The 57,579-nt window shown below is 34.5% G+C and carries 49 protein-coding genes and 2 rRNA genes (1 of these 51 only partly in view); 19 read left to right on the top strand and 32 right to left on the bottom strand.

Going from position 1 to position 57,579, the window contains the following annotated elements; genetic code table 11:
* Positions 1-212 (top strand): 23S ribosomal RNA (locus E0F89_RS08445); the annotation flags it as partial.
* A gap of 168 nt (positions 213-380) precedes the next feature.
* A 5S ribosomal RNA gene (rrf, locus tag E0F89_RS08440) occupies positions 381-490 on the top strand.
* Positions 491-715: 225 nt separating this feature from the next.
* Here rrf and E0F89_RS08435 read toward each other — a convergent pair.
* Positions 716-853: a transposase gene (locus tag E0F89_RS08435; protein WP_243699502.1), complete on the bottom strand. Its 138-nt coding sequence runs from the start codon at positions 851-853 to the stop codon at positions 716-718.
* Positions 854-996: 143 nt separating this feature from the next.
* On the opposite strand from E0F89_RS08435, the gene pafA reads away from it, so the two are divergent.
* Positions 997-2,613: an alkaline phosphatase PafA gene (gene pafA / locus E0F89_RS08430; RefSeq protein ID WP_131909345.1), complete on the top strand. Its 1,617-nt coding sequence runs from the start codon at positions 997-999 to the stop codon at positions 2,611-2,613.
* Between the two features lie 71 nt (positions 2,614-2,684).
* On the opposite strand, the gene lysA is transcribed toward pafA, so the two are convergent.
* The 3 genes from lysA to gltB form a co-directional block, all read right to left on the bottom strand.
* Complete coding sequence (lysA, locus tag E0F89_RS08425; protein ID WP_131909344.1) at positions 2,685-3,905, bottom strand: diaminopimelate decarboxylase; 1,221 nt, start codon at positions 3,903-3,905, stop codon at positions 2,685-2,687.
* A 171-nt stretch (positions 3,906-4,076) separates the two neighbouring features.
* Positions 4,077-5,531: a glutamate synthase subunit beta gene (locus E0F89_RS08420; RefSeq protein WP_131909343.1), complete on the bottom strand. Its 1,455-nt coding sequence runs from the start codon at positions 5,529-5,531 to the stop codon at positions 4,077-4,079.
* 2 nt (positions 5,532-5,533) lie between these two features.
* A complete protein-coding gene (gene gltB / locus E0F89_RS08415) occupies positions 5,534-10,051 on the bottom strand; it encodes a glutamate synthase large subunit (protein ID WP_131909342.1) in 4,518 nt (1,505 codons plus the stop codon).
* A gap of 425 nt (positions 10,052-10,476) precedes the next feature.
* Here gltB and sucC point away from each other — a divergent pair, with 425 nt between their 5' ends.
* Both sucC and E0F89_RS08405 read left to right on the top strand, forming a co-directional pair.
* Positions 10,477-11,670 (top strand): ADP-forming succinate--CoA ligase subunit beta, encoded by a 1,194-nt coding sequence (gene sucC, locus E0F89_RS08410; RefSeq protein WP_131909341.1) that lies wholly within the window; start codon positions 10,477-10,479, stop codon positions 11,668-11,670.
* A gap of 160 nt (positions 11,671-11,830) precedes the next feature.
* Positions 11,831-13,399 carry a protein adenylyltransferase SelO gene (locus tag E0F89_RS08405; RefSeq protein ID WP_207915808.1) on the top strand — a complete coding sequence of 523 codons (1,569 nt, stop codon included), beginning with the start codon at positions 11,831-11,833 and terminating at the stop codon, positions 13,397-13,399.
* Between the two features lie 41 nt (positions 13,400-13,440).
* Here the strand turns inward: E0F89_RS08405 and E0F89_RS08400 are convergent, their stop codons facing one another.
* The 5 genes from E0F89_RS08400 to E0F89_RS08380 all read right to left on the bottom strand — a co-directional run bounded on the left by E0F89_RS08400 (position 13,441) and on the right by E0F89_RS08380 (position 17,119).
* Positions 13,441-13,962, bottom strand: coding sequence for a hypothetical protein (locus E0F89_RS08400; protein ID WP_131909339.1), 522 nt, complete (start codon positions 13,960-13,962; stop codon positions 13,441-13,443).
* 78 nt (positions 13,963-14,040) lie between these two features.
* Positions 14,041-14,697: an NAD(P)H-binding protein gene (locus E0F89_RS08395; RefSeq protein ID WP_131909338.1), complete on the bottom strand. Its 657-nt coding sequence runs from the start codon at positions 14,695-14,697 to the stop codon at positions 14,041-14,043.
* 2 nt (positions 14,698-14,699) lie between these two features.
* On the bottom strand, positions 14,700-15,167 hold the full coding sequence (locus E0F89_RS08390) for a DUF1456 family protein (RefSeq protein WP_131909373.1): 468 nt from the start codon (positions 15,165-15,167) through the stop codon (positions 14,700-14,702).
* A gap of 85 nt (positions 15,168-15,252) precedes the next feature.
* Positions 15,253-16,263 (bottom strand): dipeptide epimerase, encoded by a 1,011-nt coding sequence (locus E0F89_RS08385; RefSeq protein WP_131909337.1) that lies wholly within the window; start codon positions 16,261-16,263, stop codon positions 15,253-15,255.
* Positions 16,264-16,306: 43 nt separating this feature from the next.
* A complete protein-coding gene (locus tag E0F89_RS08380) occupies positions 16,307-17,119 on the bottom strand; it encodes an alpha/beta hydrolase (RefSeq protein WP_131909336.1) in 813 nt (270 codons plus the stop codon).
* A gap of 51 nt (positions 17,120-17,170) precedes the next feature.
* Between E0F89_RS08380 and E0F89_RS08375 the strand changes: the two genes are divergently transcribed.
* Complete coding sequence (locus tag E0F89_RS08375) at positions 17,171-17,572, top strand: excinuclease ABC subunit B (protein WP_131909335.1); 402 nt, start codon at positions 17,171-17,173, stop codon at positions 17,570-17,572.
* A 5-nt stretch (positions 17,573-17,577) separates the two neighbouring features.
* On the opposite strand, the gene E0F89_RS08370 is transcribed toward E0F89_RS08375, so the two are convergent.
* From E0F89_RS08370 to trmD, 10 genes are all read right to left on the bottom strand, one after another.
* Entirely contained in the window at positions 17,578-18,801 is a 1,224-nt protein-coding gene (locus tag E0F89_RS08370; protein ID WP_131909334.1) for a hypothetical protein, read from the bottom strand.
* Between the two features lie 180 nt (positions 18,802-18,981).
* Positions 18,982-20,973 (bottom strand): excinuclease ABC subunit UvrB, encoded by a 1,992-nt coding sequence (uvrB, locus tag E0F89_RS08365; protein WP_131909333.1) that lies wholly within the window; start codon positions 20,971-20,973, stop codon positions 18,982-18,984.
* Positions 20,974-21,098: 125 nt separating this feature from the next.
* Positions 21,099-24,143, bottom strand: a complete 3,045-nt coding sequence (locus tag E0F89_RS08360; protein ID WP_131909332.1) for a TonB-dependent receptor — start codon at positions 24,141-24,143, stop codon at positions 21,099-21,101.
* 356 nt (positions 24,144-24,499) lie between these two features.
* The gene (gene rlmF / locus E0F89_RS08355; protein ID WP_131909331.1) at positions 24,500-25,465 is read right to left on the bottom strand and encodes a 23S rRNA (adenine(1618)-N(6))-methyltransferase RlmF; all 966 of its coding nucleotides are present in this window, start codon (positions 25,463-25,465) and stop codon (positions 24,500-24,502) included.
* 69 nt (positions 25,466-25,534) lie between these two features.
* Positions 25,535-26,197 (bottom strand): thiamine diphosphokinase, encoded by a 663-nt coding sequence (locus E0F89_RS08350; protein WP_131909330.1) that lies wholly within the window; start codon positions 26,195-26,197, stop codon positions 25,535-25,537.
* A gap of 214 nt (positions 26,198-26,411) precedes the next feature.
* Positions 26,412-27,233 (bottom strand): DUF4249 domain-containing protein, encoded by an 822-nt coding sequence (locus E0F89_RS08345; protein ID WP_131909329.1) that lies wholly within the window; start codon positions 27,231-27,233, stop codon positions 26,412-26,414.
* Positions 27,234-27,273: 40 nt separating this feature from the next.
* A complete protein-coding gene (locus tag E0F89_RS08340) occupies positions 27,274-29,655 on the bottom strand; it encodes a TonB-dependent receptor (RefSeq protein WP_131909328.1) in 2,382 nt (793 codons plus the stop codon).
* A 139-nt stretch (positions 29,656-29,794) separates the two neighbouring features.
* Positions 29,795-32,017, bottom strand: a complete 2,223-nt coding sequence (locus E0F89_RS08335; protein ID WP_131909327.1) for an NADP-dependent isocitrate dehydrogenase — start codon at positions 32,015-32,017, stop codon at positions 29,795-29,797.
* A 266-nt stretch (positions 32,018-32,283) separates the two neighbouring features.
* Positions 32,284-32,634 (bottom strand): 50S ribosomal protein L19, encoded by a 351-nt coding sequence (gene rplS / locus E0F89_RS08330; protein ID WP_073354306.1) that lies wholly within the window; start codon positions 32,632-32,634, stop codon positions 32,284-32,286.
* A 170-nt stretch (positions 32,635-32,804) separates the two neighbouring features.
* Entirely contained in the window at positions 32,805-33,482 is a 678-nt protein-coding gene (gene trmD, locus E0F89_RS08325; RefSeq protein WP_091166587.1) for a tRNA (guanosine(37)-N1)-methyltransferase TrmD, read from the bottom strand.
* Between the two features lie 405 nt (positions 33,483-33,887).
* Between trmD and E0F89_RS08320 the strand changes: the two genes are divergently transcribed.
* The 5 genes from E0F89_RS08320 (at position 33,888) to E0F89_RS08300 (ending at position 39,016) form a co-directional block, all read left to right on the top strand.
* Positions 33,888-35,501: a DUF4435 domain-containing protein gene (locus E0F89_RS08320; RefSeq protein WP_131909326.1), complete on the top strand. Its 1,614-nt coding sequence runs from the start codon at positions 33,888-33,890 to the stop codon at positions 35,499-35,501.
* A gap of 152 nt (positions 35,502-35,653) precedes the next feature.
* Entirely contained in the window at positions 35,654-36,103 is a 450-nt protein-coding gene (locus tag E0F89_RS08315) for a DUF6585 family protein (RefSeq protein ID WP_317126089.1), read from the top strand.
* A 48-nt stretch (positions 36,104-36,151) separates the two neighbouring features.
* A complete protein-coding gene (locus E0F89_RS08310; RefSeq protein WP_131909324.1) occupies positions 36,152-36,712 on the top strand; it encodes a hypothetical protein in 561 nt (186 codons plus the stop codon).
* Positions 36,713-37,204: 492 nt separating this feature from the next.
* Positions 37,205-37,960, top strand: a complete 756-nt coding sequence (locus tag E0F89_RS08305) for a hypothetical protein (RefSeq protein ID WP_131909323.1) — start codon at positions 37,205-37,207, stop codon at positions 37,958-37,960.
* 123 nt (positions 37,961-38,083) lie between these two features.
* Entirely contained in the window at positions 38,084-39,016 is a 933-nt protein-coding gene (locus E0F89_RS08300) for a peptidylprolyl isomerase (protein ID WP_131909322.1), read from the top strand.
* A gap of 113 nt (positions 39,017-39,129) precedes the next feature.
* On the opposite strand, the gene E0F89_RS08295 is transcribed toward E0F89_RS08300, so the two are convergent.
* Positions 39,130-40,008, bottom strand: a complete 879-nt coding sequence (locus E0F89_RS08295) for an alpha/beta fold hydrolase (RefSeq protein WP_317126088.1) — start codon at positions 40,006-40,008, stop codon at positions 39,130-39,132.
* 144 nt (positions 40,009-40,152) lie between these two features.
* Here E0F89_RS08295 and E0F89_RS08290 point away from each other — a divergent pair, with 144 nt between their 5' ends.
* On the top strand, positions 40,153-40,491 hold the full coding sequence (locus tag E0F89_RS08290; protein WP_131909321.1) for a tRNA-binding protein: 339 nt from the start codon (positions 40,153-40,155) through the stop codon (positions 40,489-40,491).
* 1 nt (position 40,492) lies between these two features.
* On the opposite strand, the gene E0F89_RS08285 is transcribed toward E0F89_RS08290, so the two are convergent.
* The 4 genes from E0F89_RS08285 to E0F89_RS08270 all read right to left on the bottom strand — a co-directional run bounded on the left by E0F89_RS08285 (position 40,493) and on the right by E0F89_RS08270 (position 45,148).
* Positions 40,493-41,413, bottom strand: a complete 921-nt coding sequence (locus E0F89_RS08285; RefSeq protein WP_131909320.1) for a hypothetical protein — start codon at positions 41,411-41,413, stop codon at positions 40,493-40,495.
* A 606-nt stretch (positions 41,414-42,019) separates the two neighbouring features.
* On the bottom strand, positions 42,020-42,844 hold the full coding sequence (locus tag E0F89_RS08280) for a sulfurtransferase (RefSeq protein ID WP_131909319.1): 825 nt from the start codon (positions 42,842-42,844) through the stop codon (positions 42,020-42,022).
* Between the two features lie 91 nt (positions 42,845-42,935).
* Complete coding sequence (locus tag E0F89_RS08275; RefSeq protein WP_131909318.1) at positions 42,936-43,316, bottom strand: PUR family DNA/RNA-binding protein; 381 nt, start codon at positions 43,314-43,316, stop codon at positions 42,936-42,938.
* A 71-nt stretch (positions 43,317-43,387) separates the two neighbouring features.
* Complete coding sequence (locus tag E0F89_RS08270; RefSeq protein ID WP_131909317.1) at positions 43,388-45,148, bottom strand: ABC transporter ATP-binding protein; 1,761 nt, start codon at positions 45,146-45,148, stop codon at positions 43,388-43,390.
* 202 nt (positions 45,149-45,350) lie between these two features.
* Between E0F89_RS08270 and E0F89_RS08265 the strand changes: the two genes are divergently transcribed.
* From E0F89_RS08265 to yajC, 3 genes are all read left to right on the top strand, one after another.
* A complete protein-coding gene (locus E0F89_RS08265; RefSeq protein WP_131909316.1) occupies positions 45,351-46,457 on the top strand; it encodes a Glu/Leu/Phe/Val family dehydrogenase in 1,107 nt (368 codons plus the stop codon).
* A 185-nt stretch (positions 46,458-46,642) separates the two neighbouring features.
* Positions 46,643-47,554 carry a transcription antitermination factor NusB gene (gene nusB, locus E0F89_RS08260; protein ID WP_131909371.1) on the top strand — a complete coding sequence of 304 codons (912 nt, stop codon included), beginning with the start codon at positions 46,643-46,645 and terminating at the stop codon, positions 47,552-47,554.
* Between the two features lie 30 nt (positions 47,555-47,584).
* A complete protein-coding gene (gene yajC / locus E0F89_RS08255) occupies positions 47,585-47,857 on the top strand; it encodes a preprotein translocase subunit YajC (protein ID WP_131909315.1) in 273 nt (90 codons plus the stop codon).
* 72 nt (positions 47,858-47,929) lie between these two features.
* On the opposite strand, the gene E0F89_RS08250 is transcribed toward yajC, so the two are convergent.
* The 5 genes from E0F89_RS08250 to E0F89_RS08230 form a co-directional block, all read right to left on the bottom strand.
* Entirely contained in the window at positions 47,930-48,388 is a 459-nt protein-coding gene (locus E0F89_RS08250; RefSeq protein WP_131909314.1) for a hypothetical protein, read from the bottom strand.
* Positions 48,389-48,884: 496 nt separating this feature from the next.
* The gene (locus tag E0F89_RS08245; protein WP_131909313.1) at positions 48,885-49,469 is read right to left on the bottom strand and encodes a YdeI/OmpD-associated family protein; all 585 of its coding nucleotides are present in this window, start codon (positions 49,467-49,469) and stop codon (positions 48,885-48,887) included.
* Between the two features lie 4 nt (positions 49,470-49,473).
* Entirely contained in the window at positions 49,474-50,727 is a 1,254-nt protein-coding gene (gene pepT / locus E0F89_RS08240; protein WP_131909312.1) for a peptidase T, read from the bottom strand.
* 178 nt (positions 50,728-50,905) lie between these two features.
* Positions 50,906-51,199, bottom strand: coding sequence for a hypothetical protein (locus E0F89_RS08235; RefSeq protein WP_131909311.1), 294 nt, complete (start codon positions 51,197-51,199; stop codon positions 50,906-50,908).
* Between the two features lie 48 nt (positions 51,200-51,247).
* Positions 51,248-51,430 (bottom strand): hypothetical protein, encoded by a 183-nt coding sequence (locus tag E0F89_RS08230; protein ID WP_131909310.1) that lies wholly within the window; start codon positions 51,428-51,430, stop codon positions 51,248-51,250.
* Positions 51,431-51,684: 254 nt separating this feature from the next.
* Between E0F89_RS08230 and E0F89_RS08225 the strand changes: the two genes are divergently transcribed.
* The gene (locus E0F89_RS08225) at positions 51,685-52,704 is read left to right on the top strand and encodes a quinone-dependent dihydroorotate dehydrogenase (protein WP_131909309.1); all 1,020 of its coding nucleotides are present in this window, start codon (positions 51,685-51,687) and stop codon (positions 52,702-52,704) included.
* Here the strand turns inward: E0F89_RS08225 and E0F89_RS08220 are convergent.
* Positions 52,690-53,400 (bottom strand): DUF3307 domain-containing protein, encoded by a 711-nt coding sequence (locus tag E0F89_RS08220; RefSeq protein WP_131909308.1) that lies wholly within the window; start codon positions 53,398-53,400, stop codon positions 52,690-52,692. The genes E0F89_RS08225 and E0F89_RS08220 overlap by 15 nt on opposite strands.
* Positions 53,397-54,008, bottom strand: coding sequence for a hypothetical protein (locus E0F89_RS08215; protein WP_131909307.1), 612 nt, complete (start codon positions 54,006-54,008; stop codon positions 53,397-53,399). Before E0F89_RS08215 ends, E0F89_RS08220 begins: the two co-directional genes overlap by 4 nt.
* Before the next feature lie 197 nt (positions 54,009-54,205).
* Here E0F89_RS08215 and E0F89_RS08210 point away from each other — a divergent pair, with 197 nt between their 5' ends.
* The 3 genes from E0F89_RS08210 to E0F89_RS08200 all read left to right on the top strand — a co-directional run bounded on the left by E0F89_RS08210 (position 54,206) and on the right by E0F89_RS08200 (position 57,132).
* Positions 54,206-55,069 carry a hydroxymethylglutaryl-CoA lyase gene (locus E0F89_RS08210; protein WP_131909306.1) on the top strand — a complete coding sequence of 288 codons (864 nt, stop codon included), beginning with the start codon at positions 54,206-54,208 and terminating at the stop codon, positions 55,067-55,069.
* A 129-nt stretch (positions 55,070-55,198) separates the two neighbouring features.
* Entirely contained in the window at positions 55,199-55,750 is a 552-nt protein-coding gene (locus E0F89_RS08205; RefSeq protein WP_131909305.1) for a hypothetical protein, read from the top strand.
* Positions 55,751-55,848: 98 nt separating this feature from the next.
* A complete protein-coding gene (locus tag E0F89_RS08200) occupies positions 55,849-57,132 on the top strand; it encodes a DUF5723 family protein (protein WP_317126087.1) in 1,284 nt (427 codons plus the stop codon).
* Positions 57,133-57,140: 8 nt separating this feature from the next.
* Here the strand turns inward: E0F89_RS08200 and E0F89_RS08195 are convergent, their stop codons facing one another.
* On the bottom strand, positions 57,141-57,579 hold the 3' end of the coding sequence (locus E0F89_RS08195; RefSeq protein WP_131909303.1) for a cation-translocating P-type ATPase. The gene runs 2,078 nt beyond the window's last position; the window shows 439 of its 2,517 coding nt (coding positions 2,079-2,517); the start codon falls outside the window, past its right edge; its stop codon occupies positions 57,141-57,143.

Below are 57,579 nucleotides of genomic sequence, written 5' to 3'. Positions count from 1 at the left end.
GACAAACCTCTAGTGTATCTGTTGTCACGCCAGTGGCATCGCAGAGTAGCTACGTTTGGAAGGGATAAGCGCTGAAAGCATATAAGCGCGAAACCCACCACAAGATGAGATTTCTTTTAAGGGTCGTGGGAGATGACCACGTTGATAGGCTATAGATGTAAAGGCAGTAATGTCATAGTCGAGTAGTACTAATAACCCGTAAGCTTATGTACGCTTTTCCTGCCGAGCAATCGGCAGGAAGAAACTTTCTTTTATCCTGAATTTATTTCAGGAACTTTAATACTTTTTTCTTTATCTCAATATGTTAAGATATTATGTGATTGATGTTTGTAGAAGTATAAACAACATTACAGTAATTGCCCAAAGCAATTATAACCTCTTAAGGTGGTTATTGCGGCGGGGCTCACCTCTTCCCATCCCGAACAGAGTAGTTAAGCCCGCCTGCGCAGATGGTACTGCAGTTATGTGGGAGAGTATGTCGTCGCCTTTCTTTATCCTGAATTTATTTCAGGATCTATTTAATCCTCATCATTTATTTGATGGGGATTTTTTGTTATATACCATATGCTAGTTTGTGGCCGGTTTTTGGTATTAATCATGAGCAATCCGACATCTTTGGTGAAATATGTTGTTGTCACTAAATAAATTGTAAATACTTGAGGGTTAGTCCCAAAAGTTGTGGAGCAGTACAAATTAAGTATCAATAATAGTTTGTCTAAATAAGAAAAAAATCTATATTTCTGTCGCCTCTGAATTGAGATCTGAACGTTTTTATCAAGGTATTAAGTGATTCTGTGCAAGTATTTGTACTTCTTTTATCAAAATAGTTTAATAAGGTTTGGTAATTCTTTATAGAGGAGAATATTATTTTTTATCAACTTATAAAATTTACAGCTACAGATGTTAAGAGTAGATTAATATTATGTAGATGCTTATTTTTTGCAATGCCTTTTCAATCTAGATGTTGTATTTTTGTTTTAATTATAAAAGTATAATATGAAAAAAATTATTTTGTTTTTGACCTTCATCAGTTATTTAATGTCACAAGCGCAACAACGACCTAAATTAGTAGTAGGGATAGTAGTGGATCAAATGAAAATGGAATATTTATATCGTTTTTCAGATGATTTTTCGTCAAATGGATTTAAGAGATTGATGAAAAATGGGTACACTTTTCACAACATGCATTATAATTTTATGCCAACATATACTGCACCTGGTCATGCCAGTATTTATACTGGAACTACACCGTCTACTCATGGTATTGTAGGGAATGATTGGTTTAATAAAGCAACCGGAAAAGATATGTATTGTACCGATGATGCTTCTGTAAAAACAGTAGGTGACGGTACAGAAAAAGAAGGTGCAATGTCCCCTAAAAATTTATTAAGTACGACCATTACAGATGAATTACGTATGGCTACAAATTTTAAAGGTAAAGTTATAGGTATGAGTATTAAGGATCGTGGTGCAATTTTGCCAGCAGGTCATTTTGCCAACTGGGCTTTTTGGTACAGTAAAACTGGGTCTTTTATATCAAGTACTTTTTATGGTTCAGTATTACCTGATTGGGTAAACGAGTTTAATCAAGAAAAACGCTACATGAATTACATCAATAAAGGTTGGGATTTATTGAAACCGGTTGCTACTTATAATGAAAGTCTTGTAGATGACAATCCTTATGAAGGAAAATTAGATAAAGGTAATGCACCAGTTTTCCCGTATGATTTGAGTAAAATATATAAAGAAAAAGGAGCGGATGTTTTACGAACCACCCCTTTTGGGAATGATATATTGGCTGAGTTAGCCATGAAAGCTATAGAAAAAGAAGATTTAGGAAAAGATGATGTTACTGATTTTTTGACTGTTAGCTTTTCTTCCACTGATTATGTAGGACATACTTTTGGACCTCGTTCTATGGAGTTGCAGGATACTTACTTACGTTTAGATCAAACTTTGGCTACTTTTATAAACTATTTAGACAAAACAGTTGGAAAAGATAATTACTTGCTTTTTCTGACTGCTGATCATGCTGGTGCTGAAAATCCAAATTATCTTAAAGATAATAAATACAATGTGAAAAATATTCCTTCTAAAGATATTGTTGAGGCATTAAAAAAACATTCGAATGAAATCTTTGGTTCAGATTTGATATTGGATTATTCTAATTTCAATCTTTTTTTTAATAAAGAAATTATTAAGCAAAAAGGTTTAGAATTGGCGAAAGTGAAGCAAAGTTTTAAGGACTTTTTGATGACTCAAGAACAAGTTAAAAGAGTGTATACCGAAGAAGAAATCCTAGCATCTTCTGGGGAAGATTATTTTTTAAGTTTTATTGCTAAGGGTTATGATCCTAAACAAAATGGAGATATAGTAATCCTTGATAAAACAGGTTATCTGCAATATCAGTCAACAGGAACTACACATGGATCTCCTAATAGTTATGATACGCATGTTCCGTTACTTTTTTACGGATGGCATGTTCCTAAAGGAGAACTATATACTAAAAAATATATTACTCAAATAGCACCGACGCTCTCACAAATGTTGAAAATTCCATTTCCTAATGGAACAGAATCTGAATTGTTAGAAACACTTTTAGATAAGCAATAGAAAGTGGTCTTAATTGTTTTTTAACCAAAAAAAAAATCCCGTCTCATTAAAATTGAGACGGGATTTGTATTTTATACTGTTGCCAGTGCTGAAGGCAACATAATTTGATTTTTAAGAATATCTTCAAAGGTTTCATGTGCTCTGATTAAATGCCCTTCCCCGTTCATCCATAAAACTTCAGCGGGCTTGTATCTCGAGTTATAATTGGAAGCCATAGAGAAACAGTATGCTCCTGCATTTCTAAAAGATAAAATATCACCTTCTTTTATTTCTGCAATTTTTCTGTTATTAGCAAAAGTATCGGTTTCACAAATATATCCTACAACGGAGTAGAAACGTTCTTTCCCTTTTGGATGTGAAATGTTTTCGATATGATGTTGTGAACCGTAAAACATTGGTCTAATCAAATGATTAAAACCACTGTCTATTCCCGCAAAAACTGTTGAAGTAGTTTGTTTAACGACATTTACTTTAGCCAAAAAGAAACCTGCTTCACTTACTAAAAATTTTCCTGGTTCAAATATTAAGGTTAATTCTTTTCCGTATTCGGTACAAAAGGCATTGAATCTTTTTGATAGTTTTTTACCTAATTCTTCAATATCAGTTTCGATATCGTCTTTTTTATAAGGCACTTTAAATCCACTTCCGAAGTCTAGGAATTCAAGGTTTTTGAAGTTTCTGGCGGCATCAAATAATATTTCAGCAGCATATAAAAATACTTCGATATCCAAAATGTCGGAACCTGTGTGCATGTGAATACCCACAATGTTCATTTTTGTATTTTCAACAATACGAACCAAATGAGGTAATTGGTGTACAGAAATACCAAATTTACTATCAATATGACCAACAGATATATTAGCATTTCCACCTGCCATTACATGCGGATTTATTCGGATACATACAGGAACATTTGGATGTTTTGTTCCAAATTGCTCTAATATGGATAAATTATCAATATTAATTTGAACTCCCATTGCATTTACTTCCTCAATTTCTTCAAGAGAAACACCATTTGGAGTATAAAATATTTTTTCTGGTTCATACCCTGCATGCAGTCCTAATAATACTTCTTGAATGGAAACAGTATCTAATCCTGATCCCATTTCTTTCAATAACTGAAGTATAGCAACATTCGACAAAGCCTTCATTGCATAATTGATACGCAACTTTTCTACCTTTGAAAAAGCTTTAGTTAATCTACTGTATTGAGATTGTATTTTTTCGGCATCGTAAACGTATAATGGACTGCCAAATTGTTCTGCTAATTGTACTAAGTCTTTTGATTGCATGATTATTAATTTTGAGCAAATTTATTACTCTTTATTTAGTCCCACAAGCTAATGAATGAATTCTAACAAATTCTAACAAAAAGTTATAAATTAAACATTTATTTGAAATTTTATAAAAAAAATAACCCTTGACAAATTTTTTCAGCAAGGGTTGTAAAATGTTATTTAGAACTACAAGTTGGGTAAATCGCCATTTCCTTTGGTAGGTAAATTGGTATAACCCATTAAGTATTTATCGACTTCTCTGGCAGCTTCACGACCCTCAGATATTGCCCATACAATTAATGATTGTCCTCTTCGCATGTCACCCGCAGTAAAAATATGAGGAACATTCGTCTGATAATTAGTCGCTTTATAATTGCTTCTCATATCAATTTCTAATCCTAATTGATCGCTCAATGTTTTTTCAGGACCTGTAAATCCAAGTGCCAATAAAGCTAAATCACAAGGCCATATTTTTTCTGAACCTTCTTTTTCTATCAGTTCAGGTCTTTGTCCCGGTGTCATTTTCCAGGCTACTTCAACGGTTTTTAAACCTACAAGTTCTCCTTTATCATTAGAAATGAATTCTTTGGTGTTGATTAACCAGTTTCTATTACAACCTTCTTCATGTGAAGAGGAAGTTTTTAATTGCAATGGCCAAAATGGCCAAGGAGTAGTTTCACTTCTTCCAACTGGTGGTTTTGGTAAAATTTCAAAATTAGTAACCGATTTGGCTCCATGTCTGTTTGATGTTCCCACACAATCAGAACCGGTGTCTCCACCACCAATAACGATCACATCTTTACCGGTCGCCATTATTTGGTCAGAAACTACTTCGCCATATAGCGATTTAGTTTGTTGTGTCAAGAAAGTCATTGCTTGAACAACTCCCTTACTTTCTATTCCTTTGGTTGGTAAACTTCTTCGTTCGGTTGCGCCACCACATAATACGATAGAATCAAAAGCGTTCAATTCTTCAACACTATAGTTTACACCAACATTTACATTTGTTTTAAAAGTAATTCCTTCAGCTTCTAAAACAGCAACGCGTCTGTCGATAATCCCTTTTTCTAATTTGAAATTTGGAATTCCGTAACGTAATAATCCACCAATGGCATTGTCTCTTTCAAAAACAGTAACATAATGTCCAGCACGATTTAATTGTTGTGCAGCCGCTAAACCAGCAGGACCAGAACCTATTACAGCCACTGTTTTTCCTGTTCTAACTTCTGGTGGTTGTGGTTTTATCCAACCTTCAGCAAAACCTCTTTCGATAATATTTTTTTCAATATTTTCGATAGCTACTGGCTCGCTTATAATTCCTAACACACATGATTTTTCACATGGAGCCGGACATAAACGACCTGTGAATTCTGGAAAGTTATTGGTTGATTGTAGTATTTCCAAGGCACTTTCCCATTCTTCCTGATGCACCATGTCATTAAAATCGGGTATTAAATTCCCTAATGGGCAGGCACTGTGGCAAAATGGAATCCCACAATCCATACATCTGGATCCTTGTTCTTTGATTTTATCTTTAGGTAATGTAATTGTGAATTCATTGTAATTTGAAACACGTTCTTCAACAACTATATTACTTTCGTCAGTTCTATTATATTCTTTAAATCCTCCTATCTTTCCCATAACTATAGTGCTAGTAGTTCTTCAATTTGTTTTTCTTCAGCTAATCTTTGCAATGCTTTTTTGTAATCTGTTGGCATTACTTTGATAAAATGGCCGCGTTGGTTTTCCCAATCTTCTAAAATCCTTTTTGCCAAAGGGCTGTTGGTGTACATAGAATGATTTTTTATCAAACGTCTCAGTTTTGTAAAATCTTCTTCTTCCAATGTTTCAAAAGCAACCATTTCCATATTACATAAGGTAGCGTCGAATTTTTTATTTGAATCAAAAACATACGCAATACCACCGCTCATTCCAGCTGCGAAATTCCTTCCTGTTTTTCCTAAAACTACGACGGTTCCTCCAGTCATATATTCGCAACCATGATCTCCAATTCCTTCCACAACTGCTGTTGCTCCAGAATTTCTCACACAAAAACGTTCTCCGGCCATACCATTTATATACGCTTCACCAGTGATTGCTCCATAAAGTGCCACGTTACCAATAATGATATTTTCTTCTGGTTTGAAAGTAGCAGTAGGAGGGACTTTGATGATCAGTTTACCTCCGGAAAGTCCTTTTCCTAGATAATCATTACAGTTTCCGTGAATTTTAAATGATAAACCATTGGTTGCAAAAGCACCAAAACTTTGTCCTGCTGATCCTGTAAAATCGACTAATATAGTATCTTCGGGTAAACCTTGCGCACCATATATTTTTGAAATTTCATTACTCAATATAGCGCCAACGGAACGGTCTGTGTTTTTGATATCAAAAGTAACTCTTGTTTTTTCTTTTCTATAAATAGAAGGAATAGCCGCTTTTATAATTTCAAAATCAAGTACATGTTCTAAGGCATGGTCTTGTGTAGTCGTATTGTGATTTGGAACTTCTTTAGCTTTTTCTGGTTTATATAAGATTGTAGATAAATCTAATCCACTTGCTTTATAATGTTTAATGGCTTTATTGACATTCAATTTTTGAGATTGTCCCACCATTTCTTTCAATGTTCTAAAACCTAATTGTGCCATGATTTCTCTCAACTCTTCAGCAATAAAATACATGAAGTTGATGATGTGTTCCGGCGTTCCTTTGAAATTTTTTCTCAATTCAGGATCTTGCGTTGCAATACCTACTGGACACGTATTCAAGTGACATGCTCTCATCATGATACAACCAGATGCTACTAAAGGAGCGGTTGCAAAACCAAATTCCTCAGCTCCAAGCAATGCAGCAATAGCTACATCACGACCAGTTTTTAATTGTCCATCACATTCTAAAACTACGCGACTTCTTAAATCATTTAAGATTAATGTTTGTTGTGCTTCGGCAAGTCCAAGTTCCCATGGAATACCGGTGTGTTGCAGTGAAGTTAAAGGTGCAGCTCCAGTTCCTCCGTCATATCCAGAAATCAAAATCACGTCGGCTTTTGCTTTAGCAACACCGGCAGCAATTGTTCCAACACCCACTTCAGAAACTAATTTTACATTAATTCTAGCTTCACGATTTGCATTTTTTAAATCAAAAATTAACTGTGATAAATCCTCAATAGAATAAATATCGTGGTGCGGAGGAGGTGAAATTAATCCAACATAAGGAGTTGAATTTCTAACTTCAGCAATCCAAGGCACTACTTTTTCACCAGGTAATTGACCACCTTCTCCTGGTTTTGCACCTTGAGCCATTTTTATTTGTATCTCTTTGGCGTTTGTCAAATAGTTGATAGAAACCCCAAATCTTCCAGAAGCTACTTGTTTGATAGCACTGTTTCTGGAATCTCCATTTAAGTCTTTTTGGAAACGTTTTGGATCTTCTCCACCTTCTCCAGAATTACTTTTCCCTCCAATTCTATTCATGGCAATCGCAAGATTTTCATGAGCTTCTTGGCTGATAGATCCATAAGACATGGCTCCAGTTTTGAATTTCTTCACAATTTCTGTCCAAGGTTCCACTTCGTCAATTGAAATGGGGTCTAAGTTATTGAATTCAAATAAACCTCTGATGGTCATTAGGTTTTCACTTTGATCATTGACCATTTTAGCATATTCCTTATAACTTTCAGGGCTATTTAGACGTACTGCTTGTTGTAATTTTGAAATCGTTGTTGGGTTAAACATGTGTTTTTCCCCATTTCTTCTCCATCGGTAAATTCCTCCAATTTCTAAAGGCAGTAAATTGCTGACTTTTGAATTTGGAAATGCTTTTTGGTATCGTTTCTTGATTTCTTTTTCGACTTCCATCAGACCAATTCCTTCAATTCGGGAAGGAGTGTAAGGGAAATATTTAGAAGTGAATGTTTTATTTAATCCTAAAATTTCAAAAATTTGTGCCGCTCGGTATGAATGTAAGGTCGAGATACCAATTTTATTCATGATTTTCAGAATCCCTTTTGCAATAGCTTTATTGTAATTTTTGATGGCATAATCCGCTTTTACACCAGTGATAAAACCTTCGTTTACTTGGTTGTGAATTATTTCATTCACCATGTAAGGATTGATTGCGCTGGCTCCGTAACCAAATAATAAGGCAAAATGATGTGGTTCTCGAGGTTCTGCGGATTCAATTATGATTCCAAATTTAGAACGAACTTTTAGAATGTTAAGCGAATGATGAATGTAAGAACACGCCAGTAACATTGGTATTGGAGCCATTTTTTCACTCACACCTCTGTCAGAAATAATTACAATATTGCAACCTTCAGTAACTGCTTTGAAAGTAGCTTGTACGGCTCTTTCCAAAGCGCGTTCTAATCCGTTTACTCCTTTTTCTATATCATATAATGTAGAAATAGTGACTGATTTGAAATCAGCATGATCAATGTTTCTTATTTTATCTAAATCCTCGTTTGAAATTACTGGATTTTGAATTTTTAGTTTTTTACAGTGCTTTGGAACAATGTCAAAAATATTATAATCTCCACCAATCGCTAAACTGATATCCGTGATGATTTCTTCACGAATACCATCCAATGGTGGATTGGTAACCTGAGCAAACAACTGCTTGAAATAGTTATATAAAAGCTGTGGTTGATCTGACAAAACCGCTAAGGGAGTGTCATTTCCCATAGAGCTTAATGCTTCTGCACCTTGAGCTCCCATCGGGTTTATGATTGTTTTTAAATCCTCTAAAGTGTATCCAAAGAGTCTTTGTCTTGTTTCAAAATCTATGTTTTCAACAGGAATTGGATTGTCAGTATATGGTATTTGAGCCAATTGTACTAAATTTTCATCCAACCATTGTTGGTAAGGACGTTTGGTAACAATAGCATTTTTGATTTCGTCATCTTCAATAATTCGCCCTTCGTTCATATCTACAAGGAACATTTTTCCGGGTTCTAAACGACCCTGTTGTATCACATCTTCTGGTTTGATGTCGAGAACACCAATTTCTGAAGACATAATTACGAAACCACTTTTAGTCAATGTATAACGGGAAGGTCGCAATCCATTTCTATCCAATAAAGCACCAATAACGTTTCCGTCAGTAAAAGGAATAGAAGCTGGACCATCCCAAGGCTCCATGATACAAGCGTTATATTCGTAAAATGCTTTTTTGTCGGCTGACATCGTTTGGTGTTTTTCCCAAGCTTCAGGAACGACCATCATCATAGCTTCCGGCAAAGAACGACCGGTCATCAACAACAGTTCAATTACCATATCCATCGAAGCGGAATCTGATTTTCCTTCTAAAATAATAGGGAATAATTTTTTGATATCATCACCAAAAACGTCACTTTTCATCAGTTCTTCACGAGCACGCATACGGCTAATATTACCACGAAGTGTATTGATTTCACCATTGTGACACATATAACGGAAAGGCTGTGCTAATTCCCAAGATGGGAATGTATTGGTAGAAAATCGTTGGTGAACCAAAGCTAATCGAGTTACTAAGTCGTCATCTAATAAATCCGTATAATACCTGCTGATGTCTTCCGGCATCAACAAACCTTTATATATTATAGTCGTAGTCGAGAAACTGGAAAAGTAAAACATGTGACTTTCTGAAATTCTTGAATTTCGAATCGCATGCTCTGCTATTTTTCTCGCTGCAAATAATTTAGCGTTAAATTGCTGTTCCGTAAGATCTAAGCCATTTTTACCTACGAATACTTGTTTAACTGTTGGTTCTTTCTCGCCAGCAATTCGTCCTAAATTTGTTGCGTCAACCGGAACATCTCTCCATCCTAATATTTCTAGATTTTGATCGCGTACCGAAGTTTCAAAAGTAGTTTTACAAAAAACAACTTGATTTTTACTTTTTGGCATAAAAACCATTCCTACTGCATACTCCTTAGTTTCCGGGATATTAAATTCACAAACTTTTTTAAAAAAATCATGAGGGATATCAAATAAAATTCCTGCTCCATCTCCAGTTCTGCCATCTGAACTCACAGCACCCCGGTGTTCTAATTTGATCAGAATATCCAGTGCTTTGTGTATAATATCATTTGACTTAATTCCATTTAAATTACAAATGAATCCTGCTCCGCAATTGTCGTGTTCAAATTCGGGCAAATAAAGGCCTTGTTCTTTAACTTTCATGCTTAAATTTTTTTCTACAAAATTAAAGATTTGTTGACAATAAATTAAGTAAAGCGGGATAATGGTTCTATTTTTATAAAAATATCACAAAAACGTTATATAATTAATAACATTAAGATTTTAATTGCGCTGATTTGACAAATTGATAATATTCAATATCTGAAAATCCTAAAAACGAAAATAATTCCTTAAAAATAATCCTTTGACGAAAAAATAATCAATCGTTGTAGTGACTTTTGGTTGGTAGAATTTGCATATCTATGTTGAATAAATAATCGAAAAGGCCAACTTTTATTTCGTATAATCCTTATCCTAATTTTTTCGTAGTTTTTAACTGAAAAAGATTTCTCTATTAAATTGAATTTTGCTATTTTTGTGCCACTTTTATTCTGGAATAAATTCAGAAACCAGACAAATTCTATCTTATGAACATACACGAATATCAAGGAAAAGAGATTTTAGCTAGCTACGGAGTACGTATTCAACGCGGAATCGTTGCTAATAGCCCTGTAGAAGCGGTTGCTGCTGCAAAACAATTAACTGCCGAAACTGGTACAAGTTGGTATGTTGTAAAAGCCCAAGTTCATGCAGGTGGACGTGGAAAAGGTGGTGGAGTGAAACTTGCCAAAAATATCCAACAAGTAGAAGAAATTGCATCACAAATAATTGGAATGCAATTGATTACACCTCAAACTTCTGCTGAAGGTAAAAAAGTACACAAAGTTTTAATCGCTGAAGATGTTTATTATCCTGGCGAAAGTGAAACTTCTGAGTTTTATGTTTCTGTTTTATTAAATAGAGCTACAGGTCGTAACATGATTATGTATTCTACTGAGGGTGGAATGGATATTGAAGAAGTTGCAGAACATACTCCTCATTTAATTTTTACTGAAGAAGTTGATCCTTCTGTAGGATTACAAGGTTTTCAAGCAAGAAGAATTGCATTTAACTTAGGTCTTTCTGGAAATGCTTTCAAAGAAATGGTGAAATTCATCGATTCTTTATACAACGCTTACATAGGATCTGATGCTTCGATGTTTGAAATCAACCCGGTTTTAAAAACATCTGACAATAAAATTATGGCTGTAGACGCTAAAGTAAATATCGATGATAATGCTTTATACAGACAAAAGAAATATGCTGATATGCGTGACATTCGTGAGGAAAACCCAATCGAAGTCGAAGCAAAAGAAGTTGGTTTAAACTATGTAGATCTTGACGGTACAGTAGGATGTATGGTGAACGGAGCTGGTTTAGCAATGGCAACTATGGATTTAATCAAGTATGCTGGTTTTGAGCCTGCTAACTTCCTAGATGTAGGTGGAACTGCTGATGCAAAACGTGTTGAAACTGCTTTCCGTATTATCTTAAAAGATCCAAACGTAAAAGCAATTTTAATTAATATTTTTGGTGGAATCGTTCGTTGTGACCGTGTGGCGCAAGGAGTTGTTGATGCTTACAAAAATATGGGTGATGCAATTAACGTACCTATCATTGTTCGTTTACAAGGTACAAATGCAGCTATCGCAAAAGAATTAATTGATAATTCAGGAATGCCAATTTTATCTGCGGTTGAATTTCAAGAAGCAGCGGATCAAGTAACGGCAGCACTTTCTTAATTAGAAAAAATGTTACATATTGAAAATCCTGTTTGCCACGGCGAACAGGATTTTTTTTTGGACGACCACAAGTTTTAAAGAGAACAAATCATAATATTAATTGAAAGTGTAAAGTTTTCTGGGTTACAACAATTATCTTTGTTTTTAACTTTTTTTAGTTATTATGAAGCTCCAGATACAAAATAATTTTACTACCGAATTGCCTGCTGATCCCAATCAAATCAATGTTCCAAGACAGGTTCATCAAGCTTGTTATTCGTACGCATTACCCAAAAAACCATCCAATCCATCACTGATTCATGCTTCAATTGACGTAGCAAATGCTATTGGTCTTTCTCAAGAAGATATACTTTCAACTGATTTTTTAAATACTTTTTCAGGAAGCACAGTTTATCCAGGAACCAAACCATATGCTATGCCTTATGCGGGACATCAATTTGGGAATTGGGCCGGACAGTTAGGAGACGGTCGCGCCATTAATCTTACTGAAGTTGTTCATGATAATAAAACCTACACTTTGCAACTGAAAGGAGCAGGGCCTACACCTTATTCCAGAACAGCTGATGGGTTTGCGGTTTTACGTTCGTCTATACGAGAGCATTTGTGTGCCGAAGCAATGCATTATTTGGGTGTTCCTACAACAAGGTCGCTTTCGCTGATACTTTCTGGCGATCAGGTATTGCGTGATGTTTTGTATAATGGAAATCCTGCCTATGAAAAAGGCGCCATTGTTTGCAGAGTAGCTCCGTCATTTATCCGTTTTGGTAGCTTTGAACTATTTGCTTCCCGAGAAGACCATGTTAATCTCAAATTATTAGCGGATTTTACCATAAAACATCATTTCCCTCATATTCAAGAAGAAGGTGTCGAAAAATATGTGGCCTTTTTTCAAGAAGTAGCCCAAACTACTCTCAAGATGATTGTGCACTGGCAACGCGTGGGTTTTGTCCATGGAGTTATGAACACTGATAATATGTCCATTCACGGCATTACGATTGATTATGGACCTTACGGCTGGTTAGAAGATTACAATTCCGGCTGGACACCCAATACAACGGATAGCCAGCATAAAAGATACCGTTTTGGCAATCAACCTGAAATTGCGCTCTGGAATCTGTATCAATTGGCGAATGCGTTGTATCCCTTAATTCAGGAAGCGAAACCGCTGGAAACTATTTTAGACGCTTTTAGTGCGGATTATGAAAAAGCGTATTTGGAAATGATGCAAAATAAGCTCGGGTTACAAATCAAAAAAGAACAAGATATTATTTTGATTCAAAGTTTGACTCAATTGCTTGAAAAGGTGGAAACGGACATGACTATTTTCTTTAGAAACCTAAGTAATGTAACCAAAGCTGATGCTGCAACAACGGCTTTCAATTCCATAAAAGAGGCTTTTTACAATGAAAAGGATTTAGAGGAAATGATCGTGAAAGATTGGCATGATTGGCTGGAGAAGTACAGCATTCGAATCAATCAAGAAACACTTTCTGATTCCGAACGAAAAAACCAAATGAACACCGTAAATCCAAAATATGTATTGCGAAATTACATGTCGCAATTGTGTATTGATGACGCAGATAAAGGAGATTATTCTTTGCTAAACGAGTTATTTGAAATGCTTAAAAATCCATATGACGAGCAACCGAATTTTCAAAAGTGGTTTGCCAAAAGACCCAATTGGGCCAGAGATAAAGTAGGATGTTCTATGTTAAGCTGTAGTTCTTAAAATGGGATTTGAAAAATATTAAATTACATTAAACAGAAAACCTATTTTATGCCAATTGCTTCATGACCTCTTAACATAATCTTATTTTTATTATCTAAATTTTCTTTAGTTTTACCCAAGATGTTGATAATGTCAAATTTTGTATCACTTTTTCTTAAATTGTAAAATGCTTCAGTATTAGTGACTTCAACTTCTAAAATATAGTTTCGGTCTAATTTGAAAGTATCAATATTGTCTTTTATTAATGCTCCATTTACCATATAAATGATATCGTTACTTTTGATTTTGGTGAATTCAGATTTAATTTGTTCCAAACCTATAAAATCATATTTATTAGGGTTTTTGGAAGTAATGAAAAGCTGACCACGAAACAAAACTGCATTTATTATGGTATCCTTTTTGACAACATTCACAGATTCAATTTCATTTTGGTTGATATATTCAATTGCATTTCTTGCAATTAAGTTAGAATCAATAAACACCGCAGGTTCTTCAGTTTTATTGTTTTGTCCAAAAAATATTGTTGTAAAAAGTAATGTGTAAAAGGAGAGGAGGCATTTCATATTTGAAGGATAAATTTATTTATATAAACTAAATATACAAAAAAATCCTGAACTCTCATTCAGGATTTTGATATCGTATTAGTTTACAATTTCTTGAATCACATCCGATTCATATATTTTGAAACCTTTATTATTTGCTTCTGCAATTTTCAAAAGTGCTTTAGCTACTGTTTTGCCTTCAATAGGTTTGTATTTTTTTAAATTTCCAAGGAATAAAAAGGAAAGTGTTTTCATGAAAAACGCACCCACTTTTTCTCCTAATCTAAATTCAGTTCGGTTTCCCAAAAGAAGGGAAGGTTGCAATACAGCAACGCTTTCAAAATTACAATCCTTTAGGAAATCTTGAATTTCACCTTTAGTTTTCAAATAGAAATTTCCGGAATTTGCATCAGCACTGAGAGAAGAGATTATCAAAAATTGTTTGACTTTGTTTTGCAGTGCAAAAGCAGCAAACTGCCGTGGATATTCAAAATCTACTTTTCTAAACGCTTTTTTACTTCCCGCTTTTTTGATTGTTGTGCCAATCGTGCAAAAGAAATCATCCCCTACGACTAATTCTTTATAGGTTTCGGGCTTGTCAAAATCGATGATGTGTTGTGTCAATTTCGCGTGCTTTATTCCTGTATCTCTTTTTACGAAAGTAACTACTTTGGCGTAATGTGTGTTTTCCAATAGTAAATTCAATAATTCTGAACCTATTAAACCGGTGCTACCAATAATCAATGCCGTTTTCACAGTTATGATTTTTTATTTTTACCAAAATTAAATTTTACTTTCTCTACCACTTGAATTTTGTTGTTTCCTTTTGGAAATTCCTTCTTGGAAATCCTTTTCGCAGCAGGTTTCGATTTTGAAGGACTTTCATCACCTCTTGATCGTTCTTCGTCTCTTGGCTTTGCTTTAAATTCTGCTCTATCAGAAGCTCCTTCTTTTACGGGAATTTGAGCTTTGTGTTTCGCTAAAACATCATTTGGATTTTTTGGATTTTCTTTCGTTCCACGCAAGTGAATTACCAATGCATTTAGGAAATTACGCAACACTTGGTCACCACATTCCATATAATTTTCATGTTTTTCATCACGGAAAAAAGCACCTAATTCTGATTTAGTGATTCTAAAATCTACTAATTCTAATATTTCAACTATTTGATCGTCACGTAGCATTAAAGCTACGCGAAGTTTTTTAAAGATATCGTTATTTGTCATCATATTCTAATTTTTTACAAAGGTACGGTTTAAAAGCAATTGGACCACAAATTTAGATTCAGAATTGGTTCACTTTCAATTGACTTTAAATTAAAGTTACGCCGGTTCCGTTTAATTCAGAATAGCTTATTTTTCCAAAATCTATGGTTACGCCAGTTGCAATATCTTCATCCAAAAGCAATGCGCCGTCCATATCTACATAATCCAGTTGTGGCAATAAATGCGCTATCGCAGATATTCCAACCGTCGATTCGGTCATGCAGCCCACCATCGTTTTCAATCCTAATTTTTTGGCTTTCTGAATCATTCGTCTTCCGGGAGTGAGTCCGCCACATTTTACTAATTTGACATTTACACCATGAAAATGATTATGGCATTTAGCCACATCTTCCTCAATAATACAGCTTTCGTCAGCAATAATTGGTAAAACAGAATATTTGAAAACTTCTTTGTGTTCTTCCCAATTGTCGGCTTTCATCGGTTGTTCTAAGAATTCCACTCCCAGTTTTTTAAGTGCAACAGCATTTTTTATGGTTTCTTCCACGCCCCAACCACAATTGGCGTCAATTCTAAAAATGGCGTCAGTGTGTTTTCGAAGTTCAGTTACAATGGCAATATCTTCATTGGTTCCCAATTTTATTTTATAAATCGGCCAAGGCAGTTCCTTCATTTTAGCTACCATTTTTTCGATTGATGCAATTCCAATCGTGTAATCTGTCAATGGATTTTTGTCAATCGTGTAATTCCACAATTCGTATAATTTCTTTCCTTTTTTGCGAGCATACCAATCATTATATGCCATATCCAAACCGCATAGAGCAAACATATCGTGTTTTAAATACGGATGAATCTTTGACCAGAATTCTTCAGGCGTTTCATCTGTAGTATTTTCAATAATGGTGCGAATTTTTTCTAAATCGTGCATTATCACCGGAACTGTTGTCAGGTAATACGGATTTGAAGTTGCTTCACCAAAACCGGAAAAACCGTCATCCTGCAATTCCACAATCAAAGAAGGTTGAAAGTCCGTTGATTTTCTGGAAATTGTGAATGTATGTTTTAATTTGAGGTTGTATTCTCGAAGGATTAGTTTCATTGAGGTTTAATTTTAATGTTTTAAAATTTTGATAGTACAAAATTTAATACCCGAGCCATGAAACAGCTTTTACAAAACCATCACGCCACAATTTTTCATTGTGTTGTCCGTCTTTTACAATTTTCTTTTCGTTCAAATGCAAGCAGGAACATCTTTTTGAGTTGATTAAGTGCTCCATTTTATTAAGGTCAGTAACCATCGAATCATCGTTGCCTTCTTTATCTCCACAAAGAAAATAGTATTTAGTTTTTTGTCTTTTGTTTTTTTCTGCTAATGCAAAAATTTCCTTACGATTAATCCAAAAAGCCGGCGAAAAAACACCTGCTTTACCAAACACTTCCGGGTATTTTAAAGTAGCATAAAAGGAAGTCAAACCTCCCAAAGAACTGCCCATTATAATTGTATTTTTTTTCCTCGTTTTCGTTCTGTATGTTTTATCAATTTCAGGTTTTAATGTATTGACAATGAATTCTAAATAACTGTTTGCTTGTCCTCCACCATATTTCTCGTTTTTAAAAGGCGTCAATTCATCGATTCGTTTCTCATTTCCATGTTCGATTCCTACAACAATAACTTGCGCTTTTAGGCTGTCCAGTTTTTCATCGATATTCCATTCACCCGAATACGAAGTAGTAGCATCAAACAAATTTTGAGCATCATGCATATAAATTACGGAGAATTTCTTTTTTGACTTTGCATAATTTTCAGGTAAATACATCCAAATTTTCTTTGAAGTTTGAAGCTGTGGCGCTTCGATAATAAATGTAGAAACTTGTTGGGAAGCAGAGCTTTGCTGCGCTATGATGTTTGTAAATGACAAAGAAAAAAGGGAGCACAACGTAAGAATTCGAATCATTGATTGGTGATTTAATTTAAAAACAATATTTTAGCTAAAAATAATAATTTGATGAACACATTCGAAGAAAAAAGGAGCTTACTTTTAGAGATGATTGCTTTTTCTACAGTTGACGGGCATTTACATAAAAGAGAATACCAATTTTTGGCAATAGTAGCCCAAGAGCTAAGCATAGAAACGGATGTATTCAAGGATTTATTTCATCTGGAATTGCCATTGCTGCCTATTAAAACCGAGTTTCAGCGCATTCAGCAGTTTTACCGATTGGCTTTGTTGATGTATTGTGATGGAATTTTACATAAAAATGAATCAAACGGTATTCAGCAAATCGCAATCGACATGGGACTCAACCCGAGAGCAACCAATCGCGTGCTCAAGTTGATGATGGAAGCGCCAAATGCAATTATTGATAGCGAAATTTTACTGAATGTTTTTCAGGAACAAAAAAATTAGTCATGCTATTTCATTGACATTTTTATACCCATACCCGTCTGTAAATCGGGTGCATTGTCTAATTTTAAATCTTCTCGTGCATAAATAAAATAGGAAAATTTCTTGACAGAATAGGTGCAAATAATATTCCATCCTTCCAGATTGTGATAAAGATGGGACAGGGTTTGTTGCCAGTGCGTTTTAATTCTTTGGCCGGTCAGGATGACATGTTCAAAATCTGTTTTCTTATTGTAGGAAGTTTGAAATGCGTAATTGATACCGTACGAAATTGTATTGTTGTTTTTTAGTTTTTTTTTATAATCAATCAGTCCTTCAAAACTATATAAAAACAGCTGATTGCTGATGTTCGCCCCATCTCCAAAACGTATGAATCGTTGGCGTAAAGCACCAGCACTTAGGCCAACACTCAAAATATTTTTATCTTTAACAATTATTTTCTTTATTGCAGATGATGATATACCGATGTCAGTAACAGGATTATACTTTGAAATATTGACGCCTATGTGAGCTCCAAAATTCCAGTAGATTTTTTTTGTTTTATTAATTTCCAAATTTGGATAGTAGAAATAATTGAACTCAATTCCCGGAACTCTGAAATCCCCGTTTTGCATTGTGATAAAAGTGCCATTTTCATCCTTAAACTTAATTCCTGCTTTGTTCAAACCGTAATAACGTCTTGAAAAAGGATCTTCACCGCCTGCAATATTACTATGAAACCACTCGATGGATTCGTCAGAAGTGAGAAAGGAAAAAGGGTATTGACCTTTATCTAAGGAATAGGAGCGCAGACCAATATTAAATTCATGATTTACAGTTAGCGCGAGAGCAAAGGTGAATTTATACGATCTAATAATTCCATCGGCATTAAATTCAATTGTTTTTGAAGGGATCTCTGTCAGATCAAACAAGAATTCCCTATTATACCAAACTACAGCAGCTGCTAAATTTCGGTCAGTTCGATCTGTCAGCTCGTATGATTTTACATAGGGCAGCATCACATTTGCACTTGAAACCTCTAAAGAAAAGGAATATTTCTCAACAGAACGTACTCTGAAATTATGATTTATTCTGGATATATACATTCCGAGCGGATGATTAGAAAGTAGATTGCCTTTAATAATATCTGAGGAGTTTTCTATTTCTGCAGTTGTAAAATCCTCTTGTCTGGATTGAGCATAAGCACAGCCACTAAGTCTCAATACGACGATTATGAGTAAGAAGATTTTCATGAAGCGCTTTAAATTATTGTGAAATAATCAGAAAAAAATTACACTCAAATTTAAAGAATTTTATAGGAACTTAAAAGAATTTTAATGGATAAAAAACAGTGTGAACAATTTTAAAAACAACTGTTTTTTAATCACAATCAATTGAAATAAAGCGATTTGAAAGTTTTTATTTTTTTGAATTTAATTTAGTTGCCCTTGTAAACTCTTGATGTCATCCCGAAGTTTTGCTGCTTGCATAAAGTCCAAATCTTTTGCCGCTTTCTCCATTGATTTGCGTTTTTCCCGAATGAGTTTTTCAATTTCAGTTTTCGACAAATATAAATTTTCAGTTTCCGCAGCAGTATTCAAAGTGTAGCCTAATTCATAATCTGCCAGCGGATTTTTGGTAAAGGCGCTCTCGATTTTTTTATTTAGGGCCTGTGGAACCAAATTGTTTTCAGTATTGTGATTAATTTGTTTGGTTCTTCGGTAATTGGTTTCATCAATTGTTTTTTGCATGCTGGCCGTAATTTTATCGGCATACATAATTGCTTTTCCATTGAGGTTTCTCGCAGCACGACCAATAGTCTGCGTAAGTGAACGGTGACTTCGCAAAAAACCTTCTTTGTCAGCATCTAAAATGGCTACCAATGAAACTTCGGGTAAATCCAACCCTTCACGAAGTAAATTCACACCAATTAGTACATCAAAAATTCCTTTTCGTAAATCTTGCATGATTTCAATTCGTTCCAAAGTATCCACTTCGGAATGAATATAGCGACAACGAATATTAACTTTGGTTAAATATTTAGCCAATTCTTCCGCCATTCTTTTGGTTAAAGTCGTCACTAAAACGCGTTCATCAATTTCAGCCCGAACCTGAATTTCTTCAATTAAATCATCAATTTGGTTTAAGCTTGGTCGGATTTCAATGATTGGATCCAATAATCCTGTTGGACGAATCACTTGTTCCACAACAACGCCTTCGGTCTTTTGTAATTCGTAATCGGCTGGTGTTGCCGAAACATAAATCACTTGGTTTTGCATGGCTTCAAATTCTTCAAACTTCAAAGGACGATTGTCCATCGCTGCGGGAAGTCGGAAACCATATTCCACTAAGTTTTCTTTACGGCTTCTGTCTCCGCCATACATCGCGCTAACTTGCGAAAGCGTTACGTGACTTTCGTCTACCACCATTAAGTAATCTTTTGGGAAATAATCCAGCAAACAAAAAGGCCTTGTTCCAGGCAAACGACCGTCAAGGTAGCGTGAATAATTTTCAATTCCGGAGCAATAACCCAATTCACGAATCATCTCCAAATCAAAGTTGGTGCGTTCTTCCAGTCGTTTTGCTTCTAAATGTTTTCCAATTTCCTTGAAATAATCGACTTGTTTTACCAAATCCTGTTGGATTTCCCAAATGGCACCTTGCAGCACGTCTGGCGAAGTCACAAACATATTGGCCGGATAAATCGTCAGTTTGTCAAATTTTTCAAGAACCTGAGAATTCTTGGTGTCGAAACTTTCAATTTCCTCGATTTCATCCCCAAAAAAATGAATTCTGTATGCCTCATCGGCATAACTTGGATAAACATCTACGGTATCGCCTTTTATTCTGAAACTTCCGGGATTAAAATCGGCTTCTGTTCTGGAATATAAACTTTGCACCAATTGATGCAATAATTTGGTACGAGAAATAATTTGACCTTTCTCAACTGGAATCAGGTTTTTCTGAAATTCGATAGGATTTCCGATACCGTACAAACACGATACCGATGCCACTACCAAAATGTCTCTTCGTCCGGAAAGCAACGAAGCAGTGGTTGACATTCGCATTTTTTCCAGTTCTTCATTGATGGATAAATCCTTTTCGATGAAAACTCCGGTTACCGGCATAAAAGCTTCGGGTTGGTAATAATCGTAGTACGAAACGAAATATTCGACAGCATTATTAGGAAAAAATTGCTTGAATTCTGAATATAATTGTGCGGCTAATGTTTTATTGTGTGCCAAAACCAGTGTTGGTCTTTGTACTTCCTGAATCACATTGGCTACAGTAAATGTTTTTCCCGAACCGGTAACTCCTAAAAGTGTTTGGAATTTTTCACCTTCAATAATCCCCTGAGTCAATTTTTTAATCGCTTGCGGTTGATCGCCTTTCGGCTGGTAATCGGATACTACTTGGAATTTCATTTAATTAAGCGGCAAAGTTTTAGAGTTGCAAAGGTACAAAGTTTGTATTCTTTTTTTACCCAAGTTTAAGCCAAAAAAAAACCATCCTTTTTTTGCAGGATGGTTCATTTTAGAAAAAATATTTTTTAGAAACTGAAGCTTAATCGAGCAAAAACGAAACGGCCGTTTTGACCAAATTGAGATACGTTTCTCGAGTATACAAATTGGTTTGCATTTGACAAATCGATAGTTGCCGGAGCAGCTGTATAATCGATAGCTCCGGATACTAATCGTGGTCTGATTGCAGTTTGCGTACCAAGATTTAAATCTGGATAAATATCGAAAATATTATTGGCGCCAATAACAATTTTCGCAGCCTCCGTAATTTTGAAACCCACCGACAAATCAGTAATGATTTTAGCTCCCCAGACTGGGTGTTCAATTTCCACTGCCTGACCGTTAATTATGGCACCTTCAATTCTTCCGTCTCCATTTACATCGGCAGTATTTGGATCTGTCACTTTACCAAAATAAACATTTCTTAAGAAGAAATCGAATTTATTATAAGTAATAAAGTTGGTTAAATTAGCTTTTACTCTAGGGATAGCTTCTTGTAAATAGATTCTGGACATTTCAGAATAGTATCTGTTAATTTGACCGGCAGCTTCTAACACTGGAGACGCTTTAATTTCTCCTACTCTGTAAGTATTAGAAAAAGTACCTGATAAATCGGTTTTCAAAGAAACGTTATTTCCAAAACTTGTTTTATGACTAATCACCACATCGATTCCTTTTGATTCCGTATCAATTGCATTCGCAAAGAAAGTCGCTGCAGTGGCGCCTGCAGTATCAAATAATCCATTCAATATTGCATTTGGAGTTCCAGCTGCAGGAGTTCCGCCTGGTCTTGAAAATTGATCCGTAAGCACCACTCTGTCGTCAATCTGTACGATATAAGCATCAGCGGTTAAGGTTAAATTGGCAGTTGGAATTTTGGCTGTAAATCCAATACTGGCACTTTTAGATTCTTCTTGTTTTAATTTAGGAATTCCTAATAATTCTGCTGCTTGCGAATCATTGCTAAAGGTTCCTACTTCAAATGGCACACCTCCTACGAATTGCGTAGCGGTTGAATTGAAATAGATTTGGTGCAAAGATGGTGCTCTAAATCCAGTTGAAACTGCGCCACGTAAATTGATGTTATCAGTTATTTTGTAACGAGAAGCTAATTTAAAATTTGTAGTGTTACCAAAATCAGAATAATTCTCAAAACGAAGGGCTCCGTTTACCAACCATTTGTCTGTAACATCTAATTCTAAATCGGCATACACTGCCACACTGTTACGGTTTTTATCAATTGCATTTGCTGGTCTGAAACCCGGAAAAACTTGTGAGCCATTTGGTCTTGCTGCACCATAAAAATCAGTAACTTTTATGTTAGCTGGAGTTGTTGCGGTAACTACACCGCCGCTGATATCATATAAATTGTATGATTCCGGTTGACCTGCATTGATAGAGAAGTTCTCATGACGATATTCCGCACCAAAGGCAACGTTCAGACCTTCTAAAACATCAAATTTTCTGTTCATGTCAAAGTTAGTTGTGTTTTGGGCGAAAGCCAATCCACCCGCGTCAAATTCAGTGGGAGAATTTTCTCTTAAAGAAGCATTTACGGTATTTTCAACTCCATAATCAAAAGCATTTCTTCCGAAAGTATTACTTAAATCGAAATTCCAGTTTTCGAAGATAATACCTCTTAAACCTGCTGCCACAGAGACATCGTTGATTGTAGAATGTATTTCCGGTAAAAATCCGTTTGGATATAATCCTGTGTAAGATCGGGATTGGTTAGGTCTTCTGTAAAAACCTGCAGCTTCTCCTTCTCTGAAACTTGTTCCTCCGAAAGCATATGCTTCCAGCTTGTCATTTATTGGATAAGCAGCATTCAAAAAGAATTGCGCGCTTTTCAAGGAAGATTGTCCAACTCTCATATTGAAATCTTTTCTTTCCAGTCCTCTAAATGCTAATTCTCCCGCAGTAGCGTCAAAATTCAGGGCAGTTTGCATTTGAGCAATAGTGGTCGCGCCTGTAATTGCTGTTTGTTGTGCGGCTGAAAAATAACTTACCTGTGGTGCGTATGTTTTTATCGCGGAAAGAATTTGCGTTTCATTTGTTGTATTATTAATGTTTCCAAAAAGAGCATTAATATTCGTTCCTGCCGCAGCAGCTCTTTGCTCTACTGCATTGTAAGCATTGAACAAGTTTCCGGTCACATCTTTTGCTCTGCTTGTTTGATCTCTAAGTTGGAAACTGGCAGTTGCATTAATGAAACTTTTTTCTTTGCCAAGTCCGGTTCCATAATTTAAATCTACTTGGTAATTGCCACCATCAAATCCGCCATCGTGGTCATTTGCGCCTTTTGAAAGATTTCCTCCCCCAAAAAGATTTACCTCTAATTTATTTGTGTTTTGTTTCACATTAATATTGATCACACCAGCAATGGCATCAGAGCCGTACTGTGCCGACGCGCCATCTCTTAATACTTCAATTTTTTCGATTGCGAAAGCAGGAATAGCATTTAAATCCGTTCCTACAGATCCTCGACCTGGCGATCCGTTTATGTTTACTAAGGACGATGTGTGCCTTCTTTTTCCGTTGATTAAAACCAGTACCTGATCAGGTCCTAATCCTCTCAACTGTGCCGGGTCAATATGATCCGTTCCATCAGCAACCGTTTGTGTGTTTGATGTAAATGAGGGCGCAACCATGTTTAAAATCTGGTTTAAGTTGACCTGCGCTCCTTGAGAGGCAATCTCTTTCATAGCAATCACATCGATAGGAACTGCTGATTCTGTTACAGTTCTGGTCGGATTACGTGATCCTATTACAACAACATCCTGAAGGCTTTCGCCACTTCCTGTTAAAGTAACATTTACTGTACTTCCAGTTACGGTCACATTTTTAGTTTCAAAGCCTACAAAAGAAAATTGCAGCACGTCTCCCATTTTAGCACTAATGGTATACTTTCCATCGATGTCTGAAGTAGTCCCTTTCGTCGTTCCTCTTACCAAGATGGTTGTACCCGGTAAAGTTGCTTTAGTGCCGTCAGTTACGACACCGGAAACATTGATTTCCTGAGCGAAAATTCCTGTCGAAAAAATTAAGGTTAGAATAAAGTAAAGTTTTTTCATTTTTGGTTATTTATAGTTTGACCAAAAATACACAATTTGAATCAATATCTTAATATCAATGAAAAAATGGCGAATAAAACAATAAATTACTAAATTTTATATACAATAATGCAGATTAATGTGACTAAAGTTCTTTTTTTTAACAATAAAGTTTTTTTATTTGAATTTGCATTCAAAAAATCACAAGATTTTTATACTTAATTGGTAATAAATCTTTTATAAAAGAAGCAGCTTCTTAATTGCTGATACAATAGAGGAATTGTGAGTATTTTGATTTATCCAACTGCTACAAAATTAAATGTACTGACTGAATTATTATTCATGAATTTAGACAAAACTATAAATTAAGTTTCAACTTAAAATTTCCACTCTTTCTGTTGTTGCTTACTCAAAAAAGTCCAGGCAACGATTCGGCTTGTTTTTTGGCCTTGAGCCATATCAATGGTTTTAATTTCGACAGCACTTACCTTGTTTAATGTTTTGTACAGACTGGAAAGATTCTCTTTTTTGGATACTAAAGTTGTAAACCATAAACATTGCATCGGATATTTTGCGCTTTCATAAATCATCTGCGTAACGAAACCCAATTCACCGCCTTCACACCATAATTCAGCATTATGACCACCAAAATTTAAAACAGGTTTGGTTACTTTGCTCGTGGCACTTCGGGATTCTAAATTATTGATTTTTCGAATCGTGCTTTTTGTGGCTTCCTCTTGTGAGGCATGAAAAGGAGGGTTGCACATCGTGAACGTAAATTTGTCTTCGGGAGTGATTATATTTTTGAAAATAAAACGCGATTCCGTTTGCTGCTGTAAGCTGATGGCATCAATCAGTTTTGGATTTTCTTGAATGATAGCGCTGCAATTTTCAATTGCTTTTAAATCGGTATCAGTTCCTACAAAACTCCAACCATAAGCGGAATTACCAATTATAGGATAAATGCAATTGGCACCCACACCAATATCTAAACCTTGAACAGTTTCTCCTTCTGGTATGATTCCGTTGTTGCTTGAAGCCAATAAATCGGCGATATAATGTATGTAATCTGCTCTTCCGGGAATGGGCGGACATAGATAATTTTTAGGAATATCCCAATTTTGAATATCATAATGGGATAACAACAAAGCTTTATTAAGGGCTTTTACGGCATCAGGATTACTGAAATCAATAGTTTCGATTTTGTGTTCATTTACTGAAACATAAGACTTGAGATCAGGTGATTCTGATACTAATTGCTTAAAGTCATAGCCAAACCTGTCCAGATTCCTTGGATGCAAATTTGTTTTTTCGGTAATCGGTCTGTTATTTGTTTTTTCCATTTCGGCGCAAAGATAGTCAATCTCTTTTTGCCAATATGGTGGAATTGATTATAAATACGATTTATCGGACTAATCCAGACATTCCATCATCAAAAGATCGCCTTCGTCATGCTCAATTGTTACGATTCCGTCTTTGATGACATGATTGCTGCTTCCGGTTCTGTAACCAATGGTCAGGCTATCATCTTTCAACGGATAAAATAAATTATCCGAGTGAATTCCAGTCACATGACCGATGGGAATTAACGAAATAGGAGTGTTCGCCGTATACCATTTTTCGAATTTTTTAGGCAATAAAAATACTTTCGAATGATCGTCCAAAATGACAATTTGCAATAAATTTCTGTATCGTGTGATATTGGTAAGATTGGTTATGGTGTGGTCGGCTCTTCGTCCGGTAGCCCAAACCACGTTTACGGCAGGAATTTTTCTGTCGATTAAATAGTCAAAAGCCTTTTCTAAATCGGTTTTATTCTGGTCCGGTGTGTGAATAATTTCGATTGGATATTGTGATGTTTTATAAATTTCGGGATCAAATCCTCTATCGAAATCTCCTAAAAGCACATCGACTTTGATGTCTAATTCCATGACGCGAACCATAGCCGAATCTAATACTACCACAAGCGGCGACCATTCCAGTAATTGACCCAATAGTTCCGGATTACAGGAAGCGCCATTGGCAATGATTAAAGCAGGTTCTTGGTCGTCCCGAACGATATGGTGTGAAGACATGGTTAAATATAAGTTATGAATTATGATGTAAAAGTAAATAAAAGTTCTCGTTTTATCTCTCACATACTAGCCCAGATGGCAATGAAAACCAAAACAGGTTGTAAACTTTAGTTTTCCGGCTGTATAAGAGCGACCAAAGGAAGCTCCTTATACGGACTGGAAAACTGTTTAGAACCTGTTTTTGGTTGTAATGAACAGCTGGATTAGCTCCAAATTATTCAATAGTATAATTTCTGATATCGACTTCGTTAAGTGAGAAATAGCCCAACGGATAATTAGCCGAATCCGTAGTGTTGCTGATATTTCCTCTTACGGTTGCAGGAGGAGATTGAAAAGGCCCGCCGCCGCTATTCCCTGCAATACTCAACAATACGCTCATGTAATTGTAATACGCTTTAGAAATTCCGATGTGACTAACCTCTATTTTATCGTCTTTTTTTAATTCATCATTTTGTGAAATGCTGAAGAATGCGTTTCCGTTAAAAAACTCATCCTGGTCTACATAAAGATTTGATTTCACTTGGTTCGAATACACATATTTATAGAGATAATAATTTCTTTCCCCCGCCGGATCCTGATAAAAAGTTTTAATTTCTATGTCGGTTCCGCTAAAACCGCCTTGGTTGTTTTGAACAATTTTTGTTATTGGCGCAACAGGTTTCAATGTTTCGGTTGCGGTGTAGGTATTGCCATTGCTGATCACTGTCAAAGTATAGGTTTCGTTGATAACGGGAGCAAAAGTAGCACAGGTATACTCACCGGTATTTGCAATTTCTGAAAAAGAAAAAACAACATTTGTACTATTTTTTATCGAAACGATTGCCCCGGAAACGGTTGGAATTTCCGTGCTGTAAAAACCGGATGTCGTGCTTAGTTTTATTTTCTGTTGATTTCCGGCAGTTCCTTTTTTCCAGTTGATTGCTGCTTCGATTACCAGTTTTGGAGGTGCTTTGTCTAAATCTATTTCGACAACATCTTCGCAACTTGCCGAAAAAACAGCGATGATCAAGATCAGATATAAGGTTATTTTTTTCATGATTTTATTTTTGATTTTGTTCTTTTATTGGATGCTGCCATTAAAGTTTAAAGTTATAACTCACTGCCGGGACAATACCAAAAATCGAAGTCTTTACAGCTTCATTTGTTCCGGTATCTGAATTTTGTCTGAAATTGATCGATGCGGCATTTTTCCGATTGTACAAATTATAAATACTAAATACCCATTCCCCTTTCCATTCGCGGTTTTTGTTTTTTGTTGGAGTCAATGTTGCGGCAATGTCAAGGTGATGGTATGCCGGAAGACGATTCTCGTTTCTCAGTCCATAACTGGGTACATTTATTCCTAAATATTCGTATTGCCCAACAGGATACGTTACCGGCTGCCCGGTTTGCAGCGCGAAATTAGCTCCAAAAGACCACTTTTCATTTAAATTATAGGAAGTGGTTATAGCTATATTATGTAATTTATCATATACTGAATTGTACCATTGCCCGTTGTTGATTCCGCTTTCTAAAGGCGTTCTTCCGGGTGTTTGTTGCTCTGATTTTGCTAGGGTATACGAAATCCAGCCGTTAAATTTCCCTTCGTTTTTTCGGAACATGATTTCTAAACCGTAAGATCTTAATTGACCGTTCAGGATGATTTGTTCTATGGCTTTATTGGCAATCAAGTTAGCGCCGTCTATATAATCCAATCGGTTTTGCACTTCTTTATAGTATGTTTCTACCTCAATAGAATACATGTCGTCACTGAAGTTTTTAAAATACCCCAAGGCCACCTGATCGGCAATCTGAGGTTTGATAAAACTGTCGCTTGGAGTCCAAATATCAAGTGGAGTAGGCGATGAGGTATTCGAAATCAGTTGTAAATACTGCACCATTCTGTTGTAGCTCGCTTTTACAGATTGCTCCTCGTTGATTTGATAAGCCATTGAAAAACGCGGTTCCAAGTAATTGTAACTTTTCATGACTTTGTTTCTGTCATAAAATGTGGTGCCAATTGGAGTCGCTTTCTCATAAATCTGTAATTCCGAATTGAACGTTACAGGATTGTTGTCAGCATATATATTTACGGTAGATTGTCCCAAACGGTAAAACATACTGTAACGAAGTCCGTAAGAAAGTGAGATTTTATTGGAGATTTCGTGGTCAGCGTTGACGTACAGTGCAGGTTCGAAAGCATATTTTTTATCTAATTGATCAAAATTAATTCCGGAATCCGCATCAGATGGTTTGATAGTTCCAGGATTGAATTCATAATAAATTCCGTTTACACCATAATTCAATTTGAATTTATCTGATATATAATTCTTGAAATCGTATTTGATATTATAGTTTCTAATTCCGGAATCCCATTTGAAACCTATAAAATCCAAATCTAAACCGTAATAATAATCGCTGTAAATGAGCGATAAATTCGAAAATAGCTTTTCAGAGAACAAGTGATTCCAACGAAGGTTTAAAGTTGCATTTCCATAAATATTGGTAAAGCTTTTGTTGAGGCTGAAAACATCACGGCCAAAATAACCGGATAAATACAGGCTGTTATTGGAATCCAATTTATAGCTCAATTTGGTATTTAAATCATAAAAATAAGCCGAGTTGTCTTTTTGTTCTTCAGATAGTTTCAGGAACAAATGTGCGTAGGAACTTCTACCACCAATAAGGAATGAACCTTTGTCTTTTACCAATGGTCCTTCGGCCAAAATTCTGCTGGAAATCAATCCGATTCCTCCATTGACATGGAAACCTTTGCTGTTGCCGTCTTTTTGATATATGTCCAAAACAGAAGAAGCTCTTCCACCATATCGAGCCGGAATTCCACCTTTATACAACTTTAAATCTTTGATCGCATCGGGATTAAAAACAGAGAAAAATCCAAAAACGTGAGATGAATTAAAGATAGTTGCTTCGTCCAGTAATATTAAATTCTGGTCGGCACCACCACCACGAACATTAAAACCTGAGGCGCCCTCGCCAGCGTTAGTAACTCCCGGAAGCAATAAGATAGATTTTAAAACATCGACTTCACCCAAAACGACAGGCATTTTTTTAATGGTTGAAATAGAGAGTTTATTCACGCTCATCTCGGGTTTTTTGATGTCTATTTTTGTTTTATTATCGGTAATAATCACTTCTTTCAAAGCCGTTTCATTGTTGAATAACGTGAAATTATTTTTTATGTTTTGGTTCAGATTTATTGATTCTTCAATGGTCTGATAGCCCAAATAACTTATTTGAACAGTATATTTTCCTTTTGGTATCGTGATGGAGTAAAAGCCGTATTCATTGGTTGTTACACCGGTTTTTAATTCAGGTATAACAACGTTGACCCCTATTAAAGTTTCATTGCTGCTGGCGTCAATAATAGTTCCGCTCAATGTAAATTTTTCTTGTGCGAAAGAGGAAAAAGCGGACAGTACTACAACTAAAAAGGTGATAAATTTCTTTGGAATCATTGTTTAAATTTTTCTAAATATAAAAGTACAAATTACATTAAATAGTATTTCAATCAGTCTATAACAGATGTTAAGTTATTGCCAATATAAAAAAAGACAACCGTTTCGGGTTGTCTTTTAAATATAGTTAATAACTTGATTAAGCGATTTTTGCCAATATAGTATTGAAAGTTTCGCTTGGACGCATTGCTTTGCTTGTTGTTTCAGGATTTGGTTGGTAATGTCCACCAATGTCTTGAGGTTTTCCTTGAGCTGCAATTAATTCTGCGTTAATTTTCGCTTCGTTTGCTGCAAATTCGGCTACAATAGGAGTGAAGATAGCTTTTAAAGCAGGCTCTTTATCTTGCGCTGCCAAAGCTTCTGCCCAATACATTGCCAAGTAAAAATGAGAACCACGGTTGTCAATTTCTCCTAATTTACGTGCTGGAGATTTATCAGTTGCTAAGAATTTCTCCGTTGCAACATCAAGAGTTTCCGCTAATACAATTGCTTTTGAATTGTTTAAAGTTTGTCCTAAATGCTCCAATGAAGCACCTAATGCCAAGAACTCACCAAGAGAATCCCAACGTAAATAACCTTCAGCCGTAAATTGCTCTACGTGTTTAGGAGCTGATCCACCTGCACCAGTTTCAAACAAACCACCACCATTCATTAACGGAACAATAGAAAGCATTTTTGCTGATGTTCCCACTTCTAAAATTGGGAATAAGTCGGTTAAGTAATCACGTAATACGTTTCCTGTTACAGAAATAGTATCTAATCCTTTGATTATTCTTTCTAATGTGAAGTTTGTAGCTTCAATAGGATTCAGGATTTGAATATCTAAACCAGTTGTATCGTGATCTTTTAAATATTTAGTAACTTTTTCAATAAGTTCTCTATCGTGTGCTCTATTATTATCCAACCAGAAAATAGCAGGGGTATTAGATAAACGTGCTCTGTTTACAGCTAATTTAACCCAGTCTTGAATCGGGGCATCTTTTGCCTGACACATTCTGAAAATATCTTTGGCTTCAACGGCTTGTTCCATTAAAACGTTTCCGTTTGTATCTACCACACGCACTACACCGTCAGCAGTTATTTGGAATGTTTTGTCATGAGAACCATATTCTTCTGCTTTTTGAGCCATCAAACCTACATTAGGAACACTTCCCATTGTAGTTGGGTCAAAAGCACCATGTTTTTTACAAAAATCAATAGTTGCTGTATAAACACCAGCATAACATCTGTCCGGTATCATGGCTACGGTATCTTGCAGTTTGCCTTCTTTATTGTACATCTGTCCTGAAGTACGAATCATAGCCGGCATAGAGGCATCTACAATCACATCCGAAGGAACATGAAGATTTGTAATTCCTTTTTCAGAATTTACCATTGCCAATGCTGGACCATTTTCAATTGCTAGGTTTAATGAAGCTTCTACTTCAGCTTGCATCGTATGTCCTGCGATTTTTGCATATACATCACCCAAACCATTTCTGGTATCAATGTTCAATTCATCAAATAAGGCAGCGTATTTTTCGAAAACAGCCGCAAAATATACTTCTACAATCGCTCCAAAAATAATTGGATCTGAAACTTTCATCATTGTCGCTTTCAGGTGAACTGAAAGTAGTACGTTTAATTTTTTTGCTTCAGCAATTGTTTTGGCAACAAACGTTTTTAAGGCGTTTAAGTTCATTACTGAACTGTCAATTATTTCACCCACTTTTAGTGGAGTGCTTGCTTTTAGAACGGTAGTTGAACCATCTTTAGCAACGAATTCGATTTTTACATCGGTAGCATCAGCAACAGTAACTGATTTTTCACTTCCGTAAAAATCACCGCTCTCCATAGAAGCTACGTGTGTTTTTGAGTCAGCAGACCAAGCTCCCATCGAATGTGGGTTTGCTTTAGCGTAATTTTTTACTGCTTTTGGTGCTCTACGATCAGAATTTCCTTCACGTAAAACAGGATTCACTGCTGAACCTAATATTTTAGAGTATTTAGCTTTGATGGCTGTTTCTGCTTCGTTTTGCGGTTCTTCAGGGAAGTTTGGTAAATTATAGCCATGAGATTGTAATTCAGCAATAGCAGATTTTAATTGAGGAACAGACGCCGAAACATTTGGTAATTTTATGATATTAGCTTCTGGAGTAGTTGCTAATTGTCCAAGTTCTAATAAAGCATCTCCTGTTTTTTGATCTTCGGATAAGAACTCTGGGAAATTTGCTAAAATTCTTCCGGCTAATGAAATGTCTCTAGTTTCAATTTCAATGTCAGAAGTTGATGTAAATGCTTGTACAATAGGTAAAAATGAATACGTTGCCAATAAAGGCGCTTCATCAGTAAGTGTGTAAAAAATTTTTGATTTCTGTGTCATTTTTTTATTTTTATAATCGAATCACGTTAAATGTAGCTTATATAAGGTATTTCACTTAAAATAAGGCGGACAAATATATGAAAATCAGATGTAATAGAGGGTGGATTTTGCATAGAAAAACATGAATTTTAAGATTACTAACTTGTTATTCTTATATTGTTAGTTTTAAAGGTTCAATAATCCTAAATTAGGAATTTATAAGGAAAATAGTAAACAAAAAAAAAGTCCCAACAGTGTTGGGACTTTTATAGTAAAGAGATATTTGACTATCTTCTTTTGTCTTTAATCTTAGCTTTTTTACCAGTAAGTTCTCTGAAGTAGAAAATTCTAGCTCTACGAACTGCACCTTTTTTGTTGATTTCAATTTTTTGCAAAGCTGGCAAGTTTACCGGGAAGATACGCTCTACTCCAATAGCACCTGACATTTTACGAATTGTGAAAGTTTCTGTATTAGCAGAACCTCTTCTTTGGATAACAACTCCTTTGAAAAACTGTGTTCTAGTTTTTTCACCCTCACGAATTTCGTAGTAAACGGTGATAGTATCTCCAGCTGCAAAAACTGGGAATTCTTTTCTTGTTACGAATTCGTCTTGAACGAATTTCATTAAATCTGCCATGATATTTTTTAATTATGGGTTGCATTAAATCAACATTCACGGATCTCGCCAGAGGTTAAACTAATGTGGGCGCAAAAGTAAATAAAAAAGTTTAAAGTTTAAAGTTTTTCTTGTTTAAAGTTTAGAAGTTCTTGAATATCAACTTTAAACCTTAAACTTTAAACAAATTTTTAATCTTCAAGTAAATCCGGTCTTCTGTTCTTTGTGTGTTCGTAGGCCATATCCTCACGCCATTTGTCAATTTTGGCAAAATTCCCGCTGGTCAAAACCTCTGGAACTTTCCATCCGTTGTAATCCGCAGGGCGAGTGTAAATAGGTCCCGACAATAATCCATCCTGAAAACTATCCGTCAATGCTGAGGTTTCATCACTCAAAACTCCCGGAATCAATCGTATTAATGCATCCGAAAGTACCAAAGCTCCTAACTCACCTCCAGATAAAACATAATCACCAATAGAGATTTCTTTAGTGATAAAATGGTCGCGTACGCGCTGATCCACACCTTTATAATGTCCGCAAAGGATGATGATATTTTCGTACATCGACATCGTGTTCGCCATTTTTTGGTTCAGGGTTTCCCCATCCGGCGACATATAAATGATTTCGTCGTAGGTTCTTTCACTTTTCAAATGCGTAATACAAGCATCAATAGGTTGCACCGTCATCACCATTCCAGCGCCACCGCCATACGGATAATCATCCACGCTTTTCTGTCTGTTGGTTGTATAATCCCGCAGATTATGAAAATGAACTTCCACCAATCCTTTGTCAATAGCACGTTTCATAATCGAAGCCTCAAACGGACTTCGCAATAATTCTGGGAGAACAGTAACAATATCAATGCGCATAATTTCTTTTATAAGTTTCAATCCCGAGGATTCGGGAGCAAAGGTACAAAGATGCCGAGGTTTTCAAATAACCAAATGCCCAATTCAACAATTAAACTTTTCTTTAGGAGCTATTTCCAGCTGTTTGTTGCAATCTTTTTATCCGCCGAAAAGGCGCATAAAAAGGATTTTCACTTCCATCTGGGCTAGCATTCTTTGGAATTAAGGAGGTTTGTAGAACTTAAGCGGTACGGAAAGTTGTCAAAAAAATAAATGCGCCTTTATTTGTAAGAAAATTTTAATATATTTGGAAAGAACTAAAGCGAAACAAACCTAGGTCAATCTATCCATTTTGGGTGTATATATGAAGGTTTGTAGCGCTTATGTACAAGTTATGTGGCATTTTAGAGCAAAACCCAACAAAAGATGAATATACAATTACCTACAAAAAAAGGACAACCAAATACTAACCCACTGATTGACTTTAAGCAACTTGTTATTATTGGAGCAAACGGTTCTGGTAAAACAAGGTTTGGTTCAAATATCGAACAACGTTATAACGAAATCACACACAGAATATCTGCTCAAAAATCTCTTACAATGCCTGATTTTGTAAGTACGAAATCAAAAGAAGTAGCAGAAGGAGAGTTCCTTTATGGCGGTTGGGGTGCAAGTACTGCCGATGCTGATTGGCACAAGAAACATGGCTGGCTACACGGTCGTTGGGGCAATAATATTAATACTTTTTTGCTTAATGACTTTGAAAAACTTATGGTTTTATTACACACAGAGGAATATGAGCAATCTTTAGATTACAAGGAAAATGGAGGTCTGAGGCCAAATACAAAATTAGACAGAATTCACAAGATTTGGGAATTCGTTTTGCCACATAGAAAATTAAGAAAGAAAGCAGGAGTAATTGAGACTTTCCCAACAGGGCAAGAAATGAATACTTATAATGTATCTCAAATGAGTGATGGCGAAAGAGTTATTTTTTACTTAGTCGGTGAAGTTGTTTGTGCACCTCAAAATTCAATAATAATTATTGATGAACCAGAAATGCATATTCACAAATCTTTAGTGAAAAGTTTATTTGACTCAATAGAAAATGAAAGGACCGATTGTGTATTCGTATATTTGACTCACGATATAGACTTTGCCTTCACAAGACAAAACGCAACAAAAGTTTGGGCAAAATCTTTTGAGGGTAATGATGTTTGGGATTACGAACTTTTAGATGAAGAATCTCCAATACCTGAACAATTATATCTAGAAGTATTGGGTAGCAGAAAACCTATAATTTTCTTAGAAGGTGAAGCAAGTAGTATTGATTATGAACTTTATGAACAAGTATTTAAAAGTTATACAATTAAACCTTTGGGCAGTTGCGAAAAGGTCATTCAAACTGTTAAATCTTTTAATGAGCAGAATGGTTTTCATAATTTAAATTCTTTTGGCATCATAGACAGAGATAGAAGGCCACTAAGTGATATAGTGAAATTAAATGCTAAAAATATTTGGGTTTTAGACGTTGCTGAAGCAGAAAATCTATTGCTTGAGGAAAATATTGTTAAATCTATCGCGACACATATGGGGCGGAACCCTGATGAAACTTTCCTTGAAGTAAAAAACAATCTTATTGCTTATTTCAATTCTCAAATTGAAAGCCAGATACTTTTACATTTTAAAGAAAATATTCGCAGAAGTTTTCTTGCAGTAACAAATTTTAATACCAAAGACATTGACTCTGTAATTAACGAAATTGATGATTTAGTTGTAAAAATTGATAAACAGAAAGTGTATAATGTGATAAAATTAGAATTTGAAGGTGTAATTGCATCAAATGATTATGAATCAGTTCTAAGATTATTCAACTTAAAAAAAGCATTAATCCCAGAATCAAAGGTGTGTGAATTGACAGGTCTTAAGAACAAAGAAGAATATCGAAAACTCGTAGTTACATTACTCAAAAGAAATGATATATTAAGTGAAACTATCAAAAATGCCATTGACAGTAAAATCACAAAAAACGCCACATAACAGCTGTTTTGATATAGCTAAAATTTAGTGGAATTACCGTTTCGCATCAAGTTTTCGTTAAACCGAAAACTGAAAGGTTACGAATTTCCAGCCATCTCAAAGTGGCAAAACGTTATACATCATGCAGTAAACAACGGAATAAATAAAATCAAATGGTGATTGAATCAAAATTTAGAAAATTGTTTTACATCAGAATAGGAGTTGGACTTTTCCTGTTTTTATTAATTTTATCTTTTTGCGTAAATGGATTGAGAAATCCTGACGAAACCACAAAGCAATCTTTAATTCTAGCATTTGTTGTGTTGTTGTTTATAACATATCTTTCAATAGATTTATTTAAAGATTTTACTTTGAAAATTATGGAAAATGGTATTGAAAAAACTTCTTTAATATTCCGAACAAAACAATTTATTGCTTTCGATTCTATTTCAAGCATAGGCAGACAAAAAACAAGATTAAGAAGTACACGCGGAATCAATATATCTGATGGATATCATTATAATATTTTGCAACTTAAAAATGGTAATACTTTAATTATTTCTCCAGATAATTTTGAAAATTATACTGAAATTATAGAAGTTATAAAAAGTAGGATTGAATAGATGCACGTTGCATAACAGCAACCACAACGGATTTGGGTAATTGGCTTAATGGAAAGTTGGTTTTGTATTTGGGATGATTTAGCAAATCCGAAAGATAAAACTGAATTTAATCCGAAACTGGCTTTACTATCAGTAACTTTTCCAGTAGTTGCCTTAGGAAATCTGAGAATTCCAGAATCTAATACTTTTAATACAAAATTTATGAAAACATTAATTATAGCTTTACTCTTAACAATTTCAACTTGTCTTGGACAAAGTTCGATTGAGAAAAATTCACAAAATAAATTAATTCATAAGTGGGAATTAAAACAATTTGAATACGCTGAAAAAAATGGAGTAATAGTTACAGTTACCTTGACAAAATATGCCGACGTTGTATCATTTGAATTTAAAGACAATCAAACTTTAGAAGTGATTTATTCAAATGCTAAAAAAGAAAATTATTTGTGGAAGTATAAACGTAATTTAATAGAAATAACATCTGTTGATACACAGAATTTCAACGCTGAAATAATAGGAGCTTTTGAAATTTATTTTCAAGATAAGATGTCTCAACTATTTTTGCAAAGAAAAAATGATCCGCATCATGGGATTATTTTGAAATTATAAACAACTAGTATGAATATATCGAGTTTCGTTGCGTGCGAAGCACGAACAATTAAACTCATATTGAACAGCCTGTCCAGTTTTTATTAGTGAAACGTTAACTCGCAAAAACTATCAAGTTTTCGTAAAATTATGAGATACAATTATAAGAGGATTTTGTGTCCTCTTTTTTGGAGACAATTAAACTTTTCTTTCGGAGCTATTTCCAGCTGTCCGTTGCAATCTTTTTATCCGCCAAAAAGGCGCATAAAAAGGATTTTCACTTCCATCTGGGCTAGGGTAAGCGAAAACCATGATTGTTTTTCTGTTACAAAAGTATGAAATTCATTCTTTTTTTCTAAACCGAGTTTGGTGATTTGCAGTTAAATGTTCCTATATTTAGGAATTAATATTAGTTGAAGCTTGTTAGAAAATGCTCTCTCAGTACCGGGATAAAAGATAGTGGTTTACAGCGTTTTTAGTATTTAGTTTTTATCACAAAAAAAATCTGAACAAATGAAAGAAATTTTCCAAATATTAACGATCCTATTCACCGGATCAGTGTTTGCTTGCTCTTGTGGTATGACCTCAATAGTAGATAAGTATATCAAATCAGACTTTGTTGCTAAGGTCAAGATAATTAAGAATTATAAAAATGAAAGCGAAGCGGTTGAATTATATAAGGCAGACATTGAAGTTAGTGAGGTGTATAAAGGAGAAGTTTTAGAATCTATTTTTGTTTTAGGGAGAAATGATCAATATATTGGTAGTTCATGTGCCATATTTATCCCTGAAAATACTGAACTGATTGTTTATGCCTTCAAAGATATTGATGGTAAATATAAAATAGGAATGTGTTCAGGATTAGTTTATTTGAATAATCCTTTTGCGTACGACATTATCCAAGAACTAGAAATACTAGAAATGTTTAAATCAAAAAACATAGTTTTTACCGATAAAACACATTATCAGGAAAAGAGTGATAAATTATATTATGATTTACTGCGGTTTAAAGGCATTAAGTTAAAAAAGGCTTACGGCTTTTATGAAATTGTGTTTAATTCTGAATTGAAAATTAAGAATGTAACAAAGGTCAGTGGTTTCGGCAATCGTATAGACCGCAAACTAATTGAAATTATTAAAAAAAGTGAATGGTATAGTTATATTAACGGAGTTAGAAATAAAGTCCCAGAGGATAGTAAATTAATTATAGGAATATATTTTCGTTCCAAAATACAAGATGAATCAAGTTACTTAAAACATTTTTATTAAAAAATTTTAATTCATCCATTACCCACAACAGCTCATTTTCTTCGTATGTAAATCAACGAATCTCCAAATTCCCTTTTTAAAATTAATTTCGTAAATTTGCCTTTCAATAAAAATTAAACAAAAATGGAAAACGGAATATATGCTAAATTCAACACCACTAAAGGTGCTATTTTAGTAAAACTAACACACGATTTGACTCCTGGAACAGTTGGGAACTTCGTAGGATTGGCTGAAGGAAACTTAGAAAATAAAGTAAAACCGCAAGGGGTTAAATTTTATGACGGATTAAAATTCCACAGAGTAATTCCTAACTTCATGATTCAAGGTGGTTGTCCGCAAGGAACAGGAACGGGAGATCCAGGATATAAATTTGATGATGAATTTCACCCAAGTTTGAAACACGATCGTCCGGGAGTTTTGGCAATGGCTAACTCAGGACCTGGAACAAACGGTTCTCAGTTCTACATTACGCACATTCCAACGGATTGGTTGGATAACAAACATACTGTTTTTGGTCATGTTGTAGAAGGTCAGGATATTGTTGATGCTGTTGAGCAAGGAGATGTTTTAGAGTCTTTGGAAATCATCAGAGAAGGTGAAGAAGCTAAAAACTGGAATGCAATTGAGGCTTTCATTACTTTCAAAGGATCTCGTAACAAACGTGATGCAGCTTTAAAAGCAGATGTTGAAGCAGCAATGGAAAAATTAGCAGCTGGTTTTGAAAAAACTGAAAGCGGTTTGCGTTACCAATTTATTCAAAGAGGTGAAGGTAAAAAAGCAGAAAGCGGAAAAACAGTAGCTGTTCATTATGAAGGTTCATTAGAGAACGGTAAAGTTTTTGATTCATCATATCCAAGAAAAAAACCAATCGAATTCAGATTGGGTCAAGGTCAGGTTATCGAAGGTTGGGATGAAGGAATTGCGTTGTTGCGCGTAGGTGACAAAGCACGTTTCGTGATTCCATCGGATTTAGGATATGGATCTCGTGGTGCTGGAGGAGCAATTCCACCAAACGCTACTTTGATTTTTGATGTAGAATTAATGGAAGTAAAATAGTTAAAACTATTCATCGTTACTATAAATTTAAAAAACCCAAAACTTACATTTTGGGTTTTTTTATGCCTCAGATTTAATTAACAACTAATTGTAAATACAATTGAATGTTTGTCCTATGAATTTAAAAATGCTACTAAATCTTTGTTTAATTTGTCTTTTTCGGTATAAAATAATCCGTGTGGCGCTCCTTGATAAACGATAAATTTATTGTTGGGAATTAATTTAGCCGCTACTTCAGACGTAATTTCAATGGGAACAGTTTTGTCTTCATCCCCATGAATAATCAATGTTGGAACATTTACAGCTGCCATTTCTGAGCGAAAATCCGTTGTTGAAAATGATACGGCACATTCCAAAGTTGCACGAGGTGAAGCAAAAGAACACAGCATTCTGTAATACTCCAATAAAGGAGTACTGATTGTTTTACTAATTAAGCTCACTCCAAAAAACTTTTTCCCAAAACCATCCAGAAAATCAATTCGGTCGGCTTTAATTTGCTCCGCCATTCCATCGTATTTCTCTTGTGGAACTCCGTTTGGATTCGAATCTGTTTGCAATTGAAAAGGGGTTACTGATGCAATAAGAACCGCTTTTGAAATTCCTTTTCCACCATGACGACTGAAATAACGTACCACTTCACCGCCACCCATCGAAAATCCAACGAGCGCAGCATCATCTAAATCTAAATGTTCAATAATGGCTTTCAAATCATCAGCTAAAGTATCATAATCATATCCATCCCACGGTTGCGATGATTTCCCAAAACCTCGACGATCATAGGTAATTACTCTGCAGTTATTCTGCATTAAAGCATCAATTTGGTATTCCCACATTTCATTCGATAATGGCCAACCATGAATAAGAATTACGGGTTTTCCTTGACCATAATCCTTCACGTATAATTTTACATTTGGCGCTGTCTCAATATACATGTCTATACCAGAATTACTTTCTTTGCGCATTTTGCTGTCATTCATTTGACTCATTTCCATAACATTTTCTATTTAAAAGATGAATTTAGTATTCGTCTTTTGTAAATTTATTACTATTTTGAAAAAAAAGATTTACAGAATTAGTTTAATTAGTTGCAAAATTTATAGGTTTGTTATTCAGCACTTTAATAGAAAATATATTATATGGAAAACCTTAGTTGGACTGAGTTTGAAAAAGTGGAGATGCGTATAGGAACTATTCTGGCGGTAAATGATTTTCCTGAAGCCAGAAAACCGGCGTACCAATTAACGATTGATTTTGGTTCCAAAATCGGAATCCGAAAAACATCCGCGCAAATAACCAAACGTTATCAGAAAGAAGATTTACTAAACCGCCAAATCGTAGCGATAATCAATTTTCCTAAGAAACAAATCGGGAAATTTATGAGCGAATGCTTGGTTTTAGGAGCCGTTGGAGCTGAAGGCGATGTGATTTTATTGGCTCCCGATTTTAAAATCGAAAATGGATTGCGAATTGGGTGATTTAAGACTCTAAAGTACTGATGCTTTTGACTTCTAAGGTGTCATATTTATTGTGAATAGCTAAGATTATGACACCAAATAATACTGCGGCGACAATAAGTATGGTATTCAAAATTCCTTCTGTTCCAAAAGAGAGCTTTATTAATATTGTGGAAATGATAAAGCCTGAATTACGAATGACTTTATTGAATTTATCCGAAAGGAAGAAGGAAAACAAAAGCAAAAGCACTTCAATTAAAATTAAAATTGTAAAAAAATCAGCAAAGAAAATCTTATTGATGTCTTTGATTGTATCTACAATTTGCGTTAGGGAAAAGAAACTGTCATAAATCCAATGAGCCAGACTGTATATTGAGAGTACTAAAAATATTGGGATGAGAATAATGGCAAAAACATTTTTTAGCCTTATGAATGAATTGATATCAATAGTTTTCTGGATTTTGGACTGGTTAATTTCATTTTTCTTGTTGAGGTTGTAAAATACAAATATTAAGAAAAACAGGATTATCGTTGCCACGATGTCAAGGGTAAAATTCACATTAGCTTTAGAATCAAACCAATTAGAGTTAAACTCTAATTTGGTTAAGTCTTTAAAAATTCTTCGGATGATAATAAGCGTAATAATTTCATATTGTTTGCCTATGTAGATAGTTGTTGATTTAGGAAGATAATAAACTAGCAGATACACTTCATAGATCAAAATAAACGAGAATGGGGTATATATTGCCGATATTGGATTACTCAATAATTTAGAATAGTCATTAATCAAAATAATTTTAAGGTCAACTAAGGCAATGATCCCTAAATGCAGTAAAAAACTAATTATCGCTAACGAAACAAAGAAAGTTTCAGCTCTTTTTTTAGTTGTTTTTGATAAAAGTGCGGAATACAAAAAACTAAATAATGAATTGGCTTCTTTCATGTGGTTTTAGTAAATTTTAATGCTTTAAATACGTGTAAATTCTTTTTTAAAATAATTTTCTGGCAGTTTCAACTCTTTATGGATTAAGTCCTAAAAAATGAGATTAAACATCCATTTTTTTATAAAAAAGGTTCACTGTTTTTGTGATCTTCGTTCTTTCCCAATAATATTTGAAGGAAGATTTTTTACTTTATTTTAAACAAGAATAAATGTAATTAAATAACATGGTAAATCATTTGGATAACCCTCTTTTAACTTTCGTTTAAAGATAGTTATTGTTTGATTTTCAACAATATGTAAGGACGGTTACGATCCTAAATTTTAAGATGGATTGATTTTCGAATTTAGGTTGAAATAAATTAGTTTACAGTCACGAATTTTTAGATTCAGTTTCCATAAAAAATTGGCTTCAATACGTATGTTTTTAGTTTAAAACTTACTTTTTCGTTGCAATAATAAATGTCAAATTGCTCGTCAATTCGCTTTTTCAAATGAGATTGTTTATTTTTTCCAATATTTTGGGTCATTCGTATGATTAAGATTCTAATTAATTTATTAAAATAAGTTTTCATCGAAAAATTTAGTTCACAGGTAGAAAAAAATAGTCTATTTCTCTATTGGAAGATTTTCCAGTTGTCCCCATTCGGTCCAAGAACCATCATATACAGACTTTGGATTTGTATATATTAATTCGTATGCAATTAAATCAATACAAGCTGTAACTCCGGAGCCACAAGTGAATATAAGAGGTCTCTTTTCTGTTTTCAAGATTTTAATTAATTCCTCTTTTGGTAAAAATTTGCCGTTTTGCAAAAGTTGTGTATAAGGTATATTTATAGAACCAGGAATATGGCCGCTTCGTAATCCGGGTCTGGGCTCGTCTCCAATTCCTTTGAATCGGTTTTCCGCACGGGCATCAATCAGAACTGCTTTTTTGGTCTTTATGTTTTCTAAAATTTGTTCTTTGCTTTTGACCAATTCCGGATTAAATGTGGTTTCAAAATTCCCAATGGAATAGTTTGGATTTTCAGGTATTGCTTCAACAGGAAACTTTTGACTAATCCATTCAGGCAGTCCGCCATCTAGAACAGCTACATTTTGATGTCCCATTACTTTAAAAAGCCACCACGCTCTAGGACTAGAATAAATGCCCAAGTTATCATAAATTACAACAATACTATTTTTGTTGATGCCTAGCTTTCGAGCTTCAAGTTCAAACTGTTTAGGACTCGGAATGGTGTTTGGTAAAGGATTTGTGGTGTCGCTAAAAGTATGTTTAATGTCAAAAAATCGGGCGCCTTTAATATGAATGTTACCCACGTCAGTTTTTAAATTGGAATTGTTCTCTTTGAAACTGGCATCCAGAATAATTAAGTTTGGATCTTCAAGCTTGCTTTGAAGCCATGCTGCATTTACGATAGGTTGTGTCATTCCGTTTGTTGCTACTGTTACCTAAATGTACAAAAAAGTCCAAAAATCAAATGACTTTTGGACTTTTTTATTGGTAAGTAAGAACTAAAAATTAAATATCATCAAATTCTATATCTGTAAAAGTTGATGTTTGTGGTATAATATCGTCATCTGATTTTTCAGATGCGTATTCTTTTTTGAAATCTTTTTGGTGTCTTTCTGAGATTACTTCTTCGCCTTTGTGGTTCAAAACGTAAGATGTCATTTCTCCTAAAATCTCTGCAAAAGCTGCGAAATCTTCTTTATACAAGTAGATTTTATGTTTTTTGAAATGGAAAGATCCATCTTCTTCAGTAAATTTTTTGCTTTCGGTAATGGTAATGTAGTAATCGTCAGCTTTTGTAGCTCTCACATCAAAGAAATAGGTTCTTCTTCCAGCTCTTAATACTTTAGAAAATATCTCTTCTTTTTCTAACATGTCATGTTCTCTCATAATCCTTTCTATCAATTTATGGTTGTTAACTAGCACTCAAAAATCTATAAAAAATATGTATTATCCAACAATTATAGCAATTCTTTTTCTGAAAGTTGTTTCAAATACAAAGCTGCGTAATACCCTTCTTGATTTATCAATTGATTATGAGATCCTTGTTGTATAATTTGTCCTTTGTCGATAATTATAATTCTATCGGCATTTTTAGCTGACGATATGCGGTGGCTTACAATTATTGTTGTTTTGTCTTTGCAAATTTCATTTAAGTTGTTCAGTATTGCTTCTTCCGTTTCCGTATCTACTGCAGACAGACAATCATCAAAAAGTAAAATAGGAGGGTTTTTAATAATGGCTCTGGCAATAGAAACACGTTGTTTTTGTCCGCCGGAAAGTGTAATTCCCCTTTCGCCAAGAACGGTTTCATATTGTTTATTAAAGCCCATGATGTTATCGTGAACCACAGCACTTTTTGCTGCAGCATGTACCTCTTTATCTGTAGCATTCTCTTTACCGAACATGATATTATTCTTGATGCTATCTGAAAACAAAAACGCATCTTGCGGCACAATTCCGATGCTGTTTCGCAAATCAAATAGATTTACGCTGCTGATTTCTTTTCCGTCAATGGTTATTTTCCCTTCGGTTACATCGTACATTCTGGAAATCAGCGATAAAATAGTCGATTTTCCGGATCCCGTTTTTCCTAAAATAGCTAAAGTTTCTCCTTTTTTTACCGTGAACGAAATGTTTTGTAACGCTTTGATATTAGTATCTTCGTACGTATAGCTTACGTTGTCGAAAGAAATAAATCCTTCAATCACCGATTTATTTTCATTGTTATTTTTTATCTCAGGCTCAATTTTTAGGAATTCGTTCAATCTTTTTTGAGAAGCCTCAGCTTCCTGAACCATTGATGAAATCCAACCTAAAGACGCTACCGGCCAAGTAAGCATATTCACGTACAAAATAAACTCGGCAATAGTTCCAATACTTTTAATAGTACCATCGATGTACATTGAACCTCCAAAATAAATTACCACTAAATTGCTAATTCCTATCAGTGCCAACATTAACGGACCAAACAGGGATTGTACTTTGGCCAAATTTAAACTTTTACTTTTGCTTTCATTAGCTAAACTCACCATGTTATTTTGATGCTGATCTTCAAGTGAATACGCTTTAATCACCCGTATTCCTGAGAATATTTCTTGCGAAAAACTGGAAACTTTAGATAAATACTGTTGAAAAATGGTGCTTCTTATATTGATTTCAGAGCTCAGTTTAAATATAGCGTACGATAAAATGGGTAAAGGAAGTAATGTATATAAAGTCAAGATAGGTGATACATTATACATGTAGACGATTACAATTGCAAAACGAATCACGGTATTAATGGTGTACATAACCGCCGGGCCTACATACATTCGTACTTTTGAAACGTCTTCGCTGATGCGGTTCATTAAATCTCCGGTACGATTTTGCTTGTAAAAGTTCTGCGAAAGATTTTCATATTGACGAAACACTTCGTTTTTTAAATCAAATTCTATGTGTCGCGACATCACGATTAAGGTTTGTCTCATCAAAAAAGTAAGGAAACCTGCAATGATTGTGGTGGCGATAATCAGTAGAATATTCGAAATTAATTCTTCATGAATAACGGATTTGGACACGGATTCATCTTTGGCGAAAGCCTCAATTAATTTAAATGAATTGCTGATCAACTTTGGGGTGAAAAGCATAAATATCTGAGCAATAATGGTAAAAACAATTCCGAGTAAAAAACTGTATTTATATTTAACGAAGTATTTATTTAAATAACGTAATTCTTTCATTTTTTTAATATATTCTGTGTTGAAATGATTTTATTTTTAGGATAAAATTGCGTTTTCAATACCTTTTATGATAAATTTTTGATTGTTTTAATTGATGAATCGACAATTTTTTAATAAAATGTTGACGCATATTTATATTTTATGTAAATTTGAATTGTCTTTTTGACAAATTCATAATTTTATCACTATAAAAATTTACACTATGAATGCAGCTTTCACAACTGGAAAGGAACTTCAAAAAATGGATCCGGTTTTTGGTCAATTATCATTTGATGATCACGAACAAATTGTATTTTGCAACGACAAAGATACAGGTTTAAAAGCAATTATCGGTATTCATAATTCGGTAATGGGTCCAGCTTTGGGAGGTACAAGAATGTATAATTACGCGAATGAATGGGAAGCACTGAACGATGTTTTGCGTCTTTCCCGCGGAATGACTTTTAAAGCAGCGATTACAGGATTAAATATTGGTGGTGGTAAAGCAGTCATCATTGGTGATGCCAAAACACAAAAAACACCAGAGTTGATGCGTAAATTTGGTGAATTCGTGCATTCTTTAAGCGGACGATATATTACAGCGGAAGATATGGGAATGGAAACCGCAGATATGGATATCGTAAGAGATGTGACACCTTATGTTACTGGAATTTCTGAATCGAGAGGTGGTTCTGGAAATCCATCACCAGTTACGGCTTACGGAGTATATTTAGGGATGAAAGCGGCTGCAAAACAACAATTTGGTTCGGATGTTTTGAGTGGCAAAAAAGTATTGGTTCAAGGAATTGGCCACGTAGGCGAAACTTTAGTTGATTATTTGACCAAAGAGGGAGCAATCGTTACAATCGCTGACATCAATGAAGAAAAACTGAATGAAGTAGGAACGAAGTACCATGCAGAAATTTTCAGAGGAGACGATTTATACAGCGCAGATGTTGATATTTACGCACCTTGCGCGATGGGAGCAACGTTAAATGACAATACAGTTTATAAAATAAAAGCAAAAGTAATTGCTGGTGCTGCCAATAATCAATTGGCTGATGAGAATGTTCATGGTGCAATTTTACAGGAAAGAGGCATTCTTTATGCTCCGGATTTCTTGATTAATGCCGGTGGAATCATCAATGTTTATGCTGAATTAGCGCATTATGACAAAGCGGAAATCATGCGTAAAACAGAAAATATTTACAACACAACATTAGAGATATTTGATTTTGCCCTTGCAAACAATATGACAACCCATCATGCTGCTTTGACTATTGCTCAAAATAGAATCAATCAAAGAAAATTAGAAAACAGTAAAAAGTAGTTTTCAGTACTCAGCTGTCAGTATTCAGTGATAAATTATGTCCCATCACTAAATACTGATTGCTGAATACTTATAAAATAAGCGTTTTTATATTTTATTTTAATAAATGAAATACTTATTTTTGCACCCTAATTAATAAAAGTTCTTACAAGGTGGTAAATAGAAGACACATTCGCGTTAAAGTTATGCAGTCCATTTATGCAATGCATCAAAGCGGTTCAGATAATCTGGAAAAAGAAGAAAAATTCCTTTTTTACAGTATCGATAATATTCAAGATTTATACCTTATAATGATTTCTTCGCTAATTGAAATCTGTAAAACAGAAACTATCTTTTTGCACAAATCAAGTTTGAAACATCTTGCAACTCCTGAGGAACGTAAACCCAACGAAAAATTCATCAAAAACAAGATTTTTCAAATTCTTTCCGAAAATAATTCATTAAGTATTGCACTGGAAAATCGTAAAATCAATAATTGGACGTTAAACGATGATTATATTTTATTGCTTTTGAATGATATAAAGCGCAGCAAATTGTATGCGGATTACATGAGTAATGCAGTCAATACTTTTGAGGAAGACCGACAGTTCATCGCGGATTTATTCATGGATGTAATTGTTCCTAACGAAAAATTATATGACTATCTGGAAGATGATAAGTTGACTTGGGTAGATGATATTCCGTTGGTAAATACGCATATCATCAAGCAGTTGAAAGCGATTAAATCGGGTGAAGATGATAATTTCAGAGTGCCAAAATTGTTCAAAGACAATGAGGACAGGGATTTTGTTAAAGATTTGTTCCGAAAAACGGTTCTTAACGAAAATGAATTAGCCAAGGAATATGTAGATAAAACACCGAACTGGGACAGCGAAAGGATTGCTGAAATAGATACAATTATCCTCAAAATGGCTATTTGCGAATTCCTAAAATTTCCATCTATTCCAGTAAAAGTAACACTTAATGAATATTTAGAGGTTGCTAAAGAATATTCTACGCCAAAAAGTAGTATTTTTATCAATGGGATTTTAGATAATTTAGTAAAAGAACTTCAAACTAACAAAAGAATTATAAAAGCCGGTCGTGGCCTAATGTAATAATTAATAAATTAAAAGAGAATTAAAATTATGGAACAATTAACTCAATTTGCACCGTTTATATTAATGTTTGTGGTGATCTATTTCTTTATGATCAGACCGCAACAAAAAAGAGCAAAAAATGAAAAGGAATTTGAAAGCAGTTTAAAAGTTGGTGATAAAATCATCACTAAAAGCGGTCTTCACGGAAAAGTTTCTGAGCTTGCGGACACAACAGTTATTGTTGAAACGATGTCAGGAAAATTGAAAATGGAGCGTTCTGCTATTTCTATGGAAATGAGTGCAGTTTTGAACAAAAAATAATTCTCGCTTTCATGAATTAAAAAGTCCCAATCTAATCAGATTGGGACTTTTTTTTGGATAAAAATAATCAGATTATTTTTTATTCTTTTTATTCTTCTTCGCTTTTTTAGATTTTGCTTTGGCTTTTTTAGCTTTAATCTTCGCTTTTACTTTTGCTTTTTTGGCTTTGTCTTTTTTAGCTTTTTTCGCCTTTTTGGCTTTTGCTTTCGCTTTTTGTTTTGCTTTCTCTTTTGCGTCAGCTTTTTTTGCCTTTTTCTTGTCTTTATCTTTCATATTTAACTTCTTTTTAGTGATTTTTTTACTACTCTTTTTATCAGAAGCAACATCATCAGTATCTTCTTCGCCTTCAACCGAAATAGTTATAGTTTCTTCAATGATTTCAGTTACAATTGCATCATTTTCAGGTTCGATAATTTCAGCAGGTACCAATTTAGGGTTAATAATTTTTGGTTTTCTGGTTCGGATTGGTTTTTCAACTTCAGGTTTTGCTGGAGACGGTTGTTTCGTATCCTCTTCTTTTTTTTGTATCATAATTTATGTTGTTTGTGTCAGTTTCAGTTTTATTAAAGACAATTATTCTTCGGATGTTACTAAATTGTAATTTTATTGTAAGTAAATATAGTGATTTAATCTATTGTCTAATGTTAAGGTTTTCAGTAAATTGAATGAAGTTTATAGAAACCCATAATTAGCAAGTAAATGAATCAGATCTAAAGTTTGAGTTTTGATAACCAATTCAACCGCATTATTGATAAATAATTGAAAAGGTAAATGATGGCTAAAATTTAATTTATTATTTTTAGAAAACTCTAAAATTTCTTTGCCACAGATTTCACAGATTAATTCGTCCGTAGTTTAAAAAATCTTTTTAATCCTTCCAATCTGTGAAAAAAACTCTTTTTAACAATTGTGACAATATATCTTTCTTGCCACTTATATGCCATGTTTTCATTGGTTTTAAATAAAAAAAAAGCCCCAAATAGCATTAGACTATTTGGGGCGATTATTTAAGGACGAAAACTTGATCTTATCGGTATTTGTCATTAAGACCAATGTTTTCTAATATCATTGGTATAATCTTTTCAATTCGGGAGCGCTTGGTTTCTTCCCGTTTTGCAGTTTCGATATACTCTAAAAATTCATATTGTTTGTACGCTGAGAATTTGTGAAAAGCGTTGGCTAATTCTGTATTGGCATCTAATTCTTTTTGGAATAACTCGGATAAAATCGGCGTTTTCTTTTCCGGTTTACTTATTTTTCCTTGCTTTTCATTTTCAATCGCTTCTTTTATATATTCGAGTACTGCCGCTTCATCAACTTCTTCTTTTGATGTAAAACGCCATTGTCGCAATGATTTAGTAACGCCTTCTTGTGCATTTACTAATAACTGTTTTTTATCCTGCAGCAAAGCACCATCGAAAAACCAGATTGTAAAATAATTTTTAAATCCTCCAATTCCAATTACATTTTTACCATTTAGGACATAAACAATTCCGCCCCATTTAGTCGTTTCCACCAATTCCGTTTTAATAACAATTGATTTCAGAAATTCTAATTCTTCTGACCAACTATTGTTTTTATCCCAAGTATGTGTTGCTTTTGAGGATTCCAATGTATTATTTTTTAGCAGATTCTTCCAGCGCAGTCAACTCTGCAATTTTTACGATTACTTCTACTGCTTTTTGCATGCTTTCAGCTGGAACATATTCATATTTTCCGTGAAAATTATGTCCACCGGCAAATATGTTAGGGCAAGGCAATCCTTTATAGGACAATTGAGAACCGTCAGTTCCTCCGCGAATAGGTTTTATAAGTGGTTTAATGTCTAGTTCTTTCATTGCTTTTTCGGCAATATCCACAATATGTTTCACAGGTAATACCTTTTCCTTCATATTGTAATATTGATCTTTAACTTCAGTGATTACAATGTCTTCTCCAAATTGTTTTGCAAATTTCTTATTGATTTTTCGAGCAATTTTCTCGATTAGTTTTTTTCGCTTTTCAAACTTTTTCTTGTTATGATCGCGAATAATAAGTTCCAAAACAGTTTCTTCGATACTTCCGGTTAAATGGTGCACATGGAAAAAACCTTCATATCCTTTTGTTTCCTCCGGAGTTTCTCCAGAAGGCAGTTGATTCATGAAATCATTGGCAATCAACATTGAATTAATCATTTTGCCTTTGGCATATCCGGGATGCACGCTTTTACCTTTGAAAGTAATTTTGGCGCCTGCTGCATTAAAATTTTCATATTCTAATTCTCCTACTTGGCTTCCGTCCATTGTGTATGCCCAATCTGCTCCAAATTTCTCTACATCAAAATGGTGCGCACCGCGGCCAATTTCTTCATCAGGTGTAAAACCAACTCTGATTTTTCCGTGTTTGATTTCGGGGGTATTTATTAAAAATTCCATGGCGGTAACAATCTCTGTGATTCCAGCTTTGTCGTCCGCTCCTAATAAGGTTGTTCCATCTGTGGTGATTAGTGTTTGCCCTTTGTATTGCAACAGATCTTTGAAATAATTGGGTGATAATATTATATTTTTGGCGGCATTTAATACAATGTCTTTCCCATCATAATCTCGGATAATCTGAGGTTTCACATTCGCACCACAAAAATCCGGTGAAGTGTCAAAGTGAGAAATAAATCCAATGGTTGGTACATCATAATCTACATTACTAGGCAAGGTCGCCATGATATATGATTTGTCATCTATTGTTACATCCTGCATACCAATAGCTTTTAATTCTTCAACCAGTTTATTGGCTAAAACCCATTGTTTTTGTGTGCTTGGAGTAGTTTCTGAATTCGGATCAGATTCCGTGTCTATAATTACATAACTGATGAAACGATCTATAATATGTTGCATATTTCTTTGTTTTATGCAAATATAATCATTTTTTCAGGAGCATTTTGAAGTAAAACGATAACAAAATTTTGTTTATCTCAATTTTTTGAATCTCGAAAACAAAGATACTGACAGGTTTTCTTACTATTAAAATTAGCTGTTTTTATCATAAAAAAAACCACCCGAAGGTGGTTGAAATTTAGTCTCTGGCTTTATTTAATTTTTTTTCTGCTTTCTCAAGATTTTCTTCCAGTTTGTTGATTTTGATTTGTTGCCTACTGATTTTTATATTTTCCTTTTCGGTGCTCATAGATGAGAGTTTTCCTCTGACTTTTTTGGATTCTAATCTTGCTGATTGTTGTGAAAAATTTTGTTTTTCTTTTGCAAGTTGTCCTTTCAACTTAGCAACAGAATTTTCATTTGAAGCAATTTTATCTTGCTGCTTTTCGAAACGTTTTTGCTTTTTTGCGAATTCTTTTTTCTCCTTCTCCAAACGCTGAACTTGTTTTAGAGCTCTTTTCTCAGCTTTGAGTTTGTTATTCTAAGATTTTGTATCTTCGTTCTGTTTATCGGATATCAAGGTTGGAGATGCAGCCACTTTAATAGTATCACTTATGGTTTTCACAGTAGTTACAGTAGCTACTTTTATAGTGTCGTTTTCTACCGTTTGTACAAAAAATAGTTGAAATGTAAAGAACAGTAATAAAGTTGTTGTAATTTTCATTGTATCAAGAGTTTAATTTAAAGTTTGGAATCTGTTATAGCTGTGCCAATGTTAGTTTAAGGCATTTCAGCTTTAATTGTGGCATTGTGGAACAAATAAATGCAATATTCTTAGACGATTTTTTTTTGGCTATAGCCAAAGGAATTGCAGTCGTAAGCACTTTTTACTTGTGAAAAATGATTTTGTAAATTATTTTCTAAATATTTATTTTTCGGTTAGATAATTCTATTTTTGCACAACACAACAACACACTCATGTACAAATTACTTCTACGTCCCATCCTTTTTTTCTTTGATCCTGAAAAAGTGCATTATTTTACTTTTTCATTGATCCGATTTTTGTCTAGAATTCCGGGATTTTCTTCTCTTTTTAAATCGCTTTATGAAGTCAACGATCCCAGATTAGAAACCGAAGTCTTTGGATTGAAGTTTAAAAATCCGGTAGGACTTGCCGCAGGTTTTGATAAAGACGCCAAGTTGTATAAAGAGTTGTCTAATTTTGGTTTTGGTTTTATCGAAATAGGAACCCTTACGCCAAAAGGTCAGGAAGGAAATCCCAAAAAACGATTGTTTCGTCTAAAAGAAGATAGCGCTATCATCAACAGAATGGGATTTAACAACGGCGGAGTTGAGGCAGCTGTGGAACGATTAAAAGAAAATAAAGATGTGCTGATAGGCGGAAATATTGGAAAAAACAAATTGACGCCAAACGAAGAAGCGACCTCAGATTACGAAATATGTTTTGATGCTTTGTACGATTATGTTGACTATTTTGTGGTTAATGTAAGTTCACCAAACACGCCAAACCTGCGTGCTTTGCAAGATAAAGAGCCATTGACGCAATTGTTGCAAACGCTACAAAATAAGAATTTGGCTAAGCTAAAGCAAAAGCCAATTTTATTAAAAATTGCTCCTGATTTAACGGATGAGCAATTGCTGGATATTATTGATATTGTAAAAGAAACAAAAATCGCAGGAGTTATTGCTACCAATACCACGATTTCCCGTGAAGGTTTGCAATCTGAAAATAAAGTCGAAATGGGCGGACTTTCAGGAAAACCATTGGCAAAACGTTCTACAGAAGTTATTCGGTTTTTGGCTGAAAAAAGTAATAAAGCTTTTCCAATTATTGGAGTGGGAGGAATTCATTCAGCCGAAGATGCGATAGAGAAATTGGATGCCGGAGCGAATTTAGTGCAGTTGTACACCGGTTTTATTTACGAGGGACCAGCCTTGGTGAAAGCCATAAATAAGAAAATTTTAGAAAGATTGTAATATTCCATATTGTACCAAAAGCCCTGTCAGTAAAGCAATTCCAAAACTTAATAAAGTTCCGATAAGAACATATTCAGTAAGTTTTCGGTCCTTGGCTTCTTTTAAATCACCAAAACGGAAGATAGATTTTGCAGCCAATAGAAAACCAATGGCTTCAAAATGGCCCGTAATGACAAAATAAAAAACAAATAACCGTTCTAATATTCCAATGTAATTTCCAGCATTGGATAGAGAATCGTCATTTTTTTTGTTTTCAGGAGTCCAAATCGAAATGATATTTTTTATCAGTATCGAAGTAGGTTGTGTTAGTAATAATATTCCGGTTGCATAGATCCAAAATTTGTTGTCGAATGCCGTGAAATCAACACGTTTGTTAATGTAAAATAGTGTGATTGCTATCAGCGCGATAAGATGTAAAAGTTGGTCAATTATAAACCAATTACGTTTTGTTTTGTTTTTTTGAAAGTGTAATTTCATCAAATCAATTCCTCCATGTGTTATCGCCAGCGCAACTGCATACCAAACAAAATAAGTATTTCCAATTAAAATCCAAGCTAGAAAAAAATGAATGATCGTGTGGATATATAGGTAAATACTTTTGTGTTTCTTGTTTTCTTTATCTAAAACCCAAGATGTAGGTTGTAACAAAAAATCACCAAGTAAATGTGCCAAAAGTAGTTTTACAAAAATAATCATACACCGAGGTTTTTAATTTTTTTTCGGAAATGATTGTCTAAGTCAAGAATCAAATCAAACTGCGCTCGTTTTCGTCTACGACTTACAGCGGCTTGATTAATTCCTAGTTTTACACCTATTTCTTCTTGAGAAAGCGATTTGTTATCTATGGAAATTAAAACAAATTCAGCCGATTGTACCAGCCAATTATCCATAAAAGTTAATCCTAAACGTAACATTAAATTTATTTCAGTATCTAAATCACTGTTGCCGGAATTGATGGCTAAAGTAGTTTTTAGTTTTTTTAGAGTTTCAAAAAGTTCTCCCGATCTAACGAATGCAGTTCCGTTACTTTCTGAAATTTTTGTTGCTGAATAGGTTTTATGACCAAAACCAATACTCATTCTTGCATCGAGTTTTAGCGTTTTCAGATACGATTTAATTTGCAAAGCTGTGAGCAATGCTTCTTCAGGATTTGTAATTTCTATTTGAAATTCGTCTCCGCGATAAATTTCCCATTCATTCGGGTTTTTACCTTTGGTATTAAACAATTCTTTTAAACCGTCAATCCATATTGCAGAAGGTAGTTTTCTCGAGTTAATAATGTCTCCTGTGATTATACTTATCATAATTCAAATATAATTAAAAATTCAAGTTTAATTCTAAAAGGTTAAAATCGAAATATTACCAAATTACGTAATAATAATTAATATTACCAAATTACGTAATATATAAAATTATTACCAAAATAGGGAATAATATTCATTTTTGAAAATTTGAAATCAGAATTTAAAATTCATAATTGTTTTTCTATCTTTGGCTGTCTATGGAACCAATAAAAATTATAGAATGTCCACGCGATGCCATGCAAGGCATCAAACCATTTATTCCTACAGAAAGAAAAGTAGCTTACATTCAAGCATTATTGCGTGTAGGCTTTGACAGCATTGATTTTGGGAGTTTTGTTTCACCCAAAGCAATCCCGCAAATGCAGGATACGGCCGAAGTTTTGGCACGACTGGACTTGTCTCAAACCCGAAGCAAACTTTTGGCTATTATTGCCAATACGCAAGGGGCAACCCTCGCTGCCGTTCATCCTGAAATACAATATTTGGGTTTCCCATTTTCGATTTCTGAGAATTTCCAAATGCGGAATACCCACAAAACCATAGCCGAATCATTAATCACTTTACAGGAAATTCTTGAAATTGCAGATCAAAGTAATAAAGAAGTGGTGGCGTATTTATCAATGGGATTTGGAAATCCGTATGGCGATCCTTGGAGCGTTGAAATAGTAGGAGAGTGGACGGAAAAATTAGCATTGATGGGAGTCAAAATACTATCACTGTCGGATACGGTAGGAAGTTCAACTCCGGATGTAATCTCATACTTGTTTTCGAATTTAATTCCAAAATATCCCGAAATAGAATTTGGTGCGCATCTACACACGACACCAGACAAATGGTTTGAGAAAATTGACGCTGCTTACAAAGCGGGTTGCCGTCGATACGATGGTGCGATCCAAGGTTTTGGAGGCTGTCCAATGGCCACAGATGATCTGACCGGAAATATGCCCACGGAGAAATTATTATCTTATTTTACTGCACAAAAAGAAAACACCAATATAAGTCCAGTGAGTTTTGAAAGTGCTTACAATGAGGCGTCTAAGTTATTCGCGGCTTATCATTAACATATTTTTTTTCAATTAGTATTGAACTCTGTACTCAGATAATAATAAGTTATATATTCATGCGTTAGTGATTAAATAGCCCTCCGGGTTCTTTTGAATTTTATAGGTTTTTTTAATTTAATTAATAGAATGAAGCGATTTGGTATTAAAAAGATTTTAGGGTCAGCACTTCTGTTGCTGATTGCATTTTCTTGTACAAGTGATTTAGACTACGATCAACTTGAGAATATAAAGTTAGAACCTGTATATGTAGGGAATCTGGCGTATTTTGATGTTTTGGCAAACGAATTTGTTACTAGTGGCGTAGAACAAAACGTAAAATACGATGCACCTATCTTTGACTTATTTAATGATGCATTCTTTAGAAAAAATTTCAAAAAAGCCGAACTCTTTTTTGAAGTAGACAATTCCATTACTAGAGCTTATACCGTGGATATGGTTTTTTTGGATGGGAATAAGCAAGCTGTTCATACCGCAAGTTTCTTTGTTCCCGCTTACACCGGAGTAGTAAATAAAGTAACCAAAACTGAAGTATTTGAAAATTCACAACTTGATTTATTGAAGAGAACAATTAATATTGCTTTTACGCTTACGATGTTGCCTGGACCTGCGTTAAGCGAAAGCAGCCCGGGTAATATAAAACTGCGCGCAGGAGTAACCGCTTATTTAGTAATAGAATGAAAAAAATAATCTTAATTTTTGTTCTATTAATAAGTATTAATTGCTTTTCACAAAATAAGCAAATTTTATATAATTTAACCACAGTACCACAAACTTTGATGACTAATCCTGGATCTGATGTCAAATACAATTGGTACTTTGGAGTTCCATTATTGTCCGGTATTTCTGCTAATTTGGGTTCAAGCGGGTTTTCAGCTTATGATTTATTTGCTGATAATGGAGTTGACATTAATGTAAAACTTCGAGATATAGTTTTCTCAACCGACAGAAAAGATAAAATCGCGATAAACGAACAAATAGAATTATTTAGTGGAGGTTTCAGAATAGCGGGGGAGCGAAACGATTCCTATGTTTCGTTTGGAATGTATCAGGAATTTGATTTTATGGCTTATATGCCTACCGATCTTGCCATTTTAGCTTTAGACGGAAATAAAGATTATATGGGCAAAACTTTTAATTTAAAGGATTTGAGTGCTAAAGCAGAATTGCTCTCCGTTTTCCATCTTGGATTTCATAAAAATATTAGTAAAAAGTTAATTGTGGGTGCGCGTGGTAAAATCTATTCGAGCATTTTCAATGCAAGTTCTACTAATAATTCCGGATCTATTTATACTACAGAGTCATCGAAAGGAGTCTATGAACAAATCATCGATTCTAATTTTGAATTAAACACGTCCGGTATAACTAAATATGAAGATTTTAATGGTAGCATTGCAAAAGATGTTATAAAAAAAGCATTGCTTTTCGGAAATTTGGGCTTAGGGATTGATTTGGGCTTTACCTATTATCCAGAGAAAAATATTCAAATAACAGGAAGTGTCGTGGATATAGGATTTATACGTCATACTAAAGAAGTGGAAAATAAAACCTATAAAGGGAGTTATGTATACGAAGGTGCAATTCCTAAATTTAGTACAGGCGATTCTTCCGAAAATGGATATGAGCAATTTAAAGACGCAATACCATTTGTTACTTTGTATGAAAATTATACTACTTGGCGTCCATTGAAGTTCAATTCTTCGATTCAATATTCATTCAGAGACGGAGCTACAGATTGTAACTGTCTGAATTATGATCCGGATGCAATCTATAATAGTGCGATTGGTGCACAGCTTTTTGTAATGTCGACTCCTCGAATGCCTTTTATGGCTTTTACAACTTACTACAGAAGAAAAATTTTTAAGGCATTGCAGATGAAAGCAACCTATACGCTCGATTCATATTCTTATAAAAATATAGGTTTGGGATTGTCTACAACTCTTGGACCTGTTAATTTTTATGTTCTTGCCGACAATCTTTTAGAATATGGCGATATCACGAAAGCAAATAGTCTTTCTTTTCAACTAGGGCTAAATGTCATTTTCAAGAACAGTAAAAAATAAATTCCTGTCTAAAGCTGGACTTTTCTTCGTTTAAATATTTTATAAATTTCTATCCAAAGTACAGAAACAAAACCTACTAAAATACTTAGTCCTATTTGGAATCCCGAAACCGTTTCGAATTCAAAAAACGCAGCAAAAAGCGGCACAAATAAAAGGGAAGCTGTAATTAAAATGGTGACGCTAATGATCATCAGGACCAAATTGTTTTTGTATCGTAATGTTGTAAATATCGAGTAATAAAAGGATCGATTCGTCAAGGTCAGAAAGATATTGGACGAAATTAACGTTAGAAAGACGACCGTTCTCGTTGCGCTTTCAGAACAATTTTTTGCTACGCAATACTGATAGACAAACAAAAGTCCCAGCGTGATTATAAGACCCTGAATAATGCTGATAGTAATTTCCTTAAGTTTGAAAAAAGTATTGGTAAAGGGTCTGGGATGTAAT

The sequence above is a fragment of the Flavobacterium caseinilyticum genome (genome assembly GCF_004349085.1).
GTDB lineage: Bacteria > Bacteroidota > Bacteroidia > Flavobacteriales > Flavobacteriaceae > Flavobacterium > Flavobacterium caseinilyticum.
Note: the sequence above shows the minus strand (reverse complement) of the source record. Positions and strands in the feature narration are given on the sequence as shown.

Bases quoted from the DNA above. Each gene is read 5' to 3' on its own strand.
- pafA (WP_131909345.1), top strand. From the start codon at position 997: ATGAAAAAAATTATTTTGTTTTTGACCTTCATCAGTTATTTAATGTCA.
- lysA (WP_131909344.1), bottom strand. From the start codon at position 3,905: ATGCAATCAAAAGACTTAGTACAATTAGCAGAACAATTTGGCAGTCCA.
- E0F89_RS08420 (WP_131909343.1), bottom strand. From the start codon at position 5,531: ATGGGAAAGATAGGAGGATTTAAAGAATATAATAGAACTGACGAAAGT.
- gltB (WP_131909342.1), bottom strand. From the start codon at position 10,051: ATGAAAGTTAAAGAACAAGGCCTTTATTTGCCCGAATTTGAACACGAC.
- sucC (WP_131909341.1), top strand. From the start codon at position 10,477: ATGAACATACACGAATATCAAGGAAAAGAGATTTTAGCTAGCTACGGA.
- E0F89_RS08400 (WP_131909339.1), bottom strand. From the start codon at position 13,962: ATGAAATGCCTCCTCTCCTTTTACACATTACTTTTTACAACAATATTT.
- E0F89_RS08390 (WP_131909373.1), bottom strand. From the start codon at position 15,167: ATGACAAATAACGATATCTTTAAAAAACTTCGCGTAGCTTTAATGCTA.
- E0F89_RS08385 (WP_131909337.1), bottom strand. From the start codon at position 16,263: ATGAAACTAATCCTTCGAGAATACAACCTCAAATTAAAACATACATTC.
- E0F89_RS08380 (WP_131909336.1), bottom strand. From the start codon at position 17,119: ATGATTCGAATTCTTACGTTGTGCTCCCTTTTTTCTTTGTCATTTACA.
- E0F89_RS08375 (WP_131909335.1), top strand. From the start codon at position 17,171: ATGAACACATTCGAAGAAAAAAGGAGCTTACTTTTAGAGATGATTGCT.
- E0F89_RS08370 (WP_131909334.1), bottom strand. From the start codon at position 18,801: ATGAAAATCTTCTTACTCATAATCGTCGTATTGAGACTTAGTGGCTGT.
- uvrB (WP_131909333.1), bottom strand. From the start codon at position 20,973: ATGAAATTCCAAGTAGTATCCGATTACCAGCCGAAAGGCGATCAACCG.
- E0F89_RS08360 (WP_131909332.1), bottom strand. From the start codon at position 24,143: ATGAAAAAACTTTACTTTATTCTAACCTTAATTTTTTCGACAGGAATT.
- rlmF (WP_131909331.1), bottom strand. From the start codon at position 25,465: ATGGAAAAAACAAATAACAGACCGATTACCGAAAAAACAAATTTGCAT.
- E0F89_RS08350 (WP_131909330.1), bottom strand. From the start codon at position 26,197: ATGTCTTCACACCATATCGTTCGGGACGACCAAGAACCTGCTTTAATC.
- E0F89_RS08345 (WP_131909329.1), bottom strand. From the start codon at position 27,233: ATGAAAAAAATAACCTTATATCTGATCTTGATCATCGCTGTTTTTTCG.
- E0F89_RS08340 (WP_131909328.1), bottom strand. From the start codon at position 29,655: ATGATTCCAAAGAAATTTATCACCTTTTTAGTTGTAGTACTGTCCGCT.
- E0F89_RS08335 (WP_131909327.1), bottom strand. From the start codon at position 32,017: ATGACACAGAAATCAAAAATTTTTTACACACTTACTGATGAAGCGCCT.
- rplS (WP_073354306.1), bottom strand. From the start codon at position 32,634: ATGGCAGATTTAATGAAATTCGTTCAAGACGAATTCGTAACAAGAAAA.
- trmD (WP_091166587.1), bottom strand. From the start codon at position 33,482: ATGCGCATTGATATTGTTACTGTTCTCCCAGAATTATTGCGAAGTCCG.
- E0F89_RS08320 (WP_131909326.1), top strand. From the start codon at position 33,888: ATGAATATACAATTACCTACAAAAAAAGGACAACCAAATACTAACCCA.
- E0F89_RS08315 (WP_317126089.1), top strand. From the start codon at position 35,654: ATGGTGATTGAATCAAAATTTAGAAAATTGTTTTACATCAGAATAGGA.
- E0F89_RS08310 (WP_131909324.1), top strand. From the start codon at position 36,152: ATGGAAAGTTGGTTTTGTATTTGGGATGATTTAGCAAATCCGAAAGAT.
- E0F89_RS08305 (WP_131909323.1), top strand. From the start codon at position 37,205: ATGAAAGAAATTTTCCAAATATTAACGATCCTATTCACCGGATCAGTG.
- E0F89_RS08300 (WP_131909322.1), top strand. From the start codon at position 38,084: ATGGAAAACGGAATATATGCTAAATTCAACACCACTAAAGGTGCTATT.
- E0F89_RS08295 (WP_317126088.1), bottom strand. From the start codon at position 40,008: ATGGAAATGAGTCAAATGAATGACAGCAAAATGCGCAAAGAAAGTAAT.
- E0F89_RS08290 (WP_131909321.1), top strand. From the start codon at position 40,153: ATGGAAAACCTTAGTTGGACTGAGTTTGAAAAAGTGGAGATGCGTATA.
- E0F89_RS08285 (WP_131909320.1), bottom strand. From the start codon at position 41,413: ATGAAAGAAGCCAATTCATTATTTAGTTTTTTGTATTCCGCACTTTTA.
- E0F89_RS08280 (WP_131909319.1), bottom strand. From the start codon at position 42,844: ATGACACAACCTATCGTAAATGCAGCATGGCTTCAAAGCAAGCTTGAA.
- E0F89_RS08275 (WP_131909318.1), bottom strand. From the start codon at position 43,316: ATGAGAGAACATGACATGTTAGAAAAAGAAGAGATATTTTCTAAAGTA.
- E0F89_RS08270 (WP_131909317.1), bottom strand. From the start codon at position 45,148: ATGAAAGAATTACGTTATTTAAATAAATACTTCGTTAAATATAAATAC.
- E0F89_RS08265 (WP_131909316.1), top strand. From the start codon at position 45,351: ATGAATGCAGCTTTCACAACTGGAAAGGAACTTCAAAAAATGGATCCG.
- nusB (WP_131909371.1), top strand. From the start codon at position 46,643: ATGCAGTCCATTTATGCAATGCATCAAAGCGGTTCAGATAATCTGGAA.
- yajC (WP_131909315.1), top strand. From the start codon at position 47,585: ATGGAACAATTAACTCAATTTGCACCGTTTATATTAATGTTTGTGGTG.
- E0F89_RS08250 (WP_131909314.1), bottom strand. From the start codon at position 48,388: ATGATACAAAAAAAAGAAGAGGATACGAAACAACCGTCTCCAGCAAAA.
- pepT (WP_131909312.1), bottom strand. From the start codon at position 50,727: ATGCAACATATTATAGATCGTTTCATCAGTTATGTAATTATAGACACG.
- E0F89_RS08230 (WP_131909310.1), bottom strand. From the start codon at position 51,430: ATGAAAATTACAACAACTTTATTACTGTTCTTTACATTTCAACTATTT.
- E0F89_RS08225 (WP_131909309.1), top strand. From the start codon at position 51,685: ATGTACAAATTACTTCTACGTCCCATCCTTTTTTTCTTTGATCCTGAA.
- E0F89_RS08220 (WP_131909308.1), bottom strand. From the start codon at position 53,400: ATGATTATTTTTGTAAAACTACTTTTGGCACATTTACTTGGTGATTTT.
- E0F89_RS08215 (WP_131909307.1), bottom strand. From the start codon at position 54,008: ATGATAAGTATAATCACAGGAGACATTATTAACTCGAGAAAACTACCT.
- E0F89_RS08210 (WP_131909306.1), top strand. From the start codon at position 54,206: ATGGAACCAATAAAAATTATAGAATGTCCACGCGATGCCATGCAAGGC.
- E0F89_RS08205 (WP_131909305.1), top strand. From the start codon at position 55,199: ATGAAGCGATTTGGTATTAAAAAGATTTTAGGGTCAGCACTTCTGTTG.
- E0F89_RS08200 (WP_317126087.1), top strand. From the start codon at position 55,849: ATGACTAATCCTGGATCTGATGTCAAATACAATTGGTACTTTGGAGTT.